Here is a 57,671-nt window from a genome sequence, read left to right as displayed (position 1 = left end):
GTCGAAGTTGACCTCGACCGCCTCCAGGTCCGGCATCTCGCAGTAGACCGGGTGGGTGGAGGAGAGCTGGTCCTGCCGGTAACCCCAGTTCTTGCGGATCGAGAGGAAGGTCGTCCACGCGTCCTGGAACCGGGTGGCGTGGGTGTTGCACCAGTGGCTGGCCCACTCGGCGAACGACTCGTTCAGCCACAGGTCGTTCCACCAGCGCATGGTGACCAGGTCACCGAACCACATGTGCGCCAGCTCGTGCAGGATCGTGTTGGCCCGCTGCTCGTACTCGAAGTCGGTGACCTGGGAGCGGAAGATGTAGTGCGACTCGGCGTGCGTGACGCAGCCGAAGTTCTCCATCGCGCCGGCGTTGAAGTCCGGCACCCAGAGCTGGTCGTACTTGGGCAGCGGGTAGCGCACCCCGAACTTCTCGTGGAAGAAGTCGAAGCCCTGCTTGGTGATGAGGAACAAATCGTCCGAGTCCATGTACCGCGCCATCGAGGCCCGGCAGAAGACCCCCAGGTCGATGCCGTCGTGGCTGTCCCGCACCTCGTGGTACGGCCCGGCGCAGAGCGCGGTGATGTAGGTGCTCATCCGCGCCGACTCCACGAAGTGGACGGTCTTCAGCCCCTCGCCGGCCGGCTCCTCCCGCCCCAACGGCATGTTGGAGACCACCCGCCAGTGCTCGGGGACGGTGGCGTGCCAGGTGTAGACGCTCTTCAGGTCGGGCTGGTCGAAGCAGGCGAAGACCCGCTGCGCGTCCGCCGTCTCGAACTGGCTGTACAGGTAGGTCTCCCCGTCGACCGGGTCCACCGTGCGGTGCAGCCCCTGCCCGCTGTTCGAGTACCCGAAGTCCGCGTCCACCACCAGGGTGTTCTCCGCGTCCAGCCCGGACAGCGTGAGGCCCTTCTCGGCCGACCAGCCGGCGGTGTCGACGGGTGCGCCGTTGAGCGTCGCGGACCGCACCGACTCGGCGGCCACCTCGATGAAGGTCGTCGCCCCCGGCTCGGCGCAGCGGAACCGGACCTCGGTCACCGAGCGGAACGTGCGGCCCGTGGCCTGCACGGCGGTCGACAGGTCAAGGCTGATGTCGTACCTGGTCACATCGAGCAGGCGAGCCCGCTCGGTGGCCTCGACCTGGGTCAGGTTGCGCACTCCCGGCACTGTTCGTCTCCATCCCACTCGCGCCGCGCCCGGCGGCCCCGGCCTCCCCGGCCCGCTCGTGGCGGCCGGTCCGGTTCGAGTCTTCCATGCACCGACACCCTTCGGTGTTCGAGGTCACGCTCTCATTCCGGTACCGGCGGATGCCGGCCGGGGTGAGGATCGGGGGAGGCGCCGGGCTCACCGGCGCACCCGTCGTGAAGGGATCTCACCGTGACCGAACGTGTCGCCGTGGACATGTGGTTCGACCCGCTGTGCCCGTGGGCGTGGATCACGTCGCGCTGGCTGCTGGAGGTCGAGAAGGTCCGGCCCGTGGACATCAGCTTCCACGTGATGAGCCTGTCCGTGCTCAACGAGGGCCGGGACCTGCCCGAGCAGTACCAGGAACTGATGAAGAGCGGCTGGGGCCCGGTGCGGGTCTGCATCGCCGCCGAGCAGGCGCACGGCGCGGAGGCGCTGGCGAAGCTCTACACCGCGATGGGCACCCGGATCCACCTCGGCAAGGAGCCGCTCGGCCGGGAGATGCTGGTCGGCGCGCTCACCGAGGTCGGGCTGGACCCGGCGCTCGCCGACGCCGCCGAGACCACCGCGTACGACGAGGCGCTGCGGGCCAGCCACGAGGCGGGCATGCGGCCGGTCGGCACCGACGTCGGTACCCCGGTGATCCACGCGCCCGGCCCGGGCGGCGACAAGGTCGCCTTCTTCGGTCCGGTTATCACCCCGGCGCCGAGGGGCGAGGCGGCCGGCCGGCTCTGGGACGGTGTCCTGCTGGTCGCCGGCACCCCGGGCTTCTACGAGCTGAAGCGCTCCCGCGAGCTGGGCCCCATCTTCGACTGACGGCGCCTCCGGCAACGATCCGAGCCCCGTACCGGCCCCGGCGTCACCGGGCCGGTGCGGGGCTCGTTTCACCGGGTGTCCCAGCCGGCGGCCCGTGGGGCCGCATCTCGGCAGCTCCTGGAGGCATTCCCATGGGTAAGCACCGCCGTACGTCCGCCGACGCGCCGCAGGAGACGGCGACCGAGGACTCCGGTGCGACGTACTGGTCCGTGGACGAGGCCGACTGGCCGGCCATCCGCCCGACCCTGCCGGCCGAGATGGTCGACCTGCTGGCCCCGCCGATCGTGGTCGGCGTCGCCCGGGTGGTCGCCACCTCCCGGATGACCCCGCCCGCCGAGGCGGGGCTGCCCACCCGCACCTCCGGGACGATCCGGTCCGGCGTCGCGGCCGGCCGTCCGGTGCCGGCGGGCGGGACCACCGTCCGGATCGCCGTGTCGGCGGCGGCCCACCCGTCCGGCCCCGCCGGCTCCGTGCCGGGCGGCCGCCCCGGTCCCGGCCCGGCGCCCGGCCAGCACCGCAACGGCTGAGCGCGGCCCTTTCATCTGGTGGACGCGGTGTGGGTCCGGGTCCGGCGGGCCGGCGGCCGCGGGTAGCGTCGGTGGGCATGACGGTCGTGCATCCGATCGCCCGGGCCTGGATCACCACTGGCGGCACCGGCGCGCAAAACTACGACGAGTTCGCCGACGACGCGGAGATCACCGCGATCATCGAGGCGAACCCGCACAGTGCTCTCGGCATCGAGATGCCCCACCGGGCGCCGGAGAGCCTCGGCAAGTCGTTCCTCGACGCCCTCCCGGACGCCATGGCCCGCCTGACCGAGGCCAAGGCGGACGGCAGCTACACCCCGGCCGAGCAGGTCGTGGTGCTCTACCGGATCAGCGCGCCGGGGGAGGAGTCCGCGTACGGGCTCTTCGCCATGGTGGACACCGACCAGATCTCCACCCGGGCCGACGAGCCTGGTCTGGTGATCCGCAACGAGGACGTCTTCATCGCCAAGGTGCGGGAGCGGGTCGCCCTGGCCGGGGCGCTCGGGCACCTGCTCTCGCCCGTGCTGCTGCTCCAGACCGGGCGGGGCGACGAGCTGCACGCCGCGCTCGCCGCGGCGACCGAGTCGGCCGGCGCGCCCGCCGCGACCGACGTCGACCAGTCCGGGCGGACGCACGCCATCTGGCTGCTGGGTCCCGGCCCCGAGCAGGACGAGCTGACCGCCCTCGCGGGCGGCGGCGAGCTGGTGGTCGCCGACGGCAACCACCGCAGCCTGGCCGCGCAGACCGGCGGCCTGCCCCGCTTCCTCTCGGTGATCACCACGCCGGCGTCGGTGGCGATCCAGCCCTACAACCGGCTGGTCAGCGAGCTGACCACCACGCCGGCGGAGCTGCTCGACCGGCTCCGCGCCGCCGGCGCGGAGATCACCCCGATCGACGGCCCGGTCGAGGTCCCGGCGGCCGGCGGCGCCGTCCACCTCTACCTCGCCGGTCAGGGGTACGCGGTGACCCTGCCGCACGTCGACGGCGACCGGCTGGAGAACCTCGACCACGCCCTGGTCGAGCGGCTGCTGCTGCGCGACGCGCTCGGCCTCGACCCGGGTGACAAGCGGATCACCTACGTGGGCGGCGACTACCCGGCGAGCTGGCTCACCGGGGAGGTCGACGCCGGCCGGGCCGAGCTGGCCGTCCTCATCGCCCCGGTGACCGTGGACGACTTCGTCGCGGTCAACCTGGCTCGGGAGAAGATGCCGCGCAAGAGCACCTGGTTCACCCCGAAGGCCCGCGGCGGCCTGGTGGTCGCCGAGCTGTCCCGCTGAGCTGTGACGAATCCGCCTCCGTGTCGCCGCCTGCGCGGCGGCCCGGAGGCGGGCCTGTCAGACTGCGCGGTATGCGCGTCTACCTGGGATCCGATCACGCCGGTTTCGAGCTGAAGGTGCACCTGGCCAACCACCTGGCCACGCAGGGGTACGAGGTGGTCGACGTCGGCCCGCACGCCTTCGACCCGGACGACGACTACCCGGCGTTCTGCCTGCACACCGGTGACCGGGTGGTCAACGATCCGGGCAGCCTCGGCGTGGTCATCGGCGGCTCCGGCAACGGCGAGCAGATCGCCGCGAACAAGGTGGCCGGCGTCCGCGCGGCGCTCGCCTGGAACATCGACACCGCGCAGCTCGCCCGGGAGCACAACGACGCCAACATCATCGCGGTCGGCGCCCGCCAGCACACCCTGGACGACGCGACCGCCCTGGTCGAGGCGTTCCTGACCACGCCGTTCTCCGGCAACCCGCGGCACTCCCGGCGGATCGCCCAGGTCGCGGCGTACGAGCAGACCCGCGAGCTGCCCGACCTGCCGGCCTGACGCCTCAGCGGCCGGAGCGGGGAAGGTCCTCGCGGGGCACCCAGTTGCGCCGCACGATCACCACGCGGGCCTCGGCCTCGGCCAGGTCCGCCTCGGTGGGGCGGGCGGCGTCCCGCGCCCGCAGCGCGGCGGTCACCCCGACCTGCGACGATCCGGAGCCGACGAGGCCACGCAGCCCTCGCTCACCCTCGTCGGTCGCCGGGCCGGGCCGGCGCCCGCGCGGCGGCTCGTCGTGCACCCCGGCCGTCGTCGCGCTCGGCCCGTCCGGGGCCGGCGACCCGCTCTCGACCTCGCCGTGGTGCCGCAGCCGGCGTCGCCGTCGCTCCGCATCACCCATCGGTCGACCGTACCGCCCCCGGGACGCGGTCGCCCGCCCGTGGCGGTCCCGGCCCGCCCGGGCGTCACCGGGGCGGACCGCCGGCGCTCAGAACACCTCCATCGGGGCCGGGGCGCGGTGCCAGCCGAAGGCCGGGGCGGCCGCCGCGAGCGTCCCCGGCACGAGTTCCCGCACCCGGCCGGCGGCGGCGAGCGCCCCGAGCCCGGCGCCGCCCAGGTAGAGCTCGCCGAGGGCGCGTACGTCGCAGGCGAGCCGGGGCGGTTCGGTGGTGGCCGTGCAGGTCGCCGCCGACGGGCCGCCGACCAGGCGCCAGCGGCCGGCGTTCTCCGGCAGCAGCTCGTCCGTGACCTCGATCACCACGTCCAGGTCGGTGGCGTACCGGCGGGCGGCCAGCGCGGCGGGCAGGTCGACCACGCGTACCCAGAGCCCGTCGGAGAGCTGGGCGCCGAGCCGCCGCGGCTCGTTCACCAGCCACAGCAGCGGCTCGTCCACGGCGGCGGTACGGAAGGACAGCCGCCGGGTCAGGTCGATCGAGAGCAGCAGCCGCCACAGCGCCAGGTACGCGTCGGGGTGCTCCGCGACCACCTCGTCGACCCGGACCTCGCCGCGCGGGCCGCTCCCGTCCCACTCGTCCTTCGTCCGGAACAGCGCGTACCCGTCGAGCCCCGACGGCCCCTCGTGCAGCAGCACCCGCCGCTCGGTGGCACCCTCCCGCAGGCTCTTCACGTCGGCCACCACGTACCGCCACCAGCGCTCGTCCCGGTTCGACCAGCCGGGGCGGTCGGCGCGGACCCGGTCGTACAGCCGGGCCAGCTCGGCCTGCCGCGCGACCGGCTGGTCCAGGCGGAGCGTGCCCGCGACGGACGCCGGCTCCGGCAGGCGCAGCTCGGTGGTGTCGCAGCTCACGGTGAGCCGCTGCGCGGCCAGGCCGTAGCCGAACCGGGGGTAGATCCGGCCCTCGCTGGCCCACAGCACCGCGATCGGCTCCCGGCCGGCGTCGCGGATCTCCCGCAGTTGGCGGCGCATCAGCGCGGTGAGCAGGCCCCGGCGGCGGTGGGTCGGGGCGACCGAGACCATCGTCACGTGCGCCGCCGGCACGCTGGCGCCGGGCACCCCCAGCTCCCGGGTGAACGCCGCGGCGTGCGCGACCGCCGTCGTGCCGTCGCGGACCAGCAGCGCGCGCTCCGGTTCGAAGATCCCCCGCTCGACCTCGAGCAGCTCGGGGTCGAGACCGCCGTGGAAGGCCAGGGCCAGCAGCCCGGCGATCTCGTCGAAGTCCTCGGCCCGGGGCACCACCACATCGGTCATCGGATGTGTGTAACCCATCACCGTCAGGGTCGGCGACCGATTTGCCGGCTCGCTACCCTCGGAACCGTGGCCGGCGTCGGTCAGGGGGAGGACACGAGATGGCGGACCAGACACAGCCGTGGGCCGAGCGCACCGTGGAGGTGCCGCCGCAGCCCGGTGTCGGGGTGCCCGCGCAACGGGACGCGTTCCAGCGGGGGGTGGCCTCGGTCGGGCAGCCGCGTACCCCGCGTACCGAGCAGTTCCCCACCGTCGACCCGGCCGACTGGTCCGGCGGCTCCGCCCCGCGCCGGCCGATGGGCTGGCACCTGGCGCAGCTGCGCCGGGGCGGTGAGTGGAGCGCGGCGGGGGGCCTCTTCGCCTTCGTCTGCTGGGGCATCTGGGCGATCTCCGGCCGGGGGGACCTGACGGCTCCGCTGCTGACCTTCGCGCTGAGCCTGCTCACCGCGGTCGGCCTGTTCGCGCTCTCCCGCCTGCTCGGCCGGCTGGTCTGGGAGCGGCAGCTGGGCCGGGTGCGGCGCAGCGCCCGCGGCGCACACCTGGTGACGGCGCTCTTCCTGGCCGGCGTGGGCGTCGCCTACCTGCAGCAGACCGAGTGGGTCGTGACGGCCTGGAACTGGGTCACCGGAAACTGATTCCGGCACCCGCGGGCGGGTCGGCGTCGCGCCGCCCGCCCGCGCCCGGTCGCGGGATGCGCGACGCCGGTCGTCACTCCACCAGGACGGCGACTGCTTACCCGGCGGTGCCCGGTTCATCCGCAGCCACGGCCGGCTGAGGCGGCCGTTCGGCGATCGGGTCCGCGCGCCCGGCGCACCGACCCCGACCGGCCGTCGTGCCGGCGGGCGTCCGGGGCGCAGCATGGGGGCATGGGCGCGTATCGATCAGCGTACGAGCGGAGCATCGCCGACCCGGCCGGCTTCTGGCGGGACGCGGCGGCGGACATCGACTGGTTCCGGGCGCCGGAGCGGATCCTCGACGAGAGCGCGGCGCCGCTGTACCGCTGGTTCCCCGACGCGGTGCTGAACACCTGCCACAACGCGCTGGACCGGCACGTGGCGGCCGGCCGCGGCGACCAGCCCGCGCTGATCCACGACAGCCCGGTCACCGGCACGGTACGCACCTGGAGCTACGCGGAGCTGCTCGCGGAGACCGCCCGGTTCGCCGGGGCGCTGCGCCGGCTCGGCGTCGGCCGGGGCGACCGGGTGCTGCTCTACCTCGCCATGGTGCCGGAGGCCGTGATCGCGATGCTGGCCTGCGCCCGGATCGGCGCGGTGCACTCGATGGTCTTCGGTGGCTTCGCCGCCCACGAGCTGGCCGTCCGGATCGACGACGCCCGACCGAAGGTGGTGGTGGCGACCTCCTGCGGCATCGAGGTGGACCGGGTCGTCGACTACCACCCGATCCTCACCGCCGCGCTGGCCGAGGCGGCGCACGCCCCCACCCACTGCGTGATCGTGCAACGGCCGCAGCGTCCCGCCCCGCTCCTTCCCGGCCGGGACTTGACCTGGGACGAGGTCATGGCGGACGCCGAGCCCGTCGACTGCGTCCCGGTCAACGCCACCGACCCGCTCTACATCCTCTACACCTCCGGCACGACCGGCCGGCCCAAGGGGGTGGTGCGGGACAACGGCGGGCACGCGGTCGCGCTGCGCTGGTCGATGCGGAACGTCTACGACATCGGGCCGGGCGAGGTCTTCTGGGCCGCCTCCGACGTCGGCTGGGTGGTCGGCCACTCCTACATCGTGTACGCGCCGCTGCTCACCGGCGCGACGACCGTGCTCTACGAGGGCAAGCCGGTCGGCACCCCCGACGCGGGCGCCTTCTGGCGGGTGGTCTCGCAGCATCGGGTGTCCGCGTTGTTCACCGCCCCGACGGCGATCCGGGCGATCCGCCGGCAGGACCCGGACGGCGCGCTGATCTCCGGGTACGACCTGAGCAGCCTCCGCACCCTCTTCCTGGCCGGCGAGCGGCTGGACCCGGACACCTGGACATGGGCGGGGGAGCACCTCGGCGTGCCGGTGGTGGACAACTGGTGGCAGACCGAGACGGGCTAGCCGGTCGCGGCGAACCCGCGCGGCCTGCAGCCGCTGCCGATCAAGCCCGGCTCCCCGTCGGTGCCGGTGCCCGGGTACGACATCCGGGTGGTCGACGGCGGCGGCCGGGAGGTCCCGGCCGGCACGGACGGCTCGATCGTGATCCGGCTGCCCCTGCCGCCCGGCTGCCTGCCCACCCTCTGGGGCGACGACGAGCGGTACGTCCGCTCCTACCTGTCCACCTTCCCCGGCCACTACCTGACCGGTGACGGCGGACGGTTCGACGCCGACGGCTACCTCTACGTGATGGGCCGCATCGACGACGTGATCAACGTGGCCGGGCACCGGCTCTCCACCGGGGCGATGGAGGAGGTGCTGGCCGGCCACCCCGCGGTCGCCGAGTGCGCGGTGATCGGGGTCGCGGACGCCCTGAAGGGCCAGGTCCCCAGCGGGTACGTGGTGCTCAAGGCCGGCGCCGAGGTGGACCAGGACGCCCTCGCCGGTGAGCTGGTCGCCCTGGTCCGGCAGCGGATCGGCCCGGTGGCCGCGTTCCGCCGGGTCACCGTGGTGCCGGCGCTGCCGAAGACCCGCTCCGGCAAGATCCTCCGGCGGACCATGCGCGGTCTGGTCGAGGGGCGGGACGAGCCGGTCCCGGCGACCATCGACGACCCGGCCACGCTGGCGGTCTTCCGCGGCCTGGGCGCCCCCACCGACTGAGCCGTCCCGCCTGAACCGGCGGAGCCCGTGGCCGGCGTGGGCTCGCTCGACCCCGCCGTCAGCCGGCGGCGAAGCCCGGCGCGGCCCGACCTCGCCGTCAGCTGGCGGCGAAGCGGTACAGCACGAAGTCCTTCGTCGAGGCGCAGGCGATCACCTCGGTGTTCCACGAGCACGACTCGCCGCGGACGTCCTTGAGCTGGCCCAGCTCGACGACCCGGCCGGACTCCGTGCCCACCCCGGCGACGCTGCGGTCGTCCTCACCGCTGCCCAGCGGCTCGGCGAAGACCAGCAGGTTGCCCGCGTCGACCCGGACCGCCGTCCCGTCCCGCGCGTCGAGCACCCGCTGCCCGTCCGGTCCGAAGAGGGTCACCGCCGGGTCCGGGTACGTCCGCCGGGCCAGCACCCGCTCGCCGAGCGGCACCAGCAGGTCCGCGCCGGGGGCGGACCAGCGCTCCGCCTTCTTCCCCTCGGCCGCGGCCACCACCACGGCGGTCGCCTGGTCGGCGTCGGTCACCTCCAGCAGACAGGCCCGGTGCTCGCCGCACGGCACCAGCCCCCTCGGCCGGTGCCGGTCGTCCTGCGCCCGGTGGAGCACCGTCGGCTCCGCCGAACTCCCCAGGTCGTACGCGAGCAACTGGTACCCGCCGTCGTCGTTCGCGACGTACAGCCGGTCCTCGTGTGTGACGACCAGGTCGTCCGGCTCCGCGACGTTGGTGCGCCGCCGCACCACCGCGCCGGTGCCCAGCTCCATCAGGCGGACGGAACGGTCCGACGCCACCTGCACGATCCGCCGGACCTCGCCCCGCCACGGATCCCGGGCGCCGCCACCGGCGAAGCCCGGCCCGGCCAGCCCCTCCTCTCTGGTCACCAGGTGGATGCTGTTGCGCGAGTTGCCGTACTGGTCGCGCGGGTCGGCGCGGCTCCGTTTCTCCGTACCGTCGCTCACCCGGAGGCCGACCAGCCGATGTCCGGCCCGGTCGGCCAGCACCAGCACGTCCGTGCCGAAGAAGAGCTCGTCGTCGCCGTGCACCGGGTGATGCCACCGCTGCCGGCCGGAGTCGGCGTCGAGGACCTCCAGCTCACGGGGGTGCTGCTGCCGGAGGCGTCCGCGACGAGGGCCACCCCGTCGGGCAGGGCGATGATCCGGTCCCAGCGCTCGGCGGGCGTGGCGCTCTGCCGGCGCCACAGCTGCTTGCCGCTGCCCGCGTCGGCGGCGACCACCTCCAGCCGGTCGTCGTCCCGCCGGTACGCCAGGTAGGCGCGGTCGCCCAGCATCGCGGTGAACATGTCGGTGGGCCGCTCCGCGCCGGCCGCGATCCGCTTCCCCTTGTCGAACGCCTGGAAGTCCAGCTCCGGATGGCGGTCCCGGGTCAGGTAGAGGACCGTCGCGGCGGCCACGCCGGCGAGGGCCGCCACCGCGCCGAGCGGCACCCAGAGCGTCCGCCGCCGTCGGCCGCCGGGTTCCGTCGCCTCCGTCGGGGATACGCCCGGACCGCCGCCCGGTACGCCCGCCACCCAGTGCACCGGAGGGGCCGCCGTCGCTCCGACCTGGCCGGGGACGGAGCGGCCGTTGACCGCTCCTCCGGCAGGACCGGGATTCGGCAGCCCGACCGCCTCGCCGACCTGGCCGGCAGGAATCGACCCGGCGGCTCCGCCGTGCGCCGCGCCCGGCGGTCCGACACCGTGCCCCGCCATCGCCGGCCGCGCCGGGGCACCGTCGTTCCCGACCGTGTCGACCGATCCGACCGGCCCGGCGGCAGGCCGCGGAGTCGGGCCGCCGTCGTCCGGCAGCGTGCCGGCGGGTCCCGGCCCCGGCGGGGGACCGGCGGGGGCGGGGATCAGCGGCCGGGACGCCGATCCGGTCCGGCGCAGCGGCAGGTCGGACGGCCATTCGATGTGACGAGGTAGAACGCCGTGTCAGTGGTCGTGTCAGGGGCGTGTCAGGGACGTGTCAGGCCGGGTGCCGACAGTGGTCGCATGACAAGTTCGGCGATTGCAGTTTCAGGGCTGCGGAAGGCATATGGGGACAAAATCGTGCTCGATGGCATCGATCTAGATGTTCGTGCGGGCACGGTTTTTTCCCTGCTCGGCCCGAATGGGGCGGGTAAGACGACGACGGTGAACGTGCTGACCACGTTGATGAAGGCCGACGGTGGAACGGTACGGGTTGCCGGGCATGATGTCGCGACCGAGACCAAGGCGGTGCGTGCGGAAATCGGGGTCACCGGTCAGTTCGCGGCGGTGGATGAGCTGCTGACGGGGCAGGAGAACCTGCAGTTGATGGCGGATCTGAAGCGTGTGGGCTCCGGCGAGCTGGTTGTCACGGAGTTGCTGGAGCGGTTCGATCTGGTGGAGTCGGCGCAGAAGCTGGTGTCGACCTATTCCGGGGGTATGCGCCGGAAGCTGGATCTGGCGATGACGCTGGTCGGCAAGCCACGAATCATTTTCCTGGACGAGCCGACGACGGGACTGGATCCGCGCAGCCGCCGCACGATGTGGGAAATCGTCCGAGAGTTGGTGGCCGATGGTGTAACCATTTTCCTTACCACCCAGTACCTCGAGGAAGCCGATCAGCTCGCCGACCGGATCGCGGTACTCGACCAGGGCCGCCTGGTTGCCCAGGGCACTCCCGACGACCTCAAACGCCAGGTCCCCGGCAGTCATGTCCGACTCCGGTTCACCGACGTCGCCGACCTCGACGCGGCCGCGCGGGTCCTTACCGACTCCACGCGGGATGACGAGGCACTGGCCCTGCGGGTTCCCAGCGACGGTGGGACGAAATCGCTGCGGGCCCTGCTGGACAGGCTCGACGAGTACTCGATCAGCGCCGAAGAGTTCTCCGTCCACACACCGGACCTCGATGACGTTTTCCTCGCCCTGACGGGCCACACCACGGAGGTGGTCGCGAAATGAGCACCAAGTCCCATTCGATGGTCATGTTGCGTCGCAACTTCAAACACATCGCCCGGAATCCGACCTCGGTGTTCAACGCGGTCCTGATGCCGGTCGTGATCATGTTGATGTTCGTGTACATGTTCGGAGACGCTTTCAACGTCGGTGTCGACTACATCGACTACGCGACGCCGGGACTGATGCTGTTGGCCGTCTGTTACGGGCTGGGGGCCACCGCGACGTCGGTGAACTCCGACATGACGAAGGGCATCATCAACCGGTTCAAGGTCATGGACGTCTCCCGTGGTGCGGTGTTGACCGGTCACGTCGTCGCCAGTCTGCTGACCAATCTGATCGCCATCGGGGCGCTCATCGGGGTGGCCTTCCTGCTGGGATTCAGCCCGTCGGCGAGTTCCCTTGATTGGCTCGGCGTGGTCGGCATCGTCGTGCTGCTCGGTTTCGCGGCCGGCTGGCTCACGGTCGCCTTGGGATTGGCGGCGAAGTCTCCGGAGACGGCGGGTCTGGCCGCCGTGCCGCTGGTCATGCTGCCGTTCTTCAGCAGCGCGATCGTACCGGCGGAGAAGATGGGGCCGGGCCTGCGGCAGTTCGCGGAGTACCAGCCCTTCACGCCGATCATCGAAACCTTGCGCGGATTGCTCAACGGCGCACCGTCCCCCAGCGACGCGATCACCGCCATCGCCTGGTGCGTCGGCATCGCTCTCGTCGGGTACCTGTGGGCGCGTTCCACATTCAAGAGGCGCGCGTGACCTCCCGGGCGATGGGCTTCCGAGGACCGTGATCGGCTGAACCCGAAGCCGCGAGCGACGAGCTGATACGGCGCGCGCTCGCCGGCGACGAGCGCGCGCCGCGGGCGTGCGGACCGATGCTTCACAGGCTGGGTTGGCTGAGCCGCCCGCCAACAGATCAAGTATGAGACAAGCGGAGAGTTGTCATGCCTACATTCGCAACGCCAGGACCCATCGTCGCCACCGTTGTTGTCGCCGGCGCTCAGGTGCGGGTCACCGCGAGCGACCGGACCGATACCGTGGTGCTGGTCGAACCCATCAACAAGGCGAGCCGGTTGGACGTCAAGGTGGCCAACAAAACCAAGGTTGACTTCGCCGGCGGTCAGCTATCGGTCAAGACGACCGCCTCCGGGGACAAGAGCGGTTCGGTCGCCATCACGATCGACCTGCCCGCCGGCTCCAGCCTGGTTTCGTACCTGGCGCACTCGGATGTTCACGCTGACGGCTCACTTGGAGAGTGCGAGCTGCACATGGCATCGGGTCGGGTCCAGCTCGATCGCATCAACGCGCTGCAGGCGAACATCGCGGCCGGTGAGGTCACGATCGGCCACATCGCCGAGCGCGCCAACATCGACGGTGCGGCGTTCGCAATGAGCATCAGCGAGGTCAAGGACACCGTCAAGCTCTCGAACTCGGGCGGGCAGATCTGGATCGGCCACGCATCGGCCGACCTCGATCTCAGCAGTGGCAGCGGCGGTTTCGACATCGACCGCGCCGACGGCAGCGTCACCGCCAAGACCGCCAGCGGTGCCATTCGGATCGGACGAATGAGGAACGGTCACGCGAAGCTGATGAACGGCTCAGGGAACATCGAGGTCGGCATCAGCGAGGGCACCGCGGCCTCCATCGACGTCAACAGCGAGCGAGGGTCGGTGCGCAACTGGGTTCCGTCGCTGGCAAGCCCTGGCCCGTCAGACCCCAAGGTCTCGGTCCACGCCCGCACGCGGCACGGCGACATCATCATTCAACCCGCAGCAAACTGACCTGAACGCGACGGCGCCGCCATGGCGCCGTCGCGTTCAGGGTCAGCCGACGTCGCGATCGCCTGGTGCGGAGGGATCGCGCTCGTCGGGTACCTGTGGGCGCTTGCCACGTTCAGGAGGCGAGCGTGGCGGTGACCAACTGAGACCAGCTCGTCTGCGTGCCCTCCCGAGCCGCCTCGGCGTACCGTGCTTCGCCGAGGCGGCTCCGCGCGGCCTGCTCGATCCGGGCCACATCCGGGTGGGAACGATCCGGCAGTCCGCGCACGCCGGCGCTTGCCGCGAGCAGCCGCGCGGCCTGCTCGTACTCTTCGCTGCGTAGTGCCAGGTCCGCGATCCCGACGAGTACCTGCGCGATCAGGGGTGCGTGCCCCGCCTCGGAGGCCGCCTGGCAGGCCGCCGCGTGGTACGTACGGGCCTCGCTGAGATCGTCGGCAAGGTAGCCGAGCAGGTCGTGTGTCACCGCGCGGATGTTTGCCTGCTCCGCGTCGTTGCCCAGCATGGTTGTCGCGACGCCGAGTTGCTGGTATGCCTCCTCGGCGTTGCCGCGCCAGCGGGCGAGTTCCGCCTTAGCAAGGGCCAGCTCAGCCAGCGCATCCGGCCAGGTGACCCGTTCCGCGCACTGTTGCGCCTCGGCTATAGCAGCCGCGCTAGACTCCTCATCGCCTAGCAACCAGTACAGCTGCGCCTGTCGCGACCGCATCCGGATGACATCCTCGATAGCACCGACTTCGGTGACGACCGCGATCGCCTGTTCGTAGTGCTCCCCCGCACCGGCGAACTCGCCGCGCACGGCGATCCGGTCCGCCAGCTCGGTCAGGGCGATCGAGATCCCATACCTTTCGCCGATTGCCCGGAACTCGGCGAGCGCCATCTCGAGATGCGCGTCCGCATCCCGCCCGCCCTGGCCGAGCACGATCCGCATCTTGCCGAGGTGAAACCGGGCCAGTGCGCGTACCCAGGGGTCCTCATCGTCCAGCAATGGTTCCCACGCGGGCAAGAACGCGTCCGGCGCCTGCAACATGCGTTCCAGCGGGACGACCAACCCCAGCAGCGGGTTGCGGGACTGACTGCGCTGGCTGAACCGGTATGCCTTGTGGATCCACTCCGCCGCCTGGTGTTCGTCGCCCCGCCCGGAGCTCGCGAACAGCACGACGAGCGCATACACGATGGCCCGGATCTCATCGGCCACCTCGCCGGGCGTTTCGGTGGCCGCGGTGATCAGCTCGATGCCTTCGGCCTTGTGCCCGCTGAGCCACCAGTACCAGCCGGCGCCCGCCGCGAGCCGCATCGCCGCGTGCGCCTCGCCGGCCGCGAGCGCACCACGCATCGCAGAACCGATGTTGTCGTGCTCAACCTCGAGCGTGGCCAGCCATTCCAATTGCTCGGCGCGGCGAAGATGCGGCTCCGCGGTCTCGGTGAGTTCGGTGAAGTAGCCGAGATGCGCCTGGCGGGCCAGGTCCGATTCCCCCGCCTCCGCGAGCCGGTGCCCGGCGTACTCCTTGATCGTGCCGAGCATCCGGTAACGCGGTGCGCGGTCGCCATCGGTGAGCAGCAGCGATTTCTCGGCCAGCGAGGTGAGCAACTCGAACACCTGCTCCTGCTCGACCGCATCGCCGGCGCAGACCCGCTCGGCCGCTTCCAGGCTCGCCCCGCCCGAGAACACCGAGAGCCTGCGCAGGACCATCCGTTCGGCGTCGGTGAGCAACTCCCAGCTCCAGTCGACCACCGCGCGCAGCGTCCTGTGCCGCGGCAACGCGGTACGGCTACCGCTGGTCAGCAGGCGGAACCGGTCGTCGAGCCGGTGGGCGAGCTGATCGAGGGACATGGTGCGTAACCGGGCCGCGGCCAATTCGATCGCCAGCGGCATCCCGTCCAGCGCCCGGCAGACGCGCACCATCGTCGACAACGTGTGGGCGTCGACCGCGAGATCCTTGCGCACCGCGCCCGCCCGGTCCCGCAGCAACCGGACGGCCGGAGAGGACTCGATCTCGCCGGGGCCGGCGTCCCCCTCCGGCACGGCCAGCGGCTCGACCAGCCACAGCGCCTCACCGGTGATGCCGAGCGGCTCCCGGCTCGTCGCCAGGATCCGCAGCCGCTGGCACTCCCCGAGCACTCGATGGGCGAACGCCGCCGCCGACTCGATCACGTGCTCACAGTTGTCCAGAATCAGCAGCGCCTCCCGCTCGCGGATCGCGGCGATGAGCCGGTCCGCCAGATCCGCGTTCGGTGCCCCGCCGAGCAGAGCATCCCGGAGGCCGAGCCCGGCTAGCGCCGACTGCGCCACGTCACCGTCCGCGCCGATGGCTGCGAGCTCCACCAGCCAGGCCCCGTCCGGCAGGTCGCCGAGCAGCGTGCGCGCGGTTTCCGTGGCCAGCCTGGTCTTCCCCGAGCCGCCCGGCCCGATCAGGGTGGTGAGCCGATGTTCGGCGATGAGTTCGCGGACCGCGGCGACATCAGCGTCCTTGCCGACGAAGCTGGTCAGCTCGGCACGCAAGTTGGTCTTCCGGGTTTCCTCCCGCCGTCCCAACTCGCCCCGCAACAGCGCGACGTGCAACGCGGACAGCTCCGGTGAGGGGTCGACACCCAGCGCGTCGGCCAGGGCTTCTCTCGTGCGCTGGTACACCAGCAGCGCCTCGCTGCCGCGACCGGCCGCAACGAGGGCACGCATCAGCGCAGCGACAAGCCGTTCTCGCACCGGGTGGGCGGCCACCAGGTCGGTCAATTCCGTGACCAGCTTCACACCGTGGCCGAGGCTGACCTCCGCATCGAACCGATCCTCCAGGGCAGTCAGGCGTAGCCCTTCGAGCCGCGCGACCGCCGCGTCAAAAGCTGCGCTATCCGGCAAACCGACGTCCTGCATGGCCGCACCGCGCCACAATGCGAGGGCCTCGCGCAGCAGCCGTACTCGCCGTGGATCCTCGTCATTGCGGGCCTGGCCGACGAGGCGTTCGAACCGCACGGCGTCGACAGCATCGGGTTCCACCGTCAACCGGTAGCCGTCCGTCTGCCCCTCGACCAACCCTTCCGGCAGCGCCTTCCGCAACCGGGAAACCAAGCGTTGCAAGGCATTCGCCGCGTCGGAGGGCGGGCGCTCACCCCAAATCCAGTCGACCAGCGTCGCCTTCTGGACCACGCGACCAGGTTCGAGCGCGAGGGCGATCAACAGCCCGCGCAACCGGGCGCCCGGCACGTCGGCTAAGACGCCGTCGTCCGCGCGAACCTCGAATGGTCCAAGCATCCCGATCTGCACCTAGCAGATCTTGCCACGGGCGATTGGCGGGCCTCCAACTGCTGACGCGGCGCGGAAAGCAGCGATCGTGCCAGCAGGGCGACCGTCAGGGAACCAATGGCACGCGGATGGCACGCAAGATCCAGCACGGGGGAGAAGTGGAAAGGCCCCTTTCCGCGATCATGCGGTCTACCTGGGCCTTCGTGGGTGGAGCGGGCGACGGGAATCGAACCCGCACCGTCAGTTTGGAGGAGCGCGATCGACTGGTCGTGATGCCCGAAACGCCTGCGGCCGAGGGCCGGCGCGGCTGCGCCTCGTGCCCCCTCGTGACCGCTGCGCGCCCCGGTTACTGGCCCATGGATGGCCCGTTGCGGCCTTCGGCTTAGAAGAAAATCACGGATGGCTGGTCAGGTTGCTGCCCCCTGGTCAAGGTTGTGTCATAGCCGCCGGTTGACTGCGGCGATGTGCGCGGCAGCGGCAGTAGGGTCGCGTCGCGGATGAGTTCGACGTCACCGCCGACCAGGGAGGAGACTAGGTGCATCTCCTGCCCGAGACCAGCCTGAGATGTGGGTACAGGTCCGGATGACTGACGACGAGGCGCTGATCATCTCGGACTGGATCTACCAGCTGGAGAACAGTGATGACCTGCTGAGTGACGAGGCCGTCTGGCCGGCGCTCTATCGAATCAACGGAGCGTTCGAAGCCGTCTCGCCGCTCATCTTCGCGCCCGACTATGGAGAAGAACTGGAAGCGGCACGGGTCCGCGTCCTTGCCGAAGGACGGGATCGGGAAGGAATCGGAACGCTGATCCAACTGACCGTGGATGAGGCGCTGGTGCTGGCGCACTGGCTCCGTAACCTGCGAGATAGCGGTGGACCGCTGTCCGACGAGGTCGCTTGGGTGCCCTTGCGTCGGATTGGTGATGCCATCGAAACGAAAGGTCTCGATGGCGCGAGTCTGCCGGCAGCCCGTAAGCGGTTGTTCGCCACGATGGGGAGAAGCGAGGACGGGGTCCCGTTCGAGGATGTGCCGGGTTATCAGCCCGCCTGCGAGGCAACCCGTCGTCGGCTGGGGCGCAGATGAGCGCCCTCGGGCAACGCGAAGCGGCTGCTTTTGGCAGGCGGCGGCTGGCTTAGGGCGGATTTCCTCGTCGGGCAGTCGTAGACCGTCCAGCCTGCCGGGACGGGGACAAGGTGGAGCGCCTCACCAGCCGAGTCTCAATGGCGGCTGTCAGGGGTCGGAGTGGACGGCCCGCGGCGGCTGCGGGTTTAGGCAACCTTCGCCATCCCGTCTACGGCTTGTTGTGCTCCGCGCTTTGGCCTGATCTTTCGCACGCCGTGGGTGACGCCGACGCAGGCCGCTGTAGGACCTAGCACGGCGACCGCGCCGAGCAGGCAGGCAACCAGGGTGTTGGCAATAGGTACGTCGGTGGCCACTGCGACAAGGACCACGTAGATCGTGGCCAGCACTGAGGCAACGGCGAAGGCGACCAGCAACTTGGCGAGCAGACGTCCGCTTTTCGCGGCAACCTCCCCGGCAACGCTGGCTGGCACAAACAGCAGTGGCACGAGGGCGATTCCTAGCGCGGCGGCTAGCAGCACGAGCAGAAGCCCCGCCAGCGGACCGCCGATGTCCGCATCGGCAATCAACGCGTACGCGAGCAGGCCGACGTAGATGACGATCCCCTGCACCACGAATACGAGGCAGGCGGCAGTCGCACCAGCAAGGTGCCGAGCAATCTTTCCGAACACGGCGCCCTCCGTGATCAGGACCCCTCCGAGGCTATGCCAAGCCGCACGTACTGGGTGCCTGAGCGCAGAGGCCCGCAGGTGACGGCGGCAGCCCGGCCGGTTTCCGACGCTGATCGTGCCGCCGGTCGACCTACGCATTACGAGATCAAGTTGCCCAGCAGGGTCTACCTGCCCCAACCCTGCCTGGCCTGCGGAAACCCCTCTCGGCGTCTCTCAGCGTCAGCGGCCGGGGCTCGGCCTCTTGAGGACTGGATGAGGACTGAGACGGGGCACGCCTACGACCATCTGATCCGTAATTCCCAAGGCCACGCCACAGCCGTTCGGCAACGTCCGCGTCGCCCTGGTCGCCACGCTCTCGGCAACTGGATCGGTCCGGGCTCGTCCGGCTCCGTTCGCCCCGGTGACTCCCACGCGTGACTCCCAAGCCAGACCACCTGAGCCCGGACACTGCGAAAGGGCCGTATGGCCGTGGATCGCTCAGCAGTCCTCTTCGGATCATTCGCTAGCGCAGCGATCGGTACGTCGCGCGGATGTCTTCCGAGAGCAGCTGCGGCTGCTCCCAGGCCGCGAAGTGCCCGCCCCTGTCGTGCCGGTTGTAGTGGACGAGGTTGTGGTACGCCCGCTCCGCCCAGCTGCGCGGAACCCGGTAGATCTCGTCGGCGAAGATGCTCACGCCGACCGGGATCGTCACGCCCTTGGCAGCGAAGAAGGGGAGCTTGTTCTCCCAGTACAGCCGCGCCGAGGACACCCCGCTGTTGGTCAGCCAGAAGAGCGTGATGTTGTCCAGGATGTCGTCGCGCGTGAGGTCGCTCGGCTTCTGCAGACGTCCCTCGAGGACCTGCTGAACGATGCCGGGCTGACCGGCCCCGTCGCCGTGGTCGAGCATGAACGCGGCGAGATCGATGGGTGAGTCCGCCAGGCCGTAGAGCGTCTGCGGGCGCGTCCCCATGATCAGCCCGTACGCCACGTGCGTCCCAAAGAACCTGAGCAGCTGCTCGTACGTGCTCCGCTCCTCGTCGGAGAGACCGCCCGGCGCCGGACTGCCGGCAAAGGCCGCGACGAAGAGGTCCGGCGGAACCGCGCCGGGCATGTTGGTGTGGATGCCGATCAGCTCCGGTGGCGCCGGCTCGGCGGCCGCCGGGTTGGCGCGGCCGCCGGCCATCGCGTCGACGACGATCGCGCCCCAGTCGCCGCCCTGCGCGACGAAGCGCGTGTACCCGAGCCGCTTCATGAGCTCGACGTAGGCCTTCCCGATGTGCACGGGGTCCCAGCCGGTCGTGATCGGCTGGCCGGAGAACCCGTATCCGGGCATCGACGGGATCACGACGTGGAAGGCATCCGACGCGCTCGCGCCGTGCGCCGTCGGATCCGTGAGCGGGTCGATGAGCTTCAGTTGCTCGACGATCGACCCGGGCCAGCCGTGGCAGACGACGATCGGGAGCGCGTCCTCGTGCTTCGAGCGAACGTGGATGAAGTGGATTTCCAGACCGTCGATCTCGGTGACGAAGTTGGGGAGGGCCTTCAGCCGCGCCTCGCACTTGCGCCAGTCGTAGTCGTTCGCCCAGTAGCGAGCGAGGTCCTGCATGAGCGCGAGCGGCACGCCCTGCGAGTCATCCTCGACGGTCTCTTTGTTCGGCCAGCGCGTGGCTCTGATGCGCGCGCGTAGATCCTCGAGGTCCGCCTCGGGGACCTCGATCTTGAATGGCCGCACTTCTGCGGCGCCCGTTCGCGCTTCCGTCTTGACGGCCACGCAGGCCTCCCTTCTGCTTTGGACGCCTTTGAGGCCGAGCGGGTGGTCTCCGCCCGCCTACCGCAGACAAATGGCATGCCCCGGCTCCTGCCTCCCGAGGGGCATCTTCGGTGAAGGCGCCGCCCGAACTTGTGCCAGGCCAGCAGGGGCATGCGGCCCCATATGTCCAGAGCGTAGGACGCCTTTCCCCGTGTCCGGAGCCATACAAGCAATCCCGCATGGCCTTCCGGCACGGGCCGGGCGCCTGACCCACTTGTTGCGGCGGATCTCTGAGGAGGGCCGGGGTTCGGGGCAGAGCCCCGAGGTCTTCAAGCTCTTGTCGTCCGCCAGCGTGGCCGGACGGCCCGGCCGATGCCGGCCGAAGGTCGCCAGCAGGCCGGGGCCGGGCCGGCGCGGCCCGCTCTGCGGGCCGCCTTGATCTGATAGAGCGGAACTCGGCAACGCAATGCCGTGGGCTGTTGTCCCGGTCGCGGGACATGCTTGACCACTCGCGTCCCACCAGATGCTTGACATGATCCTCAAGACGCGTCGCGGAGGCCCTCACGGTCCGGAGCCCAGTTTCATGTCAGTGCGCCACCACGGCCGCTCGGGCACCGACTGTGATCAGGAATGAACCTACGGCCCACCTACGGCCCTCGCCTGGCAGCCCGGCCAGGCGAGGGCCTGAAATCACCTCGCCTCTGCTCGCCTCGCCCGGTACGGTCGCGCGAGTGTTCTCACTGCAGGGAGCCCATGAGATCCGCGTGCGGCCACCCCGGCAGTTCCCCACGCTGAGAGTAGGTTTCGTCAATGGCATGCCGTATCAGTGAGCTCGTGCTCAAGTGCCGAGACCCCGAGGTGCTGGCGCGGTTCTGGTGCGAGGTCCTGGACTTCATAGTGCTCGATCGCGAGGAGGAGGGCTGCATCGAGATAGGTCCGCGCGAAGGGTTCGGCGGCCCGCAGCCGACGATCTTCCTCATCCGCAACGACGAGCCGAAGAACGGGATTGCCCGGCTGCACATCGACGTCAACGCCATCGACCGCGATCAGGACGCCGAGCTCGAACGCCTCCTGGCCGTCGGGGCCGAACTCGTCGACATCGGTCAGCCCGCGGAGGCGTCCTGGCACGTCCTCGCCGATCCAGAAGGCAACGAGTTCTGCCTGCTCAAGCGCCGCCTCGACCCACTCTGACGGCCCTCGTCGGCAACGAGGGCCGCGCCCGGGTGGAGGGTGGGTGGCCACGAGGTCTCCGGGTCTGAGGTTCTTCTTGGTCGATGAACCCTTTACCGGAGACCTCACTACTTAGCGATCACGACACACCGTCACACAGCGGACTTCGAAACAGGCCCTAGTGGTCCACGGATGGCCCGCAAGATCGAAGCGGGGGAGTGGCCGACCGGCCCAGGATCAGGGGATGGCGCCTCTGACCTGGGCCGGAGGTGTGTGGAGCGGGCGACGGGAATCGAACCCGCACCGTCAGTTTGGAAGACTGAAGCTCTGCCATTGAGCTACGCCCGCGAGCGCCCCGCGGTGACGAGGCGCGCCCGACAGCCTACCCAATGCCCGGCCCGCCCGCGCAGCGCCGTACCGCCGCCCGGGCCCCTGCCCCGTCAAGATCCGCACAACGTGCGGAAGAGAGCGGACTCCCGGTGCTCGGAGAGCACGGTTTCCCGCACGTTGTCGCCTTGCCCGGCCGGAGCCCGGGCGTGCGCCCGGCGGCCGGCGGGCTGGCGACCGGCGGCGGCCGGAGCGGCGGGTCGATGCGGCCCCGGGACGTCCGGGGAGCGCGGACGGCATACACTTCTCGTCGCCACGGGGTGTGGCGCAGCTTGGTAGCGCACTCGCTTTGGGAGCGAGGGGCCGTGGGTTCAAATCCCGCCACCCCGACTGTCGTCCGCGGCCGGGTCGTCCGGGAACCGCCGATTTTTCCGCGCGGTACCCCGGGCGCTGCCGAACCGGCAGCCCGGCTCGCCTACACTCGATTGTCGCAATCACGCCCAGACTCAACTGAGATCCGTCAAGGAGTACGCCTGTGAAGAGCACCGTCGAGACTCTGAGCCCGACGCGCGTGCGGCTCGCCATCGAGGTGCCGTTCGTCGAGCTCGAGCCGAGCCTCAGGAAGGCGTACCGGGAGATCGGTTCGCAGGTGCAGGTGCCCGGCTTCCGCCGGGGCAAGGTGCCGGCCGCCGTGATCGACCAGCGGGTGGGCCGGGGCACCGTCCTCAACGAGGCGGTGCAGGAGGCCATCCCGCAGAACATCCTCGCCGCGGTCCGCGAGCACGACCTGAAGACGCTGGGTCGCCCGGAGGTCGAGATCACCGAGTTCAACGACGGTGACTCGCTGAACTTCACCGCCGAGGTCGACGTCCGCCCGGAGATCACCCTGCCGGACCCGGCCACCATCGAGGTGACCGTGGACGAGATCCAGGTCGACGACAGCGAGATCGACGAGCAGGTCAAGAGCCTGCGGGAGCGGTTCGCCACGCTGAAGACCGTCGAGCGGGCCGCCCAGGAGGGCGACTACGTCCAGATCGACCTGAACGCCACCGTCGACGGCGAGGACGTGCCGGGCGGCTCGGCGAGCAACATCTCGCACGAGGTCGGCAGCAAGCAGCTCCTGCCGGGCCTGGACGAGGCCGTGGTCGGCCTCGCCGCCGGTGACAGCACCACCTTCTCCACCCAGCTCGTGGGCGGCGACTTCGCCGGCCGGGACGCCGAGGTGGCCGTGACGGTGCGCACCGTCAAGGAGAAGGAGCTGCCGGAGCTGGACGACGACTTCGCCCAGATGGCGAGCGAGTTCGACACCATCGAGGAGCTGCGGAACGACCTGCGTGAGCGGGTCACCCGGGGCAAGCAGGTCGAGCAGATCTACGCGGCCCGCGACAAGGCCCTCGAGCAGATGGTCGCCGCCGCCGAGGTGCCGGCGCCGGAGGGTGTCGTCCGCGAGGAGGTCGAGAGCCGCAAGGCCGCCATGGTCGACCAGCTCGAGCGGATCGGCGCCTCCCTGGAGGAGTACCTCGCCGCCGAGGAGAAGACCGAGGAGCAGATCGACGCCGAGCTGACCGAGGCGGCGACCGACGGGGTCAAGATCCAGCTCCTGCTGGACACCCTGGCCGACGCCGAGGACGTCCAGGTCTCCGACGACGAGTTCGGTCACGAGATCGTCCACCGCGCCCAGCGCGCCGGCATGGCCCCGCAGCAGTACTACGACCAGTTGGTCCGCTCCGGCGCCGCCACGGCCGTCTTCGGCGACGTCCGCCGCGGCAAGGCGCTCGCCTCGGTGATGGAGAAGATCAAGATCAAGGACTCGGCCGGCAACGAGGTCACCCTCGACGCGCTGCGGGCCCAGAACGAGGCCGAGCACGACCACCAGCACTGATCGTCCGGGGTTGGCCGCCGTCCGCCGCTTCGCGGTGGGCGGCGGCCGAAACCCTTTCCGGGGTACGTCTCCAGGACAGCTGCGCTGAGAGCGAACAGTGTCCCGACCGGGAGTACGCCCCCCGGCTGAGCGGTTAGTGTCGGGTAGGACGGTACGGAGAGCGAAGGGCTGCCATGACCGACATGCACATCCCAGCGAACCCGCTGCGGGCGATCGAGGCCCGAGGTGGCGATTCCATTGGCAACCTCGACGACTCGGTCTACAACCGGTTGCTCAAGGAGCGGATCATCTTCCTGGGCAGCGAGGTGACCGACCAGGTCGCCAACCGCATCTGCGCGCAGCTGCTGCTGCTCGCGGCGGAGGACCCGGACCGCGACATCAATCTCTGGATCAACTCGCCGGGTGGCTCGGTCTACTCCGGCATGGCGATCTACGACACCATGCAGTTCATCGACAACGACGTGTCCACGGTGGCGATGGGCATGGCGGCCTCCATGGGCCAGCTGCTGCTCTGCGCGGGCACCAAGGGCAAGCGGTACGCCCTGCCGCACGCGCGGATCATGATGCACCAGCCCTCGGGCGGCATGGGCGGCACGGCCGCTGACATCGCCATCCAGGCGGAGCAGATGCTCTACACCAAGCGGATGTTCCAGGACCGGGTCGCGCACCACACCGGCCGGACCGCGGCGGAGATCGAGGCGGACTCGGACCGCGACCGTTGGTTCACCGCCCAGGAGGCCATGGACTACGGCTTCATCGACAAGGTGATCACCGGAGCCACCCAGGTTCCGGAAGGCGCCGGGACCCTGAGCTGAGGAGCTGACGATGACCGACCTGAGTTTGCCGCCCCAGTTCGCGGCCGTGCACAACCGCTACGTGCTCCCCTCGTTCGTGGAGCGCACCTCGTACGGGGTCAAGGAGTCCAACCCGTACAACAAGCTCTTCGAGGACCGGATCATCTTCCTCGGCGTCCAGGTGGACGACGCGTCGGCCAACGACGTGATGGCCCAGCTGCTGACGCTCGAGGGCACGGACCCGGACCGCGACATCATCATGTACATCAACTCGCCCGGTGGCTCGTTCACGGCCATGACGGCGATCTACGACACCATGCAGTACGTACGGCCGGACATCCAGACCGTCTGCCTCGGCCAGGCGGCCAGCGCGGCGGCGGTGCTGCTCTCGGCGGGCACCCCGGGCAAGCGGATGGCGCTGCCCAACTCCCGGATCATCATCCACCAGCCGGCCACCGAGGGCGGCTACGGTCAGGGCTCGGACATCGAGATCCAGGCCCGGGAGATCCTGCGGATGCGGACGCAGCTGGAGGACATGCTCTCCCGGCACTGCAACCGCCCGATCGAGCAGGTCCGCAAGGACATCGACCGGGACAAGATCATGACGGCCGAGGAGTCCAAGGAGTACGGGCTGGTCGACACGATCCTCACCAGCCGCAAGAAGGGCCTGCTGGCGGCGAACGCCGCCAGCTGAGCAACACCTGGTCGGAGGTCGGCCGTGGATCCGTTCCCGGCCGACCTCTGACACACCCCGTTTTGGGGGTCGGAGAAACCTCCGCCAGCGGGTAACGTCGGGTCTGTACCGCTTCGCTGGGTCGGACCGGCGGGGTAACAGACGGACGGGCGCCCGGCGCCCGCAGGTCAGGGCCGGCGTTCCGGCCGACGAGTGCAGGGAGAACGTAGGTGGCACGGATCGGTGACGGCGGCGACCTACTGAAGTGCTCCTTCTGCGGCAAGTCGCAGAAGCAGGTCAAGAAGTTGATCGCGGGCCCCGGGGTGTACATCTGTGACGAGTGCATCGATCTCTGCAACGAGATCATCGAGGAGGAGCTGGCCGAGTCCGGCGAGGTGAAGTGGGAAGAGCTTCCCAAGCCGATGGAGATCTGCCAGTTCCTCGACAACTACGTGGTGGGGCAGGACCAGGCCAAGAAGGCACTCGCGGTCGCGGTCTACAACCACTACAAGCGGATCCAGGCCGAGTCGGCCGGCGCGCCGGGCTCCGGCAGCGACGCCGTCGAGCTGGCCAAGTCCAACATCCTGCTGCTCGGCCCGACCGGCTGCGGCAAGACGCACCTGGCGCAGACCCTCGCGCGGATGCTCAACGTCCCGTTCGCGATCGCCGACGCCACCGCGCTCACCGAGGCGGGCTACGTCGGCGAGGACGTGGAGAACATCCTCCTCAAGCTGATCCAGGCCGCGGACTACGACATCAAACGCGCCGAGACCGGGATCATCTACATCGACGAGGTCGACAAGATCGCCCGTAAGTCGGAAAACCCGTCGATCACCCGGGACGTCTCCGGCGAGGGCGTCCAGCAGGCGCTGCTGAAGATGCTGGAAGGCACGGTGGCCAACGTGCCGCCGCAGGGCGGACGGAAGCACCCGCACCAGGAGTTCATCCAGATCGACACCACCAACGTGCTGTTCATCTGCGGTGGCGCCTTCGCCGGGCTGGACCAGATCATCGAGGCCCGGACGGGTTCCGGCGGCACCGGCTTCGGCGCCCGGCTCCGGTCGGTCTCCGAGCGGTCGACCGACGACATCTTCAGCCAGGTCATGCCGGAGGACATGCTCAAGTTCGGGCTGATCCCGGAGTTCATCGGCCGGCTCCCGGTGATCACCAACGTGCGCAGCCTCGACCGCTCCGCGCTGGTCCGAATCCTGACCGAGCCGCGCAACGCCCTGGTCCGGCAGTACCAGCGCCTCTTCGAGCTGGACGGCGTCGAGCTGGAGTTCGAGCCGCCGGCGCTGGAGGCCATCGCCGACCAGGCGATGCTCCGCGGCACCGGCGCCCGCGGCCTCCGGGCGATCATGGAAGAGGTCCTGCTCTCCGTGATGTACGAGGTGCCGAGCAACCCGGATGCCGCCCGCGTGCTGATCACCCGCGAGGTGGTCCTGGAGAACGTCAACCCGACGATCGTGCCCCGCGAGTTCACCGGTCGCCGGGCTCGTCGGGACCGCGAGGAGAAGTCCGCCTGATCGCCGTACCGACCGCGCCCGGGATCATTCCGGGCGCGGTCGGCGTGAGCGGGTCCGCCGGTCCCATTCGCCCGACGGGGTGACGACCACCATCGCCAGCCGCACCGGCTCGTCGCCCGTGTTGCGGTAGCCGTGCTCCCGGTCGGCGTGGAACTCGATCGTCTCCCCGGCCCGTACGACGTGCGCGACGCCGTCGACCACGACCGTCGCCGTGCCGGTCAGGACGTGCAGCACCTCCCGGGTACCGCGGGGGTGGTCGGGGGAGTGGTGCGTCTCGCCCGGCTCCAGCCGCCAGTCCCAGAGTTCGACCAGGTCCGGCTCGCCCAGGCCGCTGAGCAGCTGAGCGCTTCCGCCGTGCTCGCCCCGCCAGAGCACCGGCGCCTCGCCGGCGGCGGTGATCCGCACGGTGCTCTCCTCCGCCGGCTCGAGGAGCTGGGCGATGTTGACCCCGAAGGCGTCCGCGACCCGGCAGAGCGTGCCGATGCTCGGGTTGGTCCGGGCCCCTTCGATCTGCACGAGCATGCCCTTGCTGACCCCGGACCGCCCCGCCAGCTCCTCGAAGGACCAGCCGCGCGCGGCCCGCAGTTCGCGTACCTGCCGCGCGACGGCGGAGGTCACCGCGCTCACCCGCCCGGCACTGGCGTCGGTCATCACACTATCCTTCGCGGTTAATATTGTGGTACGACATCCGGATGTTCCCCATTGTGCTCGCGGCAGTGTCCGCAGTCGCGTTCGGCACGGCCGACTTCTCCGGCGGAAAGGCGTCCCGCCGGGCCGACCCGATCGCCGTCACGGTGGTCTCACAGCTGCTGAGCGTCCCGCTGCTGCTCGCGCTCGTGCTGGTGGTGCCCGGCACGCCGCACACCGTCGACCTGGTCTGGGGCCTGCTCGCCGGGGTGGCCGGCGCCGCCGGCGTCGTGCTGCTCTACCGGGCCCTCGCCGGCGGGATGATGGCGGTCGTCGCACCGGTCACCGCGATCACGGCCGCCCTGGTGCCGATCGTCGCCGGCCTGGTCACCGCCCAGTCGCCCGGCACCCTCGCGCTCTGCGGCGCCGGCCTCGCCGTGCTGGCCATCGCCCTGGTCAGCCTCGGGGAGGGTGGCCGCTCCGGGGCGGTGTCCCCGCGGCTGGTGGGAATGGCCCTCGGCGCGGGCGCGCTCTTCGGCGTCTTCTTCGCCCTGCTCGGCCAGGCCGACGAGGACGCCGGGATGTGGCCGGTGCTGGCCGTGCGGGTCAGCTCGATCGGCTTCGGACTCGCGCTGGCCGCGCGTGCCGGGGTGAGCCTGCGGCTCGGGCCCCGGGTACTCGGCTGGGCCGCGGCGGCCGGCTTGCTGGACTCGGCGGCGAACGCGCTCTACCTGGCGGCGGCGAGCCGGGGCCACCTGAGCATCGTGGCGGCGATCGCCGCGCTGTACCCGGCGAGCACCGTGCTCCTCGCGCTCGCCGTGGACCGGGAGCGTCTCCGGCCGGCGCAGATCGCCGGTCTGGGGTTCGCCGCAGGGGCCCTGGTCCTGGCGAGCCTCTGAGCCCTGTCGTCGACCGCCGCCCGTCCGTACGCTGACCCCATGCGCGTCGCCGTCTGCCAGCTCAACGCCCGCGACGACCGGCCGGCGAACCTCGCCGCCGCCGAGGCCCTGCTGGCCAGGGCCGCGGCGGCCGATGCCGACCTCGCCGTCCTGCCGGAGTACGTGGACTACCTCGGCCCGGCGAAGGGCATGCCGGAGCCCGAGCCGGTGGACGGCGTGGTGGGGGAGTTCTTCGCCGCGGTGGCTCGCCGGCTCGGCATCTGGGTGGTCGCCGGTTCCTTCCACGAGGCGGGTCCCGATCCGGAGCACACCTGGAACACCTCGCTGGTCTTCGACCGCACGGGCGCCCTCGCCGCCAGCTATCGCAAGATCCATCTGTACGACGTGGAGATCCCGGGCCGGGTGTCGTACCTCGAGTCGGCGACCGTGGCGCCCGGGGACCAGCCCGTGGTGGTCGACGTCGAGGGCCTGCGGGTGGGCCTGTCGATCTGCTACGACCTGCGCTTCCCGGAGCTCTACCGGCAACTCGCCAGCGAGGGCGGCGCGCAACTCCTCGTCGTGCCCGCGGCCTTCATGATGCACACCGGGCGGGACCACTGGGAGGTCCTGCTGCGCGCCCGGGCGATCGAGAACCAGTGCTTCGTCGCGGCCGCCGGCCAGACCGGCGACCACGAGCCGGGGCGGACCTGTTTCGGGCGCAGCATGGTGGTGGACCCGTGGGGGACGGTGCTGAGCCAGGTGCCGGACGGGCCGGGCTTCGCCGTCACCGACCTGGACCTGGAGCGGCTCGGCACGATCCGGGCGGAGCTGCCGAGTCTCGCGAACCGGCGGCTCTGAGCGCGGTCAGCCCTCCAGCAGGACGCCGACGACAGTGAAGCCGGCGATCGCCGCGGCGGTGACGAGCAGTGCGGTCGTCATCCGGGACGGGCCCCGTCGCGCGAGCCGCCTGACCGACACCAGGACGACGAAGAGCACGAACCCGCCGATAACCAACTGCCAGAAGGGCAGCAGGAGCCCGAGCAACGCTTCCTCGGCGGCCGGCGCGGGGGACACGTCATCCATGCCAGACACTCTGGCACGGCGGGGCCGCCGGTGGTCCCCTCCGCCGGTCGTCATCCACATGTCGGATGCCTGTTCGCCGGCCACATGAATCAGTGACGGACGTTGATTTGCCTTCTCGGGACCATCCGCGTAACTTTCTCTCTGCACGCGGGAGGCCGGACAAACCGGTCGAGAGCGGGCACCAGGCTCGTGGCGGAGACGCCGAGCGAGACTGAGGATTCGGGCGGTGCGAGAGACTCCGAGCAACACGGAGTTGCGATCGCGGAGCCGGCCGGGTAAAGTTCGAAAGCCGGCAGGGAGCCGGGCGGGTGGCCGCGAGAGCGGCGATCGGCCGGTCTGCCGCTTCCCACGACAGAAACGACCGCCGGGTACGGCGTGCGTCAGCGTGGATCGGACCGAACCAAGTTGATCTCCTCGGACACGAGGTTGACAACGAAGATCGGACCGGGTAAGTTAGAGAGGTTGCCCCGGACGGGGGTTCTACAGAGTAGAGCTTCCGGATGGTGTGTGGTTGTTCTTTGAGAACTCAACAGGGTGCTTGATAAGCCAGTGCCAAATTGATTTATACCCCGGACTGGCAGTCCTTTCTTCGGGAGGGGTTTGCTGGTTTGGATTCCTTTGGCAACACTTTTTGTTGCCGGGATGACTGTTTCAACAAGTTTTTGTTGGAGAGTTTGATCCTGGCTCAGGACGAACGCTGGCGGCGTGCTTAACACATGCAAGTCGAGCGGAAAGGCCCTTCGGGGTACTCGAGCGGCGAACGGGTGAGTAACACGTGAGCAACCTGCCCTAGGCTTTGGGATAACCCCGGGAAACCGGGGCTAATACCGAATAGGACCACCGGCTGCATGGCTGGTGGTGGAAAGTTTTTCGGCCTGGGATGGGCTCGCGGCCTATCAGCTTGTTGGTGGGGTGATGGCCTACCAAGGCGACGACGGGTAGCCGGCCTGAGAGGGCGACCGGCCACACTGGGACTGAGACACGGCCCAGACTCCTACGGGAGGCAGCAGTGGGGAATATTGCACAATGGGCGGAAGCCTGATGCAGCGACGCCGCGTGAGGGATGACGGCCTTCGGGTTGTAAACCTCTTTCAGCAGGGACGAAGCGAGAGTGACGGTACCTGCAGAAGAAGCACCGGCCAACTACGTGCCAGCAGCCGCGGTAAGACGTAGGGTGCGAGCGTTGTCCGGAATTATTGGGCGTAAAGAGCTCGTAGGCGGCTTGTCGCGTCGACTGTGAAAACCCGCGGCTCAACCGCGGGCCTGCAGTCGATACGGGCAGGCTAGAGTTCGGTAGGGGAGACTGGAATTCCTGGTGTAGCGGTGAAATGCGCAGATATCAGGAGGAACACCGATGGCGAAGGCAGGTCTCTGGGCCGATACTGACGCTGAGGAGCGAAAGCGTGGGGAGCGAACAGGATTAGATACCCTGGTAGTCCACGCTGTAAACGTTGGGCGCTAGGTGTGGGGGACCTCTCCGGTTTCCTGTGCCGCAGCTAACGCATTAAGCGCCCCGCCTGGGGAGTACGGCCGCAAGGCTAAAACTCAAAGGAATTGACGGGGGCCCGCACAAGCGGCGGAGCATGCGGATTAATTCGATGCAACGCGAAGAACCTTACCTGGGTTTGACATGGCCGCAAAACCGGCAGAGATGTCGGGTCCTTCGGGGGCGGTCACAGGTGGTGCATGGCTGTCGTCAGCTCGTGTCGTGAGATGTTGGGTTAAGTCCCGCAACGAGCGCAACCCTCGTTCGATGTTGCCAGCGCGTTATGGCGGGGACTCATCGAAGACTGCCGGGGTCAACTCGGAGGAAGGTGGGGATGACGTCAAGTCATCATGCCCCTTATGTCCAGGGCTTCACGCATGCTACAATGGCCGGTACAATGGGCTGCGATACCGCGAGGTGGAGCGAATCCCAAAAAGCCGGTCTCAGTTCGGATCGGGGTCTGCAACTCGACCCCGTGAAGTCGGAGTCGCTAGTAATCGCAGATCAGCAACGCTGCGGTGAATACGTTCCCGGGCCTTGTACACACCGCCCGTCACGTCACGAAAGTCGGCAACACCCGAAGCCGGTGGCCCAACCCGTAAGGGAGGGAGCCGTCGAAGGTGGGGCTGGCGATTGGGACGAAGTCGTAACAAGGTAGCCGTACCGGAAGGTGCGGCTGGATCACCTCCTTTCTAAGGAGCACCTTCACCCGAAAGGGTGCAAGGAGCCCGCGGCCCGCGAATGTCGGGTCGGGGTGCTCAATGGCGGAGACACTGGTTAGTCTTTCCTCGGCAACGGCCGGGTTCCTTCTAGTACGGCCACTTCGGTGGTGTGGAACGAAGTCCTGGTGCGGCTGGGGGAGGATGTAAAGCACCCTGTTGGGTCCTGAAAGAACAACCTGTGGTTGTTTCTTTCGGAGCCTTTGAGCGGAGCGTGAGCTTCGCGGGCTGCCAGGCATGGCCTGGCCTCGCATACCGCCGGCGGTTGTCGGGTTTGGTGTGGGGCGGATCGGGTTGTGGGTTGGTCGTTTGTTGAGAATTGCACAGTGGACGCGAGCATCTTTGTGGTCAAGTTGTCAAGGGCGAACGGTGAATGCCTTGGCACCAGGAGCCGATGAAGGACGTGGGAGGCCGCGATAGGCCTGGGGGAGCTGTCAACCAAGCTGTGATCCCAGGGTGTCCGAATGGGGAAACCCGGCACCAGTCATGTGGTGTCACCTGCACCTGAACACATAGGGTGTATGGAGGGAACGCGGGGAAGTGAAACATCTCAGTACCCGTAGGAAGAGAAAACAAATAGTGATTCCGTGAGTAGTGGCGAGCGAAAGCGGATTGAGGCTAAACCGGCTGCGTGTGATACCTGTCAGGGGTTGCGTGGTCGGGGTTGTGGGACCTTGCTCGACAAGCTGACAATTGTCGGAGGAGTTACAAAGCCAGTTGCTAGCCGAACAGTCTGGAATGGCTGACCGTAGGCGGTGAAAGTCCGGTAGGTGAAAGTGGCTGGCCTCCTGTGAGTGTTCCCGAGTAGCGGCGGACCCCTGAAATCTGCCGTGAATCTGCCAGGACCACCTGGTAAGCCTAAATACTTCCTGGTGACCGATAGCGGACGAGTACCGTGAGGGAATGGTGAAAAGTACCCCGGGAGGGGAGTGAAATAGTACCTGAAACCGTTCGCCTACAATCCGTCGGAGCCTTGCGGGGTGACGGCGTGCCTTTTGAAGAATGAGCCTGCGAGTTAGTGGCACGTGGCGAGGTTAACCCGTGTGGGGGAGCCGTAGCGAAAGCGAGTCTGAATAGGGCGATTCAGTCGCGTGTCCTAGACCCGAAGCGGAGTGATCTAGCCATGGGCAGGCTGAAGCGCGGGTAAGACCGCGTGGAGGGCCGAACCCACCAACGTTGAAAAGTTGGGGGATGACCTGTGGTTAGGGGTGAAAGGCCAATCAAACTCCGTGATAGCTGGTTCTCCCCGAAATGCATTTAGGTGCAGCGTCGCGTGTTTCTTGCCGGAGGTAGAGCACTGGATGGTCTAGGGGGCCCACAAGCTTACCGAAATCAGCCAAACTCCGAATGCCGGTAAGTGAGAGCGCGGCAGTGAGACTGCGGGGGATAAGCTTCGTAGTCGAGAGGGAAACAGCCCAGATCACCAGCTAAGGCCCCTAAGCGTGTGCTAAGTGGAAAAGGATGTGGGGTCGCACAGACAACCAGGAGGTTGGCTTAGAAGCAGCCACCCTTTAAAGAGTGCGTAATAGCTCACTGGTCAAGTGGTTCCGCGCCGACAATGTAGCGGGGCTCAAGCACACCGCCGAAGCTGTGGCATTCACATTTCAACCTCGCTTGGACTTGATTCCTTGTGCAGGTGTGTGGATGGGTAGGGGAGCGTCGTGCCGGGGGTGAAGCAGCGGGGTGACCCAGCTGTGGACGCGGCACGAGTGAGAATGCAGGCATGAGTAGCGAAAGAAGGGTGAGAAACCCTTCCGCCGGATGACCAAGGGTTCCAGGGCCAGGCTAATCCGCCCTGGGTGAGTCGGGACCTAAGGCGAGGCCGAGAGGCGTAGTCGATGGACAACGGGTTGATATTCCCGTACCCGCGAAAGAGCGACCCTGACGAACCTCGTTGTGCTAACCACCCAAACCGGCGGCGACCTTCGGGTCAATGTTGGGGAGCGTGGGAACCTGACGGGTAGTAGTCAAGCGATGGGGTGACGCAGGAAGGTAGCTGATCCCGGCCGGTGGTTGTGCCGGGGTAAGCGTGTAGGCCGCACCATAGGCAAATCCGTGGTGCATAAAGGCTGAGACGTGATGCCGAGCCGATTCAGGTGAAGTCAGTGATCCTATGCTGCCGAGAAAAGCCTCTAGCGAGTTCTTAGCGGCCCGTACCCCAAACCGACACAGGTGGTCAGGTAGAGAATACCGAGGCGATCGGGCGAACTGTGGTTAAGGAACTCGGCAAATTGCCCCCGTAACTTAGGGAGAAGGGGGGCCGGAGACGTGAAACCCCACGCGGGTGGAGCGTTGTATGGCCGCAGAGAGCAGGGGGAAGCGACTGTTTACTAAAAACACAGGTCCATGCGAAGAAGTAATTCGATGTATATGGACTGACGCCTGCCCGGTGCTGGAACGTTAAGGGGACCTGTTAGCTCTTCGGGGCGAAGCGGAGAACTTAAGCGCCAGTAAACGGCGGTGGTAACTATAACCATCCTAAGGTAGCGAAATTCCTTGTCGGGTAAGTTCCGACCTGCACGAATGGCGTAACGACTTCCCCACTGTCTCAACCACAGGCCCGGCGAAATTGCATTACGAGTAAAGATGCTCGTTACGCGCGGCAGGACGGAAAGACCCCGGGACCTTTACTATAGCTTGACATTGGTATCCGAATTAGCTTGTGTAGGATAGGTGGGAGCCGGTGAAGCTCATACGCCAGTATGGGTGGAGGCAATCTTGAAATACCACTCTGGTTGATTTGGGTATCTAACTTCGGACCGTTATCCGGTTCAGGGACAGTGTCTGGTGGGTAGTTTAACTGGGGCGGTTGCCTCCTAAAGGGTAACGGAGGCGCCCAAAGGTTCCCTCAGCCTGGTTGGCAATCAGGTGTTGAGTGCAAGTGCACAAGGGAGCTTGACTGTGAGACTGACAGGTCGAGCAGGGACGAAAGTCGGGACTAGTGATCCGGCACTGGCATGTGGAAGCGGTGTCGCTCAACGGATAAAAGGTACCCCGGGGATAACAGGCTGATCTTCCCCAAGAGTCCATATCGACGGGATGGTTTGGCACCTCGATGTCGGCTCGTCGCATCCTGGGGCTGTAGCAGGTCCCAAGGGTTGGGCTGTTCGCCCATTAAAGCGGTACGCGAGCTGGGTTTAGAACGTCGTGAGACAGTTCGGTCCCTATCCGCCGTGCGCGTAGGATACTTGAGAAGGGCTGTCCCTAGTACGAGAGGACCGGGACGGACGAACCTCTGGTGTGCCAGTTGTCCCGCCAGGGGCACGGCTGGTTAGCTACGTTCGGAAGGGATAACCGCTGAAAGCATCTAAGCGGGAAGCTCGCTTCAAGATGAGGTATCCCACCACCTTCGGGTGGGTAAGGCCCCCAGCTAGACGACTGGGTTGATAGGCCGGAAATGTAAGCCCGGTAACGGGTTCAGTTGACCGGTACTAATAGGCCGAGGACTTGACTACAAAGAAGCTACGCGTCCACTGTGCAACTCCCGACAAACGAACAACAGACCACTGTGGTGGTGTTGTTTGACATGTCGATAGAGTTACGGCGGTCATGGCGGAGGGGAAACGCCCGGTCACATTCCGAACCCGGAAGCTAAGCCCTCCAGCGCCGATGGTACTGCACTCGGGAGGGTGTGGGAGAGTAGGACGCCGCCGGACAATCTTTCCAGATGAGGTCACCCTTCGGGGTGGCCTCATCTGCGTTTCCGACCCGTTTCCCGGGCCCGGTTCACGGGCGAGCGGCGGCCCGCCGCGGGCGACCCGCGCCGTGCCCCGGGACCGGTCAGCGGCTCTGGATGCCCTCGCGGAGCTGGCGGAACAGGCCGGCGGCCTCGTCGACGGAGCGCCCCGGGAACATCGCCATCACCACGCTGCCGTGGTCGGCCCACCCGCACACGGTGAAGTCGCCGCCGTCGCCGCCGGTGACCCCGCACTTCATCACGCCGCCCAGCCGGCCGGCGGACACCTCGCGCAGGCCGGTCACCTTGCCGGTCTCGTCGGCCATCAGGCCGAAGAGGCTGTCCAGGTCCCGCTCGGGCTGCCAGAGCAGCGTGGTGCCGCCGAAGACGAGCACCACCCGCTTGGCGTCCGCCGGGTCGCTGTAGACCGTGCCGAAGCTGCGATCCAGTTCGATGTCGGCGGCGAAGCCGCTGCGCAGGTAGTCCGCGGTGCTGCGGGCCCGCTCGCTGTCGTCGCGGGTGAGCCCGGCCACCTTCGCCGGGGTGGAGAGGTCGGTGTCCTTCTGCTGCAGCACCCGCCAGCCGCCGGCGCCGAGCGCACCGATCCCCGCCAAGCCGGCGACCAGCGCGACGGCGAGCACCATCCGCCGGCGGCGGGAGGGCGTACGGCCCCGCTCGGGGTCGTTCTCCGGGTCGCGGCGGCTCAGCTGGATCGGCTCGTCGGTCAGGTCGACCGGCTCGGGCCCGTCGCCGAGCAGACGCTCGGTGAGATGTGCGTCGGACATGTTCGCCACCGTACGCGAACAACAGGTGGCGCACGTCGGGTCCGCCGAAGCGCTCCGTAGACTTTCAGGGTGACCGAGAGACTGGATGCCCGACGCCCCGACGCCCCGACCCTTGCCGGCCAGTACCAGCCCGGCGAGGTAGAGCAGCGACGGTACGAGCAGTGGGTAGCCGCCGGCCACTTCCGGGCGTCGGCGGAGAGCGACAAGCCCCCCTTCACCATCGTCATCCCGCCCCCGAACGTCACCGGCTCGCTGCACATGGGCCACGCGTTCGAGCACACGCTGATGGACGCCCTCACCCGGCGGAAGAAGATGCAGGGCTTCGAGGCGCTCTGGCTGCCCGGCATGGACCACGCCGGCATCGCCACCCAGAACCTGGTCGAGCGGCAGCTCGCCACCGAGGGGCTGTCCCGGCACGACCTCGGCCGGGAGAAGTTCGTCGAGCGGGTCTGGCAGTGGAAGGCCGAGTCCGGCGGCGCGATCCTCGGCCAGATGCGCCGGCTCGGCGACGCCGTCGACTGGGACCGTGAGCGCTTCACCATGGACGAGGGCCTGTCCCGGGCCGTGCAGACCATGTTCAAGAAGCTCTTCGACGACGGCCTCATCTACCGGGCCAACCGGATCATCAACTGGTGCCCGCGCTGCCTGACCGCCCTGTCCGACATCGAGGTGGAGCACACCGACGACGAGGGTGAGCTCATCTCCATCCGCTACAGCGACGACGTCGTGGTGGCCACCACCCGGGCGGAGACGATGCTCGGCGACACCGCGGTGGCGGTGCACCCCGACGACGAGCGGTACCGGCACCTGATCGGCACCGAGGTCGCCGTGCCGCTCACCGACCGGCGGATCCCGATCGTCGCCGACGAGCACGTCGATCCGAGCTTCGGCACCGGCATGGTGAAGGTGACCCCGGCGCACGACCCCAACGACTTCGAGATCGGCCAGCGGCACGACCTGCCCGCGCTGACGATCATGGACGAGCGGGGCATCATCACCGCGCATGGCCCGTTCCAGGGCCTGGACCGGTACGAGGCCCGCCCGGCGATCGTCGCCGCGCTGCGCGAGCAGGGCCGGATCGTGGCCGAGAAGCGGCCGTACGTGCACGCCGTGGGGCACTGCTCCCGGTGCAAGACCACCGTCGAGCCGCGACTGTCGCTGCAGTGGTTCGTCAACACCGCCCCGCTGGCAAAGGCGGCCGGTGACGCGGTGCGCGACGGCCGGGTCAAGATCGAGCCGGCCGAGCTGGCCAAGCGGTACTTCGCCTGGGTCGACAACATGCACGACTGGTGCATCTCCCGGCAGCTCTGGTGGGGCCACCGGATCCCGGTCTGGTACGGCCCGGGCGGCGAGATCGTCTGCGTCGGCCCCGATGAGCAGCCGCCCACCGGCGAGGGCTGGCGCCAGGACGAGGACGTCCTCGACACCTGGTTCTCCAGCGGCCTGTGGCCGTTCTCCACCCTGGGCTGGCCCGAGCAGACCCCGGACCTGGCGAAGTTCTACCCGACCAGTGTGCTGGTCACCGGGTACGACATCCTCTTCTTCTGGGTCGCCCGGATGATGATGTTCGGCCTGTACGCGATGGACGGCGTCCAGCCGTTCGACGTGGTGGCGCTGCACGGCATGGTCCGCGACGAGCACGGCAAGAAGATGTCGAAGTCGTTCGGCAACGTGGTCGACCCGCTGGACTGGATCGGCCGCTTCGGCGCCGACGCCACCCGGTTCACCCTCGCCCGGGGCGCCAACCCCGGGCAGGACGTGCCGGTCAGCGAGGAGTGGTGCCAGGGCTCCCGCAACTTCTGCAACAAGCTCTGGAACGCCACCCGGTTCGCGCAGCTGAACGGCGCGCACACCGACGGGCCGCTGCCGGAGCCCGCGACGCTGTCGACCGTCGACCGGTGGATCCTCTCCCGGCTGGCGCACGTCACCGCCGAGGTGGACGAGCAGTTCGAGGCGTACGAGTTCGCGAAGGTCTGCGACCTGCTGTACCACTTCGCCTGGGACGACGTCTGCGACTGGTACGTGGAGCTGAGCAAGCCGGTGCTCGCCGAGGGCGGCCCGGCCGCCGACGCCACCCGGCGCGTGCTCGGGCACGTGCTGGACCAGCTGCTGCGGCTGCTGCACCCGGTGATCCCGTTCGTCACCGACGAGCTGTGGAGCGCGTTGACCGGCGGCGAGACGGTGCTCACCGCCGCCTGGCCGGTGGCCGACCGTACGCTGATCGACGACGCCGCGGAAGTCGAGGTCGGCACCCTCCAGCGGGTGGTGACCGAGATCCGCCGGTTCCGGTCGGACCAGGGGCTGCGGCCGACGCAGCGGGTCGCGGCCCGGCTGGACGGCCTCGCGCCGGCGGGTATCGCCGCGCACGAGTCGCTGATCCGGTCGCTGGTCCGGCTGGACGCGCCCGCCGAGGACTTCCAGGCCAGTGCCACGCTCGCCATGCCGGGGGAGGTCAGCGTCGCGCTGGACACCCGTGGCTCGATCGACGTGGCCGCCGAGCGGGCCCGGCTCACCAAGGACCGGGCGGCCGCCGAGAAGGAGGCCGCGCAGGCGCGGGCGAAGCTGGACAACCCGGCCTTCGTCGGGAAGGCCCCGGAGCCGGTGGTGGCCAAGATCCGCGAACGGCTCGCCGTGGCCGAGGCCGACCTTATCCGGATCGACGCTGCCCTGGAGGTGCTGCCCTCGTGACCGACCGCACCGAATTCGCCGCCGTCGACGCCGCCCTGGCGGCTCGCGGATTCACCCGCATGCACTTCGAGCTGGACCGCATCGAGATGCTGCTCGACCTGCTCGGCAGTCCGCAGCGGGCGTACCCGTCGATCCACCTGACCGGGACCAACGGGAAGACCTCGACGGCCCGGATGATCGACTCGCTGCTGCGGGCCTTCGGCCTGCACACCGGTCGCTACACCAGCCCGCACCTGGAGACCGTCCGGGAGCGGATCAGCCTGGACGGGGAGCCGGTCAGCGAGGAGCGCTTCGTCGCCACGTACCGGGAGGTGGAGCCGCTGGCCGAGCTGGTCGACCAGCGCTCCGCCGAGCCGCTGACCTACTTCGACCTGACCACCGCGTTGGCGTTCGCCACGTTCGCCGACGCGCCGGTCGACGTCGCCGTGGTCGAGGTCGGGCTCGGCGGCGCCGAGGACGCCACCAACGTGATCCAGGCCGGGGTGGCCGTGCTCACCCCGATCGGGCTGGACCACACCGAGTGGCTCGGCGACACCATCGAGGACATCGCGCTGCACAAGGCCGGCATCATCCACTCCGGCGCGACCGTCATCTGCGCCGCGCAGGAGGAGGAGGCCGCCCGGCCGATCCTGGAGCGCTGCGCCGAGGTGGGCGCCACCGTCGCGCGGGAGGGCGCCGAGTTCGGCGTGCTGGGCCGGGTGGTCGCCGTCGGCGGCCAGGTGCTCACCATCCAGGGCCTCGGCGGCGTCTACGACGAGATCTTCATCCCGCTGCACGGCGCCCACCAGGCACAGAACGCCGCCGTGGCGCTCGCCGCCGTCGAGGCGTTCCTGGGCGCCGGCGCCCGGCGGCAGCTCGACATCGAGGCCGTCCGGGAGGGCTTCGCCGCGACCAGCTCGCCCGGCCGGCTGGAGAAGGTCCGCACCGCCCCGACGGTCCTGCTCGACGGCGCGCACAACCCGCACGGGATGGCCGCCACGGTCACCGCGCTGCAGGAGGAGTTCGCGTTCAGCAAGCTGGTCGGCGTGCTCGCCGTGCTCGGCGACAAGGACGCCGCCGGCCTGCTGGAGCTGCTGGAGCCGGTGCTCGACTCGCTGGTGGTCACCGGCAACAGCTCGCCCCGCGCGATGCCGGTCGACGAGCTCGCCGAGCTGGCCCGGGAGTTCTTCGGGCCGGAGCGGGTGGAGGTCGCCGAGGAGATGCCGGACGCCATCGAGGCGGCCATCGCCGAGGCCGAGTCCGACGTGCCCGGCGAGCTGTCCGGGGTCGGCGTGCTGATCACCGGGTCGGTGGTGACCGTCGCCGACGCCCGCCGGCTGCTGAAGCGATGACCGGCCCGGTGGGGGAGCGCCCCGAGGAGGTCGTACCGCGGCCGGACGCCGGACCGCGGGCCGACGCGACGGCCGACCGCCCCGGGCGGGCGGACTCGGCGCCGGCGGCCGCCGGACCGGGGCCGGAGGATGCCGGCAGCGGTCCGGTGGCTGGTGGGCCGGGGGCGCGGCGGTCCGGGCTGCGCAATCCGGAGAAGGCGGTACGGGGGCTCGGCGCCGGCACGCTGGCACTGGAGGCCCTGGTGCTGCTGCTCGCCATCCAGCCGATCCGGGTGGTCGGCGGGGACCTCGGCGGCGCCGCCATCGCGGCGATCGTGGCCCTGGCCGTGGCCTGTGTCGTGCTCGCCGGCCGGATGGGCCGGCCGTGGGCCTGGCACGCCGGCACCGCACTCCAGGGCCTGCTGATGCTCTCGGGCCTGCTGCACTGGTCGCTGCTGGTGCTGGGCGTCATCTTCGCCCTGGTGTGGGCGTACGCCCTGCACGTCCGCCGGGTCATCCTCGGCTGAGCCGCGGGCCGGGCGCCCGACGGCGCCTGGCCGGTCGTCAGACGTCGGCGAGGGTGCGCCACTGGGTGAGGGCGATGCCGTGGCCGTCCGGGTCGCGGAACGCCGCCGCCCACACCTCCAGCTTCGCGCCCCGGTTGACCACCCGCGGGGCGTACGTGAAGCGGACGCCGGAGCCGCGCAGCCGCTCGTACGCGGCCTGGATGTCGTCGACCTCGAGGTTGACGTGAACCAGCCGCCGGCTGATCGGGGCCGCTCCGGTGACCTCCCGCAGCACGAGGCGGGTGGCGCCGGAGGCGAGGACGGCATTGCCGGAGCCCCGGTCCACCTCGTCGAAGCCGAGGTCCCGGTAGAACTCCAGCGACCTCGTCAGGTCGGTCACGAGCAGGGTGATGCCGATGCCGCTGATCGGTGCGGCCACCTCGGCGGCCTCGTCGCCCGCGTAGCCGAAGATCGCCTCGTCCAGCTCCTCCGCGGTCGGGGGCGCCTCCGCCGCCGGATCGTCCAGCGGCACGTCGATCGGGTCCACCTCGACCGTCGCGTCGAACCGTTCCTCGGCGGGCGGGCGCGGCGCCGGGGTCGCCCGGCGGGGCAGCGGCCCGGCCATCGGCTGCTCGACCACGGTGCCCTCCAGCACCACCTGGCCGCCCGGGCGCTGGTGCACCACCACCGGTTCGCGCTCCTCGGGCAGCACGGTGACGTCGTCGAGGAGCGGATCCGGCGCGGGTGGGAAGTCGTCGCGGAAGTCGTCGCGGAAGTCGTCCTCCGGGGCCCGGTCGGCCCACGGCGGCGCCTCCTGCGCGATCAGCACCTCGTCGACCGGGTCGGGGCCTGCGTACTCCGGCGGGAGGTCCCCCGTCGCGGCGGCCGTCTCGGCGTGGGTGGGCACCTCGTCCCAGAGGACGCGGACGTGCCGCTGGTCGTCCAGGGCGACCCGGATCGGCAGCGGCTGACCCAGCGACGGCCACTTGGCGACCGGCACCCGGGGCTCGATGATCTTCTTGGAGCGGGGCGGCAGCCCGGGGGCGTCGATCACCAGCTGGAGTTCGCAGCGGCCAAAGGCGTACTGGGTGGGGGGCTCGGAGGCGCTGTGCACGTGCCCGACGCCGACCACCCAGGTGCGCCCGCCTCCACGCACCGTGGCCAGGGCGATCGCCAGCACCAGCAGCGCGACGCCGAGGGCCACGATGGCCCAGCTCGTCATCCCCAGCCCGAACAGCACGACGAAGGTCGCCACGGTGCCGAGCACCGCGGCGATCAGCTTGCGCACCGGCGCGATGGATCGGTTCCCGCCGTTCGCCACAGTGGACCTCCCAGGGGTCTAGGGCCAGGCTAGGCCGGATCGGCGACCGAGGGGAAGAGCAGCCGCCGCGCCGACGCCGGGACCGGGTCGCTAGGCTGAACCTACCCAGCCAGACCGGCTTCCGCGCACAGGAGGAAACCAGCGTGTCCAGCAGCAGCCCGGACGAGCGCACGCTCGTACTGATCAAGCCCGACGCGGTCCGCCGTGGTCTGGTCGGCGAGATCGTGTCCCGCTTCGAGCGCAAGGGCCTGCGGATCGACGCGATGGTGACGCGGACGATGGACGGCGACTTCGCCGACCAGCACTACGCCGAGCACGTCGACAAGCCGTTCTACCCGCCGCTGAAGGCCTTCATGACCGGCGGCCCGCTGGTTGCCGTGGTGCTCTCCGGCGACCAGGTGATCGAGGTGGTGCGCGGCATGCTCGGCAGCACCGACGGCCGCAAGGCCGCCGCCGGCACCATCCGGGGCGACCTCTCCCTCTCCAACCGGGAGAACCTGGTGCACGCCTCCGACTCGACCGACAGCGCCAAGCGCGAGCTCGCCCTCTGGTTCCCCGAGCTGGCCTGAGGCCGTCGGCCCCGCCCCTGGACCCGGGGGTCGGGGCCGTCCCGTGTGCTCAGCCGGTCAGCCGGGACAGCTTCGCCGGGTTGCCGACCAGGTAGAGGTCGGTGATCCGGCCGTCCGCGGCCGCGATGGCCAGCGTGTAGCGGGTCCCGTCGGGCCAGCGGAGCACCAGCGCCGGCCCGCCGTTGAGCTCGGCAGGGGCCGCCTCGATGGGGCGTCCCCGGCCGTAGAGGCCGGCGAAGAAGCGGGCGATCCGGTCCGCGCCGCGCACCGGGTTGCGCGCCGCACGGACGGCGCCGCCCCCGTCGTTCCAGGAGACCGCGTCGGACGCCACCAGCTCGGTCAGCCGGGCCAGGTCGCCGTCGCGGGCGGCGGCCAGGAAGGCGTCCAGCAGCCGGCGCTGCTCGGCCGGGCCGGCGGTGAAGCGCCGCCGGCCGTCGGCGATCCGGGCCGCCGCCCGGTGGTGCAGCTGCCGGCAGTCGGCCGCCGAGCGGTCCAGGATGTCGCCGATCTCCGCGTACGGCAGGTCGAAGGCGGTGTGCAGCACGTAGACCGCGCGCTCCGGCGGGGTGAGCCGTTCCAGCAGGTGCAGCAGCGCGATCGACACGGAGTCCCGCAGCTCGGCGCGGTCCAGCGGCCCGAGCGGCTCCGCCGGCCCGGTCGGCACCGGCTCGGGCAGCCACGGCCCGACGTACGTCTCCCGGGCGGCCTGCCGGGCCCGCAGCCGGTCCAGCGCCAGCCGGGTCACCACCCGGGACAGGTACCGGCGCGGCTCGGTGACCGACTCCCGGTCGACACCGAGCCAGCGCAGGTACGCCTCCTGGAGCACGTCCTCCGCGTCGTGCAGGCTGCCCAGCAGCCGGTACGCCAGCCCGAGCAGCATCGGCCGGTGCGCCTGGAGCGCACCGGCCGCCTGCGCCGCCGCGGTGCCGGTCACACCTCCGTCGGCGGCTGGGCGTGGCTGGTCACCCCGATCCGGTTCCACACGTTGATTGTGGCGATCGCGACGACCAGATCCGCCAGCTCCTTCTCCGACCACACCTTGGCGGCGGCGTCCCAGACCTCGTCCGGCACGCCGTGCTCGCCGAGCCGGGTGACCGCGTCGGTCAGCGCCAGCGCGGTCCGCTCCCGCTCGTCGAAGAACGGCGCCTCCCGCCAGGTGGCGACCGCGAAGAGCCGACGGCTCGACTCGCCCGCGGCGAGCGCGTCCCGACTGTGCATGTCCACGCAGAAGGCGCAGCCGTTGAGCATCGACGCCCGCAGCTTCACCAGCTCCAGCACCGTGTGGTCCACGTTGGCCTGGACGTACTTCTCCAGCCCGAACACCGCCTGGTACGCCTGCGGCGCCACGGCCGCCATGTCGATCCGACTCATTTCCGGCCTCCCTCGATAACGGCTACACGCGTACGACGGGAGACCGCGGCGCCGACGTGACAGCGGACGGCTGTGACGGTGGTCATGCCCCGGCGGTCCACCAGTGGTCAACCGCGGTTCCCGCGCCGGCCACCCGGACCGCCGGAACACCTCATCTGTGCCCGGTAGACCACTGGTGACCGACTTCCATCGGAGGGGGACAGATGACTGCTCTCGATCGACGTACCCTGCTGCGCGCCGGACTGGCGACGGGCGCCGGACTGGCCGGCGGTGGCCTCCTCGGCGGTGGCCCGGCCGGCGCCGCGCCGGCCTGGCGCCCGTCCGGCCGGCCGGTGCTCACCCACGGCGTGCAGAGCGGCGACGTGACCGCCGGGTCGGCGCTGGTCTGGACCCGCGCCGACCGGCCCGGCCGGATGGTCGTCGAGGTGAGCCGCCGCCCCGACCTGCGCGGCGCCCGGCTGCTGCGTGGCCCGGTGCTGGACCCGTCGACGGACTTCACCGGCCGGCTGCGGCTGCGCGGCCTGCCGCCAGGCGAGCGGCTGCACTACCGGGTGCGGGTGGCCGACCTGGACCGGCCCGGCGTGGCCAGCGAGCCGCTGGTCGGGGAGCTCACCACCGCGCCGGCCCGGCGCGACCGCCGGGACGTGCGGTTCGTCTGGACCGGCGACATCGCCGGGCAGGGCTGGGGGATCAGCCCGGACTTCGACGGGATGACCATCTTCCGGGCGATGCGCGCCGTCCGGCCGGACTTCTTCCTGTGCAGCGGCGACACGGTGTACGCCGACGGCCCGCTCGCCGAGAGCGTGTCGCTGCCCGAAGGCCGGATCTGGCGCAACCTGGTCACGCCGGAGAAGAGCAAGGTCGCCGAGACGCTGACCGAGTACCGGGGGCAGTTCGCCTACAACCTGCTCGACGAGCACCTGCGGGCGTTCGCCGCCGAGGTGCCGCAGGTCAACCAGTGGGACGACCACGAGGTGCTCAACAACTGGTACCCGGGGGAGATCCTCGACGATGCCCGCTACACCGAGCGGCGGGTGGATGTGCTGGCCGCCCGGGCCCGGCAGGCGTTCCACGAGTGGCTGCCCGTCCCGGCCGGCGGGCCGATGTACCGGCGGATGTCGTACGGGCCGCTGCTGGACGTCTTCGTCCTCGACATGCGGACGTACAAGGACCCGAACGACGGCAACACGTACGCCGACGGGACCCGGGGCCTGCTCGGACGGGAGCAGCGGCAGTGGCTGATCCGGGAGCTGCGCCGGTCGCGGGCGACCTGGAAGGTGATCGCGAACGACCTCCCGCTCGGCCTGGTCGTGCCCGACGGGCCGGGCGCCCAGGAGGGCGTGGCGCAGGGGGATCCGGGCGCGCCGGCCGGCCGTGAGCTGGAGTTCGCCGAGGTGCTCCGCGAAGCCCACCGGGCCGGCGTGACCGGCATCGTCTTCCTCACCGCCGACGTGCACTACACCGCGGCGCACCACTACGACCCGGCGCGGGCGGCGGTGCGGGACTTCACCCCGTTCTGGGAGTTCGTCTCCGGCCCGGCCCACGCGGGCGCGTTCGGCCCGAACGCCCTGGACGGCACGTTCGGCCCGCAGGCCGTCTTCACCCACGCCCCGCCCCGGGCCAACACCTCGCCGGCGGAGGGCTTCCAGCACTTCGGCGAGGTCGCCATCGACGGTGCGTCCGGCGCCCTCACCGTGCACCTCCGCGACCGCGACGGCGTCTCCCTCTGGACCACCACCCTCCCCGCCCCCACCCCCTGACCCCCGCCCCACCATCCGCCCCGCGCCCCCGGCCCCCTCGGTTGATCATGAAGTTGTTGTCACGACACGCCGTGGTCGGCGACAACAACTTCATGATCACCGGGGTGGGCGCGGGGGGCGGGGGGTGGGGGGTGGGGGGTCAGAGGGTGTCGAGGGAGGCGCGGCGGCGGCTTTCGGCCTCGAAGACCTTCAGGAGCACGGCGGCGAGGAGGGCGTAGCCGACGCCGACGGCGAGTTCGGCGGCGAGCGCCGGGGCGGCCGCCGCGAAGCCCTCGCCCGCCACCAGGCGGCGGGCCGCCTGGGCGGCATGGGTGATGGGGAGCACCTCGCCGACCGCGCGCATCCAGGGCGGCAGCCCGGCGGCGGGGACGTTCACCCCGGTGAGCAGAAGCAGCAGCGCCACCGAGACGTTGGAGACCACCCAGACGTCCCGGAACCGCAGCCCGACCGCGCCCAGGGTGAGGCCGAAGAAGCCGCAGGCCAGCGAGCCCACCGCCAGGGTCAGCAGCAGCCCGGGCAGGGCGTCGACGGGCATCCGCAGGCCGAGCAGGAGCGAGCCGACGGTGAGCGTGCTCACCGCGATCAGCAGGCCGTTGCCGGCGTACGGGAGGGCCCGGCCGAGGAAGACGGCGGTGCGGCTGCGCGGCGAGAGCAGCACGTGGCCGAGGGTGCCGAAGCGCCGCTCGTTGGCCACCGCCATCGTCCCGCCGAAGACGCAGGAGAGCGAGGCGGCGAGCACCGCGTTGCCGACGATGTAGAACCGGTCGTCGGCGACGCCGAGCTGGCGGCCCAGGTAGGCGAAGAAGAGCAGCTGGAAGATCGGGCCGACCAACAGCGAGCCGATGAACATCGCCGGGGTGGTCCAGTTGAACAGGGCCCGGTAGGCGATCACGCCGCCCACACCGATCAGCCGGAAGAGTGCCGTCATCGTCGTCTCCTCAGGCCAGGGCGAGGGTCGCCGCGGCGCGGGCCCGTCGCTCGACGTGGGTCATCATCAGTGCCCCGGCGGCCAGGCAGCCGAGGCTGATCGCCAGGCAGATGCCGAGCGAGGGCCAGACCGGGCCGCCGGTGGCCGCCTCGCGGACCGCCCGGGCACCCCAGGTGGTCGGCAGCACGGCGGCGATCGGTCCGGTCCAGGCGGGCAGCACGGTGAGCGGCACCAGCATCCCGGAGACCAGCCAGATCGGGTACTCCAGCGTGTTGGTCAGCGCGTTGGCGTTGCGCATCAGCACGAACGTGGAGGCGAGCAGCAGACCGAACATGCCCAGGCCGAGCACGCAGCCGGGGACCGCGACCAGGAAGAGCAGGGGGTGCGCGAAGTCCAGCGGGATGCCGTAGAGCACCCGGCCCCAGAGCAGGGTGGCGAGCATGGCGTACGTGCCGGTGAGCGCGGTGGCCAGGGTGATCGGCAGGATCACCAGCGCCGGCGGGCGGGGCGCCAGCATGATCATCTCCAGGGTGCCCTGCCAGCGCTGCCCCTGGATCGCGCCGCCGGAGCCGAAGAGCACCGACGACCAGACCCCCATCAGGCCCGCTCCGACCGCCGCCTCCAGCAGCCGGCCCGGCTCGCCGCCGGCCCGGAACAGGTAGACCGCCAGGGTCGCCTGCACCACCGGCACGATCAGCGCGGTGGCGATCTCGAACGGGGAGCGGCTGAGCTGCTTGGCGTGCAGCAGCGCGCCCACCGCGATCATCCGCAGCGTCCTCACGCGGCCACCGCCTCGACCGGGCGGGCCTGCGCGGCGACCCGGTTGACGATCGCCACGTACGCGTCCTCCAGGGTGGGCTGCCGGGCGGTGACCCGGCCCAGCCGGACCCCGTCCAGCTCGCGCAGCACGTCGGCCTGCACGTCCACCCCCGCGTCGGACTGCACGGTCAGCATCTGCGCCGCGCCGGTGACCGTCACGCTCGCCTCACGTACCCCGGGCAGGGCGTGGATCGTGGCGAGCTGGGCATCGGTCGCCCCGTACGCCTCGACCTCCAGCACCTGCCGGCCGTCGGCGTGGTGCCGCAGCTCCGCCGGGGTGCCCAGCGCCTGGATGGCGCCGTTCGCGATCACCGCGATCCGGCCGCAGAGCTCGTCCGCCTCGGCCATGTAGTGCGTGGTCAGCAGCACGGTGGTGCCGGTGGCGGCGAGGTCGGCGACGGTCTGCCGCAGCTCCCGGGCGGCCACCGGGTCCACCCCGATCGACGGCTCGTCGAGGAAGAGCACCTGGGGGCGGTGGAGCAGGCCGCGGGCGATGTGCAGCCGCTGCCGCATGCCCCGGGAGTAGCCCTCCACCCGCTCGTCCTCCCGGCCGGTGAGGCGGACCAGCTCCAGCAGCTCGGCGATCCGCCGCTTCTGCTCCCGTCCGGGCACGCCGTACAGCTCGGCGAAGTAGCGCAGGTTGTCCCGGGCGGAGAGCCGGTCGTAGAGGCCCCGGTCGCCGCCGAAGACGTACCCGATCCGCCGGCGTACCTCCCGGGTCTCGGCCACCACGTCGTGACCGCAGATCCGGGCGGTGCCGGCGGTCGGGATGAGCAGCGTGTTCAGCAGCTTGATGGTGGTGGTCTTGCCCGCGCCGTTCGGCCCGAGCAGCCCGAACAGCTCCCCGTTGCCGACCGTCAGGTCGACGCCGCGGACCGCTTCCACCTCCCGGCGCTGGGGTCGTAGCCATCCCGTTCGGCTGCGGTAGGTGCGGCGCAGCCCGGCCGCCTCGATCGCGTACTCGCTCATGCCGGGGAATGTAGGGAGTCGGCGCGGGGCGGGGAAACGAATTCGGCGCTGGCCGAATCCTCAGGCGGAGGCGGTCGCCGGGTCCGCGCCGATCAGGCTGACCAGGGCGACGCCGGCCGGCTCCAGGCCGTACAGCACCCGCCGGCCGACCCGGCGGCGGTGCACCACCCCGGCGCTGAGCAGCGCGGCGAGGTGCTCGGAGACGGTGCTCGGGGCGAGCCCCAGGGTGGCGGCGAGCCCGGCGGTGGTGGCCGGGCGGGTGAGTGCGCGCAGCACCTGGGCCCGGCCGCGCCCCACCAGGACCGCCAACCGGTCGGTTGTCGCGGGCGGGGTGCCGGGCGCTGGCCGGTCGGCGAGCAGGACCGCCCCCCGGGCCTGGTACGAGACCGCGATGACCTCGGGATGGTCGGTGGAGTGGGTCAGCGCGCCCCGGGAGAAGATCAACGGGATCAGCAGCAGCCGCTGGTCGACCGCGGCGAAGCGCCGTTCGCTCGGCTTGACCAGGGTCAGCACCGGCTTGTCCCAGCGCACCCGCTCGTGCAGGTCGGCCAGGAGCGCGTCGGGGCCGTCGGCGGCGAGCGCCCGGGCCCGGTGCAGCACCTCCTCGTCCAGGGCGGCGCGCATCGCCGGCCACCAGGGCGCGATCGCCGCGTCCCAGTACGCCTGGATGCCGTCGGCGAGCCGGTCCAGGGCCGCCTGCCGGTCGGTGACGAACGGGCGCAGCCAGCCGGGCAGGTCGTCGGCGCGGTGGTAGCGCGGGATCTGCTCGGCGATCACCTCGGCCGGCGTGGCGCGCAACGCCGCCAGCTCCTCCTCGATCGTGGGGCTGGCGGTGGGCGGCACCGGGCCGAGGAAGTCCGGGTACCAGGGGCCGGTCTGCGCGTAGAGCCTCGCCGGGGCCGCCGCGGGCAGCTCGGCGAGCACCCTACGGGCGTGCCGGGCCCAGCCGGTGTACGGCCAGGGCGCCTCGTCCGGGTACCGGTCGAGCAGGTAGAGGCTGCACTTGGCCTCCCAGAGCGGGCTGGTCGCGATCCGGGTACGGGCCAGCGTCGGCTCGTCCAACTCGATCCGGATCACCCGCCGAGATTACTCGCGGGCGATCTCCGTTCCCGATCGAGTACGCTTGTCGGCACACAGGCGACGACCCGGCCATCACCGGCGAGCCTCCGGAAGAACAGCCGGGAGACCGGCCCAGTAGAACCGGACGGGACGGCCCGTCACAGCCGGCCAACGAGCGGGCGGTCGCACCTTGACCGTCAAGCGGGGTGGTACCGCGGGCCTGCCCCGGGACGCCGGACGGCGTACCGGAAAGGGCTCGTCCTCGCAGACCACACGACAAGTGAGCTGCGCGAGGAGAGCGACCCCCGATGGCCTATCCGTTGCACGACCCGACCGCCGCCGGTGTCCCGGCGAGCCCGGACCTGCCCGCGGTCGAGCGCCGGGTCCTGGAGCACTGGACGGCCGACAATACCTTCGAGGCCAGCGTCGAGGCCCGTCCCGCCGGGACGGACGGCAAGAACGAGTACGTCTTCTACGACGGCCCGCCGTTCGCCAACGGCCTGCCGCACTACGGCCACCTCTTCACCGGCTACGTCAAGGACGTGGTGCCGCGCTACCAGACGATGCGCGGCCGGCACGTCGAGCGGCGCTTCGGCTGGGACTGCCACGGCCTGCCCGCCGAGGTGGTCGCCGAGAAGCAGCTCGGCATCACCAGCAAGGCGGAGATCCTCGACCTGGGCGTGGCCCGGTTCAACGAGGCCTGCCGCACCTCCGTGCTGGAGTTCACCCAGGACTGGGAGCGGTACGTCACCCGGCAGGCCCGCTGGGTCGACTTCGACAACGACTACAAGACCCTCGACCTGGACTACATGGAAAGCGTCATGTGGGCCTTCAAGACCCTGCACGACAAGGGTCTGGTCTACGAGGGCTTCCGGGTGCTGGCGTACTGCTGGCGCTGCGAGACGCCGCTGTCGAACACCGAGACCCGGATGGACGACGTCTACCGGGACCGGCACGACCCGACCCTGTCGGTGTGGTTCGAGCTGACCCCGGACGAGAGCGCGCCGGAGCTGGTGCGCGGGCCGGTGCAGCTCGGCGTCTGGACCACCACGCCGTGGACCCTGCCGTCGAACCTGGCGCTCGCCGTCGGCCCGGACATCGAGTACGCGGTGCTGGAGCGCGACGGTCGGCGGCACGTCGTCGGCTCGGCGCGGCTGGCCGCGTACGCCAAGGAGCTGGAGGGGTACGAGCAGGTCGGCACGGTGTACGGCCGTGACCTGGTCGGGCGCAGCTACACCCCGCTCTACGACTTCCTGGTCGAGCAGGCCGGCCCGAACGCCTACCAGGTGCTCGGCGCGGACTTCGTCACCACCGAGGACGGCACCGGGATCGTCCACCTGGCCCCGGCCTTCGGCGAGGACGACCAGAACGTCTGCAACGCCGCCGGCATCCCCACCATCGTCACCGTGGACGACCACACCCGGTTCACCGCGCTGGTCCCGCCGTACCAGGGCGAGCAGGTCTTCGACGTCAACAAGCCGGTGATCCGGGAGCTCAAGGAGCGGGGGGTGGTGCTCAAGCAGGACACCTACACCCACTCGTACCCGCACTGCTGGCGCTGCGACACTCCGCTGGTCTACAAGGCGGTGTCGTCGTGGTTCGTCGCGGTGACGCGGTTCAAGGACCGGATGGTCGAGCTGAACCAGCAGATCAACTGGACCCCGGGGCACATCAAGGACGGCTCGTTCGGCAAGTGGCTGGCCAACGCCCGCGACTGGTCGATCAGCCGGAACCGGTTCTGGGGCTCGCCGATCCCGGTGTGGCGCTCCGACGACCCGACCTACCCGCGGGTCGACGTGTACGGCTCGCTGGAGGAGATCGAGCGGGACTTCGGCGTACGCCTGACCGACCTGCACCGGCCGGCGGTGGACGACCTGGTCCGGCCCAACCCGGACGACCCGACCGGCCAGTCGATGATGCGTCGGGTGCCGGAGGTGCTGGACTGCTGGTTCGAGTCCGGCTCGATGCCGTTCGCCCAGGTGCACTACCCGTTCGAGAACCGCGACTGGTTCGAGCACCACTACCCGGGCGACTTCATCGTCGAGTACATCGGACAGACCCGCGGCTGGTTCTACACCATGCACGTGCTGGCCACCGCGCTGTTCGACCGGCCGGCGTTCCGCAACTGCCTCAGCCACGGCATCCTGCTCGGCTCCGACGGACGCAAGATGTCCAAGAGCCTGCGCAACTACCCGGACGTGTACCACGTCTTCGACGCTTACGGGTCGGACGCGATGCGCTGGATGCTGATGTCCTCGCCGGTGCTGCGCGGCGGCGACATGGCGGTCACCGAGTCGGGCATCCGGGACGCCGTCCGGCAGGTGCTGCTGCCGCTCTGGAACGTCTGGTACTTCTTCTCGCTCTACGCCAACGCGGACGGCTACAAGGCCAAGCGGAAGACCGACGCTGAGCCGACTGGCGGCGGCGGAGCCGCCGCCGGCGACCTGCTCGACCGGTACGTGCTGGCGAAGACGAACGAGCTGGTCACCACCGTCCAGGGGCAGATGGAGACGTACGACATCTCCGGCGCCTGCGCGACCGTCCGGTCCTACCTGGACGCGCTGACCAACTGGTACGTTCGCCGCTCCCGGGACCGGTTCTGGTCCGGCGACGCCGAGGCGTTCGACACCCTGTGGACGGTGCTGGAGACGCTCTGCCGGGTGGTGGCGCCGCTGGCGCCGCTGACCGCGGAGGAGATCTGGCGCGGCCTCACCGGCGAGCGGTCGGTGCACCTGACCGACTGGCCGGAGGCCACGGAGTTCCCGGCCGACCACGAGCTGGTCGCCGCGATGGACGCCGTCCGCGCGGTCGCCTCGGCGGCGCTGTCGCTGCGCAAGGCGAAGGGGCTGCGGGTCCGGCTGCCGTTGCCGAAGCTGACCGTGGCCTCGCCGGTCGCGGCCCAGCTCCGGCCCTTCGCCGACCTGGTCGCCGACGAGGTCAACGTGAAGGCGGTGGAGTTCACCGACGAGGTGTCCGCGTACTGCCAGCAGGTGCTGACCGTGGTGCCCCGGGCGCTCGGTCCCCGGGTCGGCAAGGCGGTCCAGCAGGTGATCAAGGCGGTCAAGGCGGGGGAGTGGGAGCTGGTCGACGGCGCCCCGGTCGCCGCCGGGGTCACCCTCGCCGAGGGCGAGTACGAGCTGCGTCTGGTCGCCGCCGACGCCGAGCACTCCGCGCCGCTGCCCGGCGGCGAGGGCGTGGTCGTACTGGACACCGAGGTCACCCCGGAGCTCGCGGCCGAGGGGCTGGCCCGGGACGTGGTCCGGGCGGTGCAGCAGGCCCGCCGGGCCGCCGACCTGGACGTCTCCGACCGGATCGTGGTGTCGCTGTCGGCCTCCGAGGAGGTCCGGGCGGCGGTCTCCGCGTACGCCGACTTCGTGGCCCGGGAGGTGCTGGCCGAGACCATCGACTTCGCCGACGGGATCGACGGCGCCGACGGTTTCGCCGGTGAGGTCGGCGAGGGCGAGCGGGTGACGGTGGTCGTCCGGCGGGTATGAGGTGGACACGGGTGGTCCGGCGGCGTGCGCGCCGCCGGACCACCACCCGGGCGGCCGGCCACCCGATCGGGTCGGCGTGGAACCGTCAGCTACCGTGACACCGCCTGTTCACGTACGACCGCCGGAGGACCAGTGCCCCTGCTCTACACCATCGGCAAGCTCACCGTGGCGCCCGCGCTCCGGTTGGCCTTCCGTCCGCACGTGGAGGGGTTGGAGCACATTCCGGCGACCGGTGGTGCGATCTTCGCGGGCAACCACCTCTCCGTCGCCGACGAGCTGCTGCTCGGCACCGTCGTCCCCCGGCACCTGGCCTTCTGGGCCAAGTCGGAGTACTTCACGGGCACCGGCGTGAAGGGCGCCTTCTCCAAGTTCGTGCTCACCGGGCTGGGTGCCATCCCGGTCGAGCGGGCCGGCGGCCGGGCGGCGCTGTCGGCGTTCGACGCCGCCATCCCGGTGCTCAGGTCCGGTGACCTCGTCGCCGTCTACCCGGAGGGGACCCGCTCGCCCGACGGCCGGCTCTACCGGGGGCGCACCGGCGCGGCCCGGCTGGCCGTGGCGGCCGGCGTGCCGATCATCCCGGTCGGCGTGACCGGCACCGACAAGGCGCAGCCCATCGGGGCCCGGGTGCCCCGGCCCGGCCGGGCCGAGATCAGCATCCGGTTCGGCAAGCCGCTGGACTTCACCGGCCGGTCGGACGACCGGACGTCGCTGCGGGCGATGACCGACGAGCTGATGGCCGAGATCCAGAAGCTCACGGGCCAGGAGTACGTGCCGCGCTACGCCCCGCCGCGCGCCCACTCGCCGGTCAGCGGCGAGCCGCCGACCGCGTCCTGAGCCGGACGGCGGCACCGGTCGCGCGCCGCCTCGCCGGCGCCGTCACGGCGGGTCGTCGCCCCGGCGTTTCTCCTGGGCGACCACCGCGTCGAGGTCGGCGAGCCGGTCCATCTGCTTCATCGTGCGAGCCATCCGGGCGTTGCCCGGGATGCGGTCCCGGTTAAGGGACAGGAACGCCCAGTAGCCGGCGGTGAACGGGCAGGCGTCCTCGCCGAGCCGCTTCTTCGGGTCGTACCGGCAGCCGCCGCAGTAGTCGCTCATCCGGTTGATGTACGCGCCACCGCCGACGTACGGCTTGGTGGTCATCCGGCCCAGGTCGGCGTACTGGCTCATGCCGACCACGTTGCCGGTCATCACCCACTCGTACCCGTCCACGAAGCGGGTGTGGAACCACTCGACCAGCTCGGCGGGGCGCCAGCCACGCTGGAGCGCGTAGTTGCCCAGCACCATCAGTCGGGGAATGTGGTGCACCCAGGCCCGGTCGCGGACCCCGGCGAGCACGTCGGACAGGCAGTGCGCGTCGACCGCGTCGGCGTCCAGGTCGTTCCACCAGGCCGGCAGCGACCGCCGCGCGCTCAGCTCGTTGCTGGTGCGCCAGCCGGCCTCGAAGTACCAGTAGGTGTGCCAGATGTAGTCCCGCCAGCCGAGGATCTGCCGGACGAAGCCCTCCACACTCGCCAGCGGCGCGCCCTCCCGGCGGTACGCCCGCTCGGCGCCGCGTACCGCCTCGATCGGGTCGAGCAGGCCCAGGTTGAACGAGGACGACAGCATGCTGTGCGCCAGCCACGGATCGGTCGACAGCATCGCGTCCTCGTACGGGCCGAACGCGGCGAGCCGGTGCCGGAGGAAGTGCCGCAGCCGGGCCTTGGCCTCCTTCGTGGTGGCCGGGAACCGGCGCGGGCCGTCCCGGCCGGCGAACCGGATCCCCTCCCGCTCCCAGCGGTCCAGGTCGGCCCGGACCTCGGCGTCGATGTCGTCCTCCTTCGGCATCGGCGCCGCCGGCACGTCGAGCTTCCCGCCCTTCGGCGGTGGCTCGCGGTTCTCGACGTCCAGGCTCCACCGGTCGCCGGCCGGGTCGCCACTGTCCAGCAGCACCCCGTGGTGCTCCCGGGCGAACCGGTAGAACGCCTCCATCCGCAGCGCGCCCCGGCGCTGGTCCGCCCACTCGGCGAAGTCCGCCAGGCTGGTCACGTAGCCGCGCGCCGGCAGCACGGTGACCCGGTCCAGGCCGCGGACGAAGTCCAGGGCCCGCCGCGAGGTGGGATGGCAGACCTCCAGCGGCTCGCGGACCTTCTTCAACGCCTGCCCGTACGTCTCGGCGCGCAGGAAGACGGCCTGGTCGCCGAGTTCGGCGGCGCGGTGCCGCAGCGCGGAGAGGAGCAGGTGGGCCTTCTGCCGGTGGTGGACGCGACGACGGAAGACCGCCTTCGACTCGATCAGCAGGACCGGCTGCCGCCGGTCGTCGAGAAAGTGCGGCCCCAGCTGGTCGGCGAAGAGCCAACGCCGCGACATGTCCCGATTGTCCCCCATGAACCGGGTTCATCCGTGACGGGAAACGATAAGCTTTACGTGTTCGTGATCCTGCACAGCGTGAGGGTCAGGGCTGGTCCGGGGTGACGATCTGCTGGCGCAGCTCGTCCAGCAGCCGGCCGCTGTCGTCGAGCGAGAGCCGGGTGAAGACGGCGGTGGCGAGGCTGCCGTGGTCGACCGAGGTGCAGACCACCACCGCGTCGCCGTCGGCGCGGCCCACCGCGCAGCGCTCGTACCGGCCCCGGACGCGGGTCTCCACCGGCACCGCGGAGTCGAGCGCGTACGCCTCGGCGAGGCGGGCCATCTCGGCGTCCGCGTCCGACTCCGGGGTGAGCCGGAAGCCCGTGCCGCCGAAGACCGTCACCCGCTTGCCGTCGTCCGTGGCGTAGACGCCCGCGAAGGTGTCCTCGGCGAGCAGGTGGGCCTGGCGTACCTCGGTCTCCAACCGCTCGGCGGTGGCCTGGCTGCGCGCGTCCTCCCGCAAGGACAGGCCGGACGCCTGGTCGGGCAGCGCCGCGCTGGCCGGGTACTGGGCGGAGAGCGGCTGGGCCCACCAGAGCGGGACGCCGCAGCAGCAGGCGACGCTGAGCAGCAGCACCCACGGCCAGCGTCGCCGGCGGCGGACCGGGACCGGGACGTACCCCTTCGGCGCCCGCCAGTCCGGCGGCGGGGCGACCGGCGGCGGGGTCGCCCGTCGGCGTTGCTTCGGCGGCCGGACCGGCGCGGGCGGCGGCGGGGACACCGGCGCCGGCGGCGGCGACACCGGACGGGCGGCGACCGGGACGGGCGCGACCGGCGGGCCGGGCGGTGGGGCGACCGGCGGTGCCGGGTAGGGGAGCGTGTGCGGCGGCGCCGGGTAGGGCAGCGTCGGCGGCAGGGCCGGGAAGTCGGCGGAGTGCAGATCCCAGCCGCTCGTGTCGGCGCCCGCCCACGGGTCGACCGGGACCTGGTGCTCCGGCGCGGGCGGCGGGACCGGGGTGGGCTCGGCGGACTCGCCCCAGCCGCGCTTGCGGGGCGGCGGTGGCGGGACGGCGGCGGAGCCGCTCCACCGTGGGGCCGCCGGCTCCGGCCGGGTCTCCACCCGGGTCGGGTCGGGCCGGGTCTCCACGCGGGTCGGGTCGGGGCGGGCGGCCGGCGGCGCCGGTTCGGCGCGGGTCCGGACGGCGGCGGAGCCCCGGGCCGGGGTGACGGGCGGCGGGGTGGGCTCCGCCGTGTCGTCCGGGCCGGTCGGTGCGGCGTGCTCGGCCGCACCGGCCGGGTCGATCGTCGCCGGGCCGTCGCCGGTCTCGGCCGCTGCGTCGCCGTCGGCGGCTGGCGCGTCGTCGCCCTCGGCCGTGGCCTCGGCGGTCGCGGTCGGCTCCTCGTCGTGGGCCCGGGCGGCCGCGTCGGTCCGGTCGCCGTCGGCCGGGGCGGGGTGGTCGGCAGCGGAACGTGCCGAGGCGTCGTCGTCGGTGGCGGCCTGGTCGCCCGGGGCGGCGGCGTCGTCCGTCGCGTACCGGTCGCCGGCCGCGGGTGGGTCGCCGCCGCCGGTCTCCGCCGGGGCGTCGGTGGGCAGCTCGAAGGTGCCGTCCGCGGCCGTGGGCGGCCCGGCGGACGGGGGTACGGGCTCGTCGGTGACCGCCGGATCCCGGTCCCGGCCCGTGACCGGGGTGCCCCCGTCGGCCGGCCGGTCTGCTCCCGGCTGCGGCTCCGGCATCGCGGCAATCTCCTCTCGCGCCGGTTGCGAGGTTAGTACCGGCATGCCACCGCCGACCAATCCGCCCGTCGCCCGCCGCCTGAGCGACGGCCGGGGGTGACCGGCGCGGGCCGGACCGGCGCGCCACGGGCGGTGTCCGGAGGATCACGCCTAGTCTCGGCGCATGTCCGCAGCGGGCGAGGTCGCCGGCACGCCGCCGGTGAGCGACATCGGCAGGATGACCGGGTTCAGCGACGGGGTCTTCGCCATCGTCATCACCCTGCTGGTGATCGAGCTCCGGGTACCCGCCCACCGGCCCGGGGAGCTGCTCGCCGGCCTGGCCGAGGAGGCCCCGGCGTCCGTCGCGCACGTCGCCGCCCAGCGGGGCCGCCCGGTCACCGGGATGGTGCTCTACCTGTTCAGCGGCGCGCTGGGCTGGTTCGTCAGTCCGGTGCTCGGGGTGATCGGTATCGTGATCATGATCGTCTTTCACGCGTTGACCAGCGAGGGCGTCCGCCGGAGGCGGCCGCACCGGCGCGCGGAGCGCCGCTGACCGCTGGCGGTCCGGTTCCTCCCGGCATGGGCGACCGGGCCGGCGGGCGGTGCGGCGCGGTGTCCGGCGGACGGGCGCGTACCCTTGGGCATCATGAGCGTCCCGTCCACGACGCCGCGCCCCGCCGCGGCCAACTCCGTCTGGCCCCAGCTTGAGCCACTGCTGCCCCAGGTGACCAAGCCCATCCAGTACGTCGGTGGCGAGCTGGGTGCGGTGGTCAAGGACTGGGACGCGGCGGTCGTCCGCTGGGCGCTGATGTATCCCGACGCGTACGAGGTGGGCCTGCCCAACCAGGGCGTGCAGATCCTCTACGAGGTGCTCAACGAGCTGCCCGACGTGCTCGCCGAGCGGACGTACGCGGTCTGGCCGGACCTGGAGAAGCTGATGCGCGCCCACGGCGTGCCGCAGTTCACCGTCGACGCGCACCGCTCGGTACGCGACTTCGACGTGTTCGGCATCTCGTTCTCCACCGAGCTGGGCTACACCAACCTGCTCACCGCGATCGACCTGGCCGGCATCCCGATGCTGGCCGCCGACCGCACCGA

Annotated in this window: 45 protein-coding genes, 2 tRNA genes, 3 rRNA genes and 1 pseudogene (2 of these 51 running past the window's edge); 30 read left to right on the top strand and 21 right to left on the bottom strand. The window is 70.7% G+C overall.

Translation table 11 applies throughout. The features are described 5' to 3' along the window. Window positions 1–1,143: the 5' end (the start) of an aminopeptidase N gene (gene pepN, locus EV384_RS31880; RefSeq protein WP_130339237.1), read on the bottom strand. 1,404 nt of this gene lie to the left of the window's left edge; the window shows 1,143 of its 2,547 coding nt (coding positions 1–1,143); its start codon is at window positions 1,141–1,143; its stop codon lies beyond the left edge, outside the window. Between the two features lie 219 nt (window positions 1,144–1,362). Here pepN and EV384_RS31875 point away from each other — a divergent pair, with 219 nt between their 5' ends. The 4 genes from EV384_RS31875 to EV384_RS31860 all read left to right on the top strand — a co-directional run bounded on the left by EV384_RS31875 (window position 1,363) and on the right by EV384_RS31860 (window position 4,332). Beyond that, window positions 1,363–1,986 carry a mycothiol-dependent nitroreductase Rv2466c family protein gene (locus EV384_RS31875; protein ID WP_130339235.1) on the top strand — a complete coding sequence of 208 codons (624 nt, stop codon included), beginning with the start codon at window positions 1,363–1,365 and terminating at the stop codon, window positions 1,984–1,986. Between the two features lie 131 nt (window positions 1,987–2,117). After that, complete coding sequence (locus EV384_RS31870; protein WP_242624390.1) at window positions 2,118–2,513, top strand: hypothetical protein; 396 nt, start codon at window positions 2,118–2,120, stop codon at window positions 2,511–2,513. Window positions 2,514–2,590: 77 nt separating this feature from the next. After that, window positions 2,591–3,790: a DUF1015 family protein gene (locus tag EV384_RS31865; protein WP_130339233.1), complete on the top strand. Its 1,200-nt coding sequence runs from the start codon at window positions 2,591–2,593 to the stop codon at window positions 3,788–3,790. Between the two features lie 71 nt (window positions 3,791–3,861). Then, complete coding sequence (locus EV384_RS31860; protein WP_130339231.1) at window positions 3,862–4,332, top strand: ribose-5-phosphate isomerase; 471 nt, start codon at window positions 3,862–3,864, stop codon at window positions 4,330–4,332. A 4-nt stretch (window positions 4,333–4,336) separates the two neighbouring features. Here the strand turns inward: EV384_RS31860 and EV384_RS31855 are convergent, their stop codons facing one another. Beyond that, window positions 4,337–4,669 carry a hypothetical protein gene (locus tag EV384_RS31855; protein WP_130339229.1) on the bottom strand — a complete coding sequence of 111 codons (333 nt, stop codon included), beginning with the start codon at window positions 4,667–4,669 and terminating at the stop codon, window positions 4,337–4,339. 87 nt (window positions 4,670–4,756) lie between these two features. Next, window positions 4,757–5,977, bottom strand: coding sequence for a GNAT family N-acetyltransferase (locus tag EV384_RS31850; RefSeq protein ID WP_130339227.1), 1,221 nt, complete (start codon window positions 5,975–5,977; stop codon window positions 4,757–4,759). 98 nt (window positions 5,978–6,075) lie between these two features. On the opposite strand from EV384_RS31850, the gene EV384_RS31845 reads away from it, so the two are divergent. Next, a complete protein-coding gene (locus EV384_RS31845; protein ID WP_130339226.1) occupies window positions 6,076–6,609 on the top strand; it encodes a hypothetical protein in 534 nt (177 codons plus the stop codon). 231 nt (window positions 6,610–6,840) lie between these two features. Next, a pseudogene (locus EV384_RS31840) lies at window positions 6,841–8,724 on the top strand (propionyl-CoA synthetase). 97 nt (window positions 8,725–8,821) lie between these two features. On the opposite strand, the gene EV384_RS31835 reads toward EV384_RS31840, so the two are convergent. Both EV384_RS31835 and EV384_RS31830 read right to left on the bottom strand, forming a co-directional pair. Beyond that, window positions 8,822–9,754, bottom strand: coding sequence for a hypothetical protein (locus tag EV384_RS31835; protein WP_130339224.1), 933 nt, complete (start codon window positions 9,752–9,754; stop codon window positions 8,822–8,824). Further along, window positions 9,667–10,239 carry a hypothetical protein gene (locus EV384_RS31830; RefSeq protein WP_130339222.1) on the bottom strand — a complete coding sequence of 191 codons (573 nt, stop codon included), beginning with the start codon at window positions 10,237–10,239 and terminating at the stop codon, window positions 9,667–9,669. The genes EV384_RS31835 and EV384_RS31830 overlap by 88 nt, the downstream gene beginning before the upstream one ends. A gap of 462 nt (window positions 10,240–10,701) precedes the next feature. Between EV384_RS31830 and EV384_RS31825 the strand changes: the two genes are divergently transcribed. The 3 genes from EV384_RS31825 to EV384_RS31815 all read left to right on the top strand — a co-directional run bounded on the left by EV384_RS31825 (window position 10,702) and on the right by EV384_RS31815 (window position 13,405). Next, window positions 10,702–11,637: an ATP-binding cassette domain-containing protein gene (locus EV384_RS31825; RefSeq protein WP_130339220.1), complete on the top strand. Its 936-nt coding sequence runs from the start codon at window positions 10,702–10,704 to the stop codon at window positions 11,635–11,637. Further along, on the top strand, window positions 11,634–12,383 hold the full coding sequence (locus EV384_RS31820) for an ABC transporter permease (RefSeq protein ID WP_130339218.1): 750 nt from the start codon (window positions 11,634–11,636) through the stop codon (window positions 12,381–12,383). The genes EV384_RS31825 and EV384_RS31820 overlap by 4 nt, the downstream gene beginning before the upstream one ends. A gap of 185 nt (window positions 12,384–12,568) precedes the next feature. After that, window positions 12,569–13,405, top strand: coding sequence for a DUF4097 family beta strand repeat-containing protein (locus EV384_RS31815; RefSeq protein WP_130339216.1), 837 nt, complete (start codon window positions 12,569–12,571; stop codon window positions 13,403–13,405). 112 nt (window positions 13,406–13,517) lie between these two features. Here the strand turns inward: EV384_RS31815 and EV384_RS31805 are convergent, their stop codons facing one another. Beyond that, the gene (locus tag EV384_RS31805; RefSeq protein ID WP_130339214.1) at window positions 13,518–16,655 is read right to left on the bottom strand and encodes an ATP-binding protein; all 3,138 of its coding nucleotides are present in this window, start codon (window positions 16,653–16,655) and stop codon (window positions 13,518–13,520) included. Between the two features lie 561 nt (window positions 16,656–17,216). Between EV384_RS31805 and EV384_RS31800 the strand changes: the two genes are divergently transcribed. Further along, entirely contained in the window at window positions 17,217–17,717 is a 501-nt protein-coding gene (locus tag EV384_RS31800) for a hypothetical protein (protein WP_130339212.1), read from the top strand. A gap of 185 nt (window positions 17,718–17,902) precedes the next feature. Here the strand turns inward: EV384_RS31800 and EV384_RS31795 are convergent, their stop codons facing one another. Together EV384_RS31795 and EV384_RS31790 are read right to left on the bottom strand one after the other, a co-directional pair. Further along, entirely contained in the window at window positions 17,903–18,385 is a 483-nt protein-coding gene (locus tag EV384_RS31795) for a hypothetical protein (protein ID WP_130339210.1), read from the bottom strand. A 502-nt stretch (window positions 18,386–18,887) separates the two neighbouring features. Then, window positions 18,888–20,135, bottom strand: a complete 1,248-nt coding sequence (locus EV384_RS31790; protein WP_130339208.1) for an epoxide hydrolase family protein — start codon at window positions 20,133–20,135, stop codon at window positions 18,888–18,890. Between the two features lie 813 nt (window positions 20,136–20,948). Between EV384_RS31790 and EV384_RS31785 the strand changes: the two genes are divergently transcribed. Then, the gene (locus EV384_RS31785) at window positions 20,949–21,305 is read left to right on the top strand and encodes a VOC family protein (RefSeq protein ID WP_242624389.1); all 357 of its coding nucleotides are present in this window, start codon (window positions 20,949–20,951) and stop codon (window positions 21,303–21,305) included. A 253-nt stretch (window positions 21,306–21,558) separates the two neighbouring features. Here EV384_RS31785 and EV384_RS31780 read toward each other — a convergent pair. Further along, window positions 21,559–21,632 (bottom strand) — tRNA-Gly (locus tag EV384_RS31780). A gap of 295 nt (window positions 21,633–21,927) precedes the next feature. Here EV384_RS31780 and EV384_RS31775 point away from each other — a divergent pair. The 5 genes from EV384_RS31775 to clpX all read left to right on the top strand — a co-directional run bounded on the left by EV384_RS31775 (window position 21,928) and on the right by clpX (window position 26,486). Further along, a tRNA-Pro gene (locus EV384_RS31775) sits at window positions 21,928–22,001 on the top strand. Between the two features lie 145 nt (window positions 22,002–22,146). Beyond that, a complete protein-coding gene (tig, locus tag EV384_RS31770) occupies window positions 22,147–23,493 on the top strand; it encodes a trigger factor (RefSeq protein ID WP_130339204.1) in 1,347 nt (448 codons plus the stop codon). Window positions 23,494–23,666: 173 nt separating this feature from the next. Then, window positions 23,667–24,308, top strand: coding sequence for an ATP-dependent Clp protease proteolytic subunit (locus EV384_RS31765; protein WP_130339202.1), 642 nt, complete (start codon window positions 23,667–23,669; stop codon window positions 24,306–24,308). A gap of 10 nt (window positions 24,309–24,318) precedes the next feature. Continuing rightward, window positions 24,319–24,981, top strand: a complete 663-nt coding sequence (locus tag EV384_RS31760; RefSeq protein WP_130339200.1) for an ATP-dependent Clp protease proteolytic subunit — start codon at window positions 24,319–24,321, stop codon at window positions 24,979–24,981. A gap of 209 nt (window positions 24,982–25,190) precedes the next feature. Beyond that, complete coding sequence (gene clpX / locus EV384_RS31755) at window positions 25,191–26,486, top strand: ATP-dependent Clp protease ATP-binding subunit ClpX (protein WP_130339198.1); 1,296 nt, start codon at window positions 25,191–25,193, stop codon at window positions 26,484–26,486. Window positions 26,487–26,510: 24 nt separating this feature from the next. Here clpX and EV384_RS31750 read toward each other — a convergent pair whose 3' ends face one another. Continuing rightward, complete coding sequence (locus EV384_RS31750; protein WP_130339196.1) at window positions 26,511–27,137, bottom strand: helix-turn-helix domain-containing protein; 627 nt, start codon at window positions 27,135–27,137, stop codon at window positions 26,511–26,513. A 41-nt stretch (window positions 27,138–27,178) separates the two neighbouring features. On the opposite strand from EV384_RS31750, the gene EV384_RS31745 reads away from it, so the two are divergent. Together EV384_RS31745 and EV384_RS31740 are read left to right on the top strand one after the other, a co-directional pair. Beyond that, window positions 27,179–28,012 carry an EamA family transporter gene (locus EV384_RS31745; protein WP_130339194.1) on the top strand — a complete coding sequence of 278 codons (834 nt, stop codon included), beginning with the start codon at window positions 27,179–27,181 and terminating at the stop codon, window positions 28,010–28,012. 39 nt (window positions 28,013–28,051) lie between these two features. Then, window positions 28,052–28,849 (top strand): carbon-nitrogen hydrolase family protein, encoded by a 798-nt coding sequence (locus EV384_RS31740; RefSeq protein ID WP_130339192.1) that lies wholly within the window; start codon window positions 28,052–28,054, stop codon window positions 28,847–28,849. Window positions 28,850–28,855: 6 nt separating this feature from the next. Here EV384_RS31740 and EV384_RS31735 read toward each other — a convergent pair whose 3' ends face one another. Next, window positions 28,856–29,074: a hypothetical protein gene (locus tag EV384_RS31735; protein WP_130339190.1), complete on the bottom strand. Its 219-nt coding sequence runs from the start codon at window positions 29,072–29,074 to the stop codon at window positions 28,856–28,858. A 662-nt stretch (window positions 29,075–29,736) separates the two neighbouring features. Between EV384_RS31735 and EV384_RS31730 the strand changes: the two genes are divergently transcribed. From EV384_RS31730 to rrf, 3 genes are all read left to right on the top strand, one after another. Then, a 16S ribosomal RNA gene (locus tag EV384_RS31730) occupies window positions 29,737–31,252 on the top strand. Window positions 31,253–31,625: 373 nt separating this feature from the next. Next, a 23S ribosomal RNA gene (locus tag EV384_RS31725) occupies window positions 31,626–34,734 on the top strand. An 84-nt stretch (window positions 34,735–34,818) separates the two neighbouring features. Beyond that, window positions 34,819–34,935 (top strand): 5S ribosomal RNA (gene rrf / locus EV384_RS31720). The 16S, 23S and 5S rRNA genes sit together here, the layout of an rRNA operon. Before the next feature lie 124 nt (window positions 34,936–35,059). On the opposite strand, the gene EV384_RS31715 is transcribed toward rrf, so the two are convergent. Further along, a complete protein-coding gene (locus tag EV384_RS31715) occupies window positions 35,060–35,740 on the bottom strand; it encodes a hypothetical protein (protein ID WP_130339188.1) in 681 nt (226 codons plus the stop codon). A gap of 69 nt (window positions 35,741–35,809) precedes the next feature. Between EV384_RS31715 and EV384_RS31710 the strand changes: the two genes are divergently transcribed. Genes EV384_RS31710 through EV384_RS31700 form a run of 3 tightly spaced genes read left to right on the top strand, consistent with a single transcriptional unit; the run spans window position 35,810 to window position 40,265 of the window. Continuing rightward, window positions 35,810–38,428 (top strand): valine--tRNA ligase, encoded by a 2,619-nt coding sequence (locus EV384_RS31710; protein WP_130339186.1) that lies wholly within the window; start codon window positions 35,810–35,812, stop codon window positions 38,426–38,428. After that, window positions 38,425–39,759, top strand: a complete 1,335-nt coding sequence (locus tag EV384_RS31705; protein ID WP_130339184.1) for a bifunctional folylpolyglutamate synthase/dihydrofolate synthase — start codon at window positions 38,425–38,427, stop codon at window positions 39,757–39,759. The genes EV384_RS31710 and EV384_RS31705 overlap by 4 nt, the downstream gene beginning before the upstream one ends. Then, entirely contained in the window at window positions 39,756–40,265 is a 510-nt protein-coding gene (locus EV384_RS31700; protein ID WP_242624388.1) for a DUF4233 domain-containing protein, read from the top strand. The genes EV384_RS31705 and EV384_RS31700 overlap by 4 nt, the downstream gene beginning before the upstream one ends. Before the next feature lie 37 nt (window positions 40,266–40,302). Here the strand turns inward: EV384_RS31700 and EV384_RS31695 are convergent, their stop codons facing one another. Continuing rightward, the gene (locus EV384_RS31695) at window positions 40,303–41,565 is read right to left on the bottom strand and encodes a VOC family protein (RefSeq protein ID WP_130339182.1); all 1,263 of its coding nucleotides are present in this window, start codon (window positions 41,563–41,565) and stop codon (window positions 40,303–40,305) included. 143 nt (window positions 41,566–41,708) lie between these two features. Between EV384_RS31695 and ndk the strand changes: the two genes are divergently transcribed. Next, a complete protein-coding gene (ndk, locus tag EV384_RS31690; protein WP_130339180.1) occupies window positions 41,709–42,134 on the top strand; it encodes a nucleoside-diphosphate kinase in 426 nt (141 codons plus the stop codon). A gap of 49 nt (window positions 42,135–42,183) precedes the next feature. On the opposite strand, the gene sigJ is transcribed toward ndk, so the two are convergent. Then, on the bottom strand, window positions 42,184–43,068 hold the full coding sequence (sigJ, locus tag EV384_RS31685) for an RNA polymerase sigma factor SigJ (RefSeq protein ID WP_242624387.1): 885 nt from the start codon (window positions 43,066–43,068) through the stop codon (window positions 42,184–42,186). After that, window positions 43,065–43,505, bottom strand: a complete 441-nt coding sequence (locus EV384_RS31680) for a carboxymuconolactone decarboxylase family protein (protein ID WP_130339178.1) — start codon at window positions 43,503–43,505, stop codon at window positions 43,065–43,067. Before EV384_RS31680 ends, sigJ begins: the two co-directional genes overlap by 4 nt. Window positions 43,506–43,708: 203 nt before the next feature. Here EV384_RS31680 and EV384_RS31675 point away from each other — a divergent pair, with 203 nt between their 5' ends. Next, entirely contained in the window at window positions 43,709–45,265 is a 1,557-nt protein-coding gene (locus EV384_RS31675; RefSeq protein WP_130339176.1) for an alkaline phosphatase D family protein, read from the top strand. Window positions 45,266–45,404: 139 nt separating this feature from the next. On the opposite strand, the gene EV384_RS31670 is transcribed toward EV384_RS31675, so the two are convergent. Genes EV384_RS31670 through EV384_RS31655 form a run of 4 tightly spaced genes read right to left on the bottom strand, consistent with a single transcriptional unit; the run spans window position 45,405 to window position 49,058 of the window. Next, the gene (locus EV384_RS31670) at window positions 45,405–46,193 is read right to left on the bottom strand and encodes an ABC transporter permease (RefSeq protein ID WP_130339174.1); all 789 of its coding nucleotides are present in this window, start codon (window positions 46,191–46,193) and stop codon (window positions 45,405–45,407) included. A 10-nt stretch (window positions 46,194–46,203) separates the two neighbouring features. Next, window positions 46,204–46,974 carry an ABC transporter permease gene (locus EV384_RS31665; RefSeq protein WP_242624386.1) on the bottom strand — a complete coding sequence of 257 codons (771 nt, stop codon included), beginning with the start codon at window positions 46,972–46,974 and terminating at the stop codon, window positions 46,204–46,206. Continuing rightward, on the bottom strand, window positions 46,971–47,981 hold the full coding sequence (locus EV384_RS31660) for an ABC transporter ATP-binding protein (RefSeq protein WP_130339172.1): 1,011 nt from the start codon (window positions 47,979–47,981) through the stop codon (window positions 46,971–46,973). Before EV384_RS31660 ends, EV384_RS31665 begins: the two co-directional genes overlap by 4 nt. Before the next feature lie 60 nt (window positions 47,982–48,041). After that, entirely contained in the window at window positions 48,042–49,058 is a 1,017-nt protein-coding gene (locus tag EV384_RS31655) for an ArsR family transcriptional regulator (protein WP_130339170.1), read from the bottom strand. 290 nt (window positions 49,059–49,348) lie between these two features. Here EV384_RS31655 and ileS point away from each other — a divergent pair, with 290 nt between their 5' ends. Both ileS and EV384_RS31645 read left to right on the top strand, forming a co-directional pair. Beyond that, on the top strand, window positions 49,349–52,534 hold the full coding sequence (gene ileS, locus EV384_RS31650) for an isoleucine--tRNA ligase (RefSeq protein ID WP_130339168.1): 3,186 nt from the start codon (window positions 49,349–49,351) through the stop codon (window positions 52,532–52,534). A gap of 132 nt (window positions 52,535–52,666) precedes the next feature. Beyond that, entirely contained in the window at window positions 52,667–53,368 is a 702-nt protein-coding gene (locus tag EV384_RS31645) for a lysophospholipid acyltransferase family protein (RefSeq protein WP_130339166.1), read from the top strand. 42 nt (window positions 53,369–53,410) lie between these two features. On the opposite strand, the gene EV384_RS31640 is transcribed toward EV384_RS31645, so the two are convergent. Further along, window positions 53,411–54,880 (bottom strand): cryptochrome/photolyase family protein, encoded by a 1,470-nt coding sequence (locus tag EV384_RS31640; protein ID WP_130339164.1) that lies wholly within the window; start codon window positions 54,878–54,880, stop codon window positions 53,411–53,413. Window positions 54,881–54,965: 85 nt separating this feature from the next. Continuing rightward, a complete protein-coding gene (locus tag EV384_RS36600) occupies window positions 54,966–56,594 on the bottom strand; it encodes a hypothetical protein (RefSeq protein ID WP_130339162.1) in 1,629 nt (542 codons plus the stop codon). 163 nt (window positions 56,595–56,757) lie between these two features. Here EV384_RS36600 and EV384_RS31630 point away from each other — a divergent pair, with 163 nt between their 5' ends. Both EV384_RS31630 and EV384_RS31625 read left to right on the top strand, forming a co-directional pair. Then, complete coding sequence (locus EV384_RS31630; RefSeq protein ID WP_130339160.1) at window positions 56,758–57,126, top strand: TMEM175 family protein; 369 nt, start codon at window positions 56,758–56,760, stop codon at window positions 57,124–57,126. A 93-nt stretch (window positions 57,127–57,219) separates the two neighbouring features. Further along, a protein-coding gene (locus EV384_RS31625; RefSeq protein ID WP_130339158.1) for a TIGR03960 family B12-binding radical SAM protein crosses the window boundary here: on the top strand, window positions 57,220–57,671 show its 5' end (the start). Its footprint extends 1,540 nt past the window's final position; the window shows 452 of its 1,992 coding nt (coding positions 1–452); the start codon lies at window positions 57,220–57,222; its stop codon lies off the right edge, out of view.

Origin of the sequence: Micromonospora kangleipakensis, from assembly GCF_004217615.1 — a bacterium.
In the GTDB taxonomy this organism is placed as follows: domain Bacteria; phylum Actinomycetota; class Actinomycetes; order Mycobacteriales; family Micromonosporaceae; genus Micromonospora; species Micromonospora kangleipakensis.
This window is presented reverse-complemented; position numbering and strand designations above follow the sequence as displayed.

What these genes read in the sequence shown, in the direction of transcription:
- EV384_RS31870 (WP_242624390.1), top strand. Translation starts at nt 2,118, where the DNA reads ATGGGTAAGCACCGCCGTACGTCCGCCGACGCGCCGCAGGAGACGGCG.
- EV384_RS31865 (WP_130339233.1), top strand. Translation starts at nt 2,591, where the DNA reads ATGACGGTCGTGCATCCGATCGCCCGGGCCTGGATCACCACTGGCGGC.
- EV384_RS31860 (WP_130339231.1), top strand. Translation starts at nt 3,862, where the DNA reads ATGCGCGTCTACCTGGGATCCGATCACGCCGGTTTCGAGCTGAAGGTG.
- EV384_RS31855 (WP_130339229.1), bottom strand. Translation starts at nt 4,669, where the DNA reads ATGGGTGATGCGGAGCGACGGCGACGCCGGCTGCGGCACCACGGCGAG.
- EV384_RS31850 (WP_130339227.1), bottom strand. Translation starts at nt 5,977, where the DNA reads ATGACCGATGTGGTGGTGCCCCGGGCCGAGGACTTCGACGAGATCGCC.
- EV384_RS31845 (WP_130339226.1), top strand. Translation starts at nt 6,076, where the DNA reads ATGGCGGACCAGACACAGCCGTGGGCCGAGCGCACCGTGGAGGTGCCG.
- EV384_RS31825 (WP_130339220.1), top strand. Translation starts at nt 10,702, where the DNA reads ATGACAAGTTCGGCGATTGCAGTTTCAGGGCTGCGGAAGGCATATGGG.
- EV384_RS31820 (WP_130339218.1), top strand. Translation starts at nt 11,634, where the DNA reads ATGAGCACCAAGTCCCATTCGATGGTCATGTTGCGTCGCAACTTCAAA.
- EV384_RS31815 (WP_130339216.1), top strand. Translation starts at nt 12,569, where the DNA reads ATGCCTACATTCGCAACGCCAGGACCCATCGTCGCCACCGTTGTTGTC.
- EV384_RS31800 (WP_130339212.1), top strand. Translation starts at nt 17,217, where the DNA reads ATGACTGACGACGAGGCGCTGATCATCTCGGACTGGATCTACCAGCTG.
- EV384_RS31765 (WP_130339202.1), top strand. Translation starts at nt 23,667, where the DNA reads ATGACCGACATGCACATCCCAGCGAACCCGCTGCGGGCGATCGAGGCC.
- EV384_RS31760 (WP_130339200.1), top strand. Translation starts at nt 24,319, where the DNA reads ATGACCGACCTGAGTTTGCCGCCCCAGTTCGCGGCCGTGCACAACCGC.
- EV384_RS31750 (WP_130339196.1), bottom strand. Translation starts at nt 27,137, where the DNA reads ATGACCGACGCCAGTGCCGGGCGGGTGAGCGCGGTGACCTCCGCCGTC.
- EV384_RS31745 (WP_130339194.1), top strand. Translation starts at nt 27,179, where the DNA reads ATGTTCCCCATTGTGCTCGCGGCAGTGTCCGCAGTCGCGTTCGGCACG.
- EV384_RS31740 (WP_130339192.1), top strand. Translation starts at nt 28,052, where the DNA reads ATGCGCGTCGCCGTCTGCCAGCTCAACGCCCGCGACGACCGGCCGGCG.
- EV384_RS31735 (WP_130339190.1), bottom strand. Translation starts at nt 29,074, where the DNA reads ATGGATGACGTGTCCCCCGCGCCGGCCGCCGAGGAAGCGTTGCTCGGG.
- EV384_RS31715 (WP_130339188.1), bottom strand. Translation starts at nt 35,740, where the DNA reads ATGTCCGACGCACATCTCACCGAGCGTCTGCTCGGCGACGGGCCCGAG.
- EV384_RS31700 (WP_242624388.1), top strand. Translation starts at nt 39,756, where the DNA reads ATGACCGGCCCGGTGGGGGAGCGCCCCGAGGAGGTCGTACCGCGGCCG.
- EV384_RS31680 (WP_130339178.1), bottom strand. Translation starts at nt 43,505, where the DNA reads ATGAGTCGGATCGACATGGCGGCCGTGGCGCCGCAGGCGTACCAGGCG.
- EV384_RS31675 (WP_130339176.1), top strand. Translation starts at nt 43,709, where the DNA reads ATGACTGCTCTCGATCGACGTACCCTGCTGCGCGCCGGACTGGCGACG.
- EV384_RS31670 (WP_130339174.1), bottom strand. Translation starts at nt 46,193, where the DNA reads ATGACGGCACTCTTCCGGCTGATCGGTGTGGGCGGCGTGATCGCCTAC.
- EV384_RS31660 (WP_130339172.1), bottom strand. Translation starts at nt 47,981, where the DNA reads ATGAGCGAGTACGCGATCGAGGCGGCCGGGCTGCGCCGCACCTACCGC.
- ileS (WP_130339168.1), top strand. Translation starts at nt 49,349, where the DNA reads ATGGCCTATCCGTTGCACGACCCGACCGCCGCCGGTGTCCCGGCGAGC.
- EV384_RS31640 (WP_130339164.1), bottom strand. Translation starts at nt 54,880, where the DNA reads ATGTCGCGGCGTTGGCTCTTCGCCGACCAGCTGGGGCCGCACTTTCTC.
- EV384_RS36600 (WP_130339162.1), bottom strand. Translation starts at nt 56,594, where the DNA reads ATGCCGGAGCCGCAGCCGGGAGCAGACCGGCCGGCCGACGGGGGCACC.
- EV384_RS31630 (WP_130339160.1), top strand. Translation starts at nt 56,758, where the DNA reads ATGTCCGCAGCGGGCGAGGTCGCCGGCACGCCGCCGGTGAGCGACATC.